General features: G+C 61.7%; 52 protein-coding genes (1 of these 52 running past the window's edge). 21 read left to right on the forward strand and 31 right to left on the reverse strand.

All coding sequences use genetic code 11. The features are described 5' to 3' along the window. Positions 1–190 precede the first annotated feature (190 nt). Entirely contained in the window at positions 191–2,284 is a 2,094-nt protein-coding gene (locus tag J0F90_RS11215; RefSeq protein ID WP_033640482.1) for a prolyl oligopeptidase family serine peptidase, read from the forward strand. Between the two features lie 75 nt (positions 2,285–2,359). Here the strand turns inward: J0F90_RS11215 and dtpA are convergent, their stop codons facing one another. The 5 genes from dtpA to rsxD all read right to left on the reverse strand — a co-directional run bounded on the left by dtpA (position 2,360) and on the right by rsxD (position 7,539). Next, positions 2,360–3,874: a dipeptide/tripeptide permease DtpA gene (gene dtpA / locus J0F90_RS11220; RefSeq protein WP_033640480.1), complete on the reverse strand. Its 1,515-nt coding sequence runs from the start codon at positions 3,872–3,874 to the stop codon at positions 2,360–2,362. A gap of 604 nt (positions 3,875–4,478) precedes the next feature. Next, positions 4,479–5,120, reverse strand: a complete 642-nt coding sequence (nth, locus tag J0F90_RS11225; RefSeq protein ID WP_004938407.1) for an endonuclease III — start codon at positions 5,118–5,120, stop codon at positions 4,479–4,481. Continuing rightward, positions 5,120–5,818 carry an electron transport complex subunit E gene (locus J0F90_RS11230; RefSeq protein WP_004938409.1) on the reverse strand — a complete coding sequence of 233 codons (699 nt, stop codon included), beginning with the start codon at positions 5,816–5,818 and terminating at the stop codon, positions 5,120–5,122. The genes nth and J0F90_RS11230 overlap by 1 nt, the downstream gene beginning before the upstream one ends. Continuing rightward, positions 5,815–6,444 carry an electron transport complex subunit RsxG gene (rsxG, locus tag J0F90_RS11235; protein ID WP_004938412.1) on the reverse strand — a complete coding sequence of 210 codons (630 nt, stop codon included), beginning with the start codon at positions 6,442–6,444 and terminating at the stop codon, positions 5,815–5,817. The genes J0F90_RS11230 and rsxG overlap by 4 nt, the downstream gene beginning before the upstream one ends. Positions 6,445–6,453: 9 nt before the next feature. Continuing rightward, positions 6,454–7,539, reverse strand: coding sequence for an electron transport complex subunit RsxD (gene rsxD / locus J0F90_RS11240; protein WP_033640478.1), 1,086 nt, complete (start codon positions 7,537–7,539; stop codon positions 6,454–6,456). A 365-nt stretch (positions 7,540–7,904) separates the two neighbouring features. Here rsxD and J0F90_RS11245 point away from each other — a divergent pair, with 365 nt between their 5' ends. Further along, positions 7,905–8,798 (forward strand): helix-turn-helix domain-containing protein, encoded by an 894-nt coding sequence (locus tag J0F90_RS11245; RefSeq protein WP_016927894.1) that lies wholly within the window; start codon positions 7,905–7,907, stop codon positions 8,796–8,798. A gap of 33 nt (positions 8,799–8,831) precedes the next feature. Here J0F90_RS11245 and rsxC read toward each other — a convergent pair whose 3' ends face one another. The 4 genes from rsxC to J0F90_RS11265 all read right to left on the reverse strand — a co-directional run bounded on the left by rsxC (position 8,832) and on the right by J0F90_RS11265 (position 12,641). Then, positions 8,832–10,919, reverse strand: coding sequence for an electron transport complex subunit RsxC (rsxC, locus tag J0F90_RS11250; RefSeq protein ID WP_033640476.1), 2,088 nt, complete (start codon positions 10,917–10,919; stop codon positions 8,832–8,834). Beyond that, positions 10,912–11,484 (reverse strand): electron transport complex subunit RsxB, encoded by a 573-nt coding sequence (rsxB, locus tag J0F90_RS11255; protein ID WP_004938428.1) that lies wholly within the window; start codon positions 11,482–11,484, stop codon positions 10,912–10,914. The genes rsxC and rsxB overlap by 8 nt, the downstream gene beginning before the upstream one ends. Next, positions 11,484–12,065 carry an electron transport complex subunit RsxA gene (gene rsxA / locus J0F90_RS11260; protein ID WP_004938443.1) on the reverse strand — a complete coding sequence of 194 codons (582 nt, stop codon included), beginning with the start codon at positions 12,063–12,065 and terminating at the stop codon, positions 11,484–11,486. The genes rsxB and rsxA overlap by 1 nt, the downstream gene beginning before the upstream one ends. Positions 12,066–12,200: 135 nt before the next feature. Next, positions 12,201–12,641, reverse strand: coding sequence for a DUF2569 domain-containing protein (locus J0F90_RS11265; protein ID WP_016927891.1), 441 nt, complete (start codon positions 12,639–12,641; stop codon positions 12,201–12,203). 222 nt (positions 12,642–12,863) lie between these two features. Between J0F90_RS11265 and J0F90_RS11270 the strand changes: the two genes are divergently transcribed. Together J0F90_RS11270 and J0F90_RS11275 are read left to right on the forward strand one after the other, a co-directional pair. Then, entirely contained in the window at positions 12,864–13,904 is a 1,041-nt protein-coding gene (locus tag J0F90_RS11270; RefSeq protein WP_033640475.1) for an oxidoreductase, read from the forward strand. A gap of 72 nt (positions 13,905–13,976) precedes the next feature. Further along, on the forward strand, positions 13,977–14,981 hold the full coding sequence (locus J0F90_RS11275) for a bile acid:sodium symporter family protein (protein ID WP_033640474.1): 1,005 nt from the start codon (positions 13,977–13,979) through the stop codon (positions 14,979–14,981). Between the two features lie 11 nt (positions 14,982–14,992). On the opposite strand, the gene J0F90_RS11280 is transcribed toward J0F90_RS11275, so the two are convergent. From J0F90_RS11280 to J0F90_RS11290, 3 genes are all read right to left on the reverse strand, one after another. Continuing rightward, positions 14,993–15,538: an AAA family ATPase gene (locus tag J0F90_RS11280; RefSeq protein WP_033640473.1), complete on the reverse strand. Its 546-nt coding sequence runs from the start codon at positions 15,536–15,538 to the stop codon at positions 14,993–14,995. 108 nt (positions 15,539–15,646) lie between these two features. Then, complete coding sequence (gene add / locus J0F90_RS11285) at positions 15,647–16,645, reverse strand: adenosine deaminase (RefSeq protein WP_016927887.1); 999 nt, start codon at positions 16,643–16,645, stop codon at positions 15,647–15,649. 136 nt (positions 16,646–16,781) lie between these two features. Further along, positions 16,782–17,537 (reverse strand): DeoR/GlpR family DNA-binding transcription regulator, encoded by a 756-nt coding sequence (locus J0F90_RS11290; protein ID WP_033640472.1) that lies wholly within the window; start codon positions 17,535–17,537, stop codon positions 16,782–16,784. A 96-nt stretch (positions 17,538–17,633) separates the two neighbouring features. Between J0F90_RS11290 and J0F90_RS11295 the strand changes: the two genes are divergently transcribed. Both J0F90_RS11295 and J0F90_RS11300 read left to right on the forward strand, forming a co-directional pair. Beyond that, positions 17,634–18,227, forward strand: a complete 594-nt coding sequence (locus J0F90_RS11295; RefSeq protein WP_033640471.1) for an NUDIX domain-containing protein — start codon at positions 17,634–17,636, stop codon at positions 18,225–18,227. Further along, positions 18,227–18,595 (forward strand): hypothetical protein, encoded by a 369-nt coding sequence (locus tag J0F90_RS11300; RefSeq protein ID WP_033640470.1) that lies wholly within the window; start codon positions 18,227–18,229, stop codon positions 18,593–18,595. Before J0F90_RS11295 ends, J0F90_RS11300 begins: the two co-directional genes overlap by 1 nt. A gap of 32 nt (positions 18,596–18,627) precedes the next feature. On the opposite strand, the gene J0F90_RS11305 is transcribed toward J0F90_RS11300, so the two are convergent. Both J0F90_RS11305 and malX read right to left on the reverse strand, forming a co-directional pair. After that, positions 18,628–19,809 (reverse strand): MalY/PatB family protein, encoded by a 1,182-nt coding sequence (locus J0F90_RS11305; RefSeq protein WP_033640469.1) that lies wholly within the window; start codon positions 19,807–19,809, stop codon positions 18,628–18,630. Then, on the reverse strand, positions 19,802–21,421 hold the full coding sequence (gene malX / locus J0F90_RS11310; RefSeq protein ID WP_033640468.1) for a maltose/glucose-specific PTS transporter subunit IIBC: 1,620 nt from the start codon (positions 21,419–21,421) through the stop codon (positions 19,802–19,804). The genes J0F90_RS11305 and malX overlap by 8 nt, the downstream gene beginning before the upstream one ends. A gap of 223 nt (positions 21,422–21,644) precedes the next feature. Here malX and J0F90_RS11315 point away from each other — a divergent pair, with 223 nt between their 5' ends. After that, the gene (locus J0F90_RS11315) at positions 21,645–22,676 is read left to right on the forward strand and encodes a Mal regulon transcriptional regulator MalI (protein WP_033640467.1); all 1,032 of its coding nucleotides are present in this window, start codon (positions 21,645–21,647) and stop codon (positions 22,674–22,676) included. Here the strand turns inward: J0F90_RS11315 and J0F90_RS11320 are convergent. After that, positions 22,673–23,554, reverse strand: a complete 882-nt coding sequence (locus J0F90_RS11320; RefSeq protein WP_016927880.1) for a LysR family transcriptional regulator — start codon at positions 23,552–23,554, stop codon at positions 22,673–22,675. The genes J0F90_RS11315 and J0F90_RS11320 overlap by 4 nt on opposite strands. Before the next feature lie 206 nt (positions 23,555–23,760). On the opposite strand from J0F90_RS11320, the gene blaSRT reads away from it, so the two are divergent. Continuing rightward, positions 23,761–24,897 carry an SRT/SST family class C beta-lactamase gene (gene blaSRT / locus J0F90_RS11325; protein ID WP_033640466.1) on the forward strand — a complete coding sequence of 379 codons (1,137 nt, stop codon included), beginning with the start codon at positions 23,761–23,763 and terminating at the stop codon, positions 24,895–24,897. A gap of 29 nt (positions 24,898–24,926) precedes the next feature. Here the strand turns inward: blaSRT and J0F90_RS11330 are convergent, their stop codons facing one another. Continuing rightward, positions 24,927–25,832, reverse strand: a complete 906-nt coding sequence (locus tag J0F90_RS11330) for a LysR family transcriptional regulator (protein ID WP_033640465.1) — start codon at positions 25,830–25,832, stop codon at positions 24,927–24,929. Between the two features lie 102 nt (positions 25,833–25,934). On the opposite strand from J0F90_RS11330, the gene J0F90_RS11335 reads away from it, so the two are divergent. Continuing rightward, the gene (locus J0F90_RS11335) at positions 25,935–27,089 is read left to right on the forward strand and encodes a serine hydrolase domain-containing protein (RefSeq protein ID WP_033641427.1); all 1,155 of its coding nucleotides are present in this window, start codon (positions 25,935–25,937) and stop codon (positions 27,087–27,089) included. 44 nt (positions 27,090–27,133) lie between these two features. On the opposite strand, the gene J0F90_RS11340 is transcribed toward J0F90_RS11335, so the two are convergent. Beyond that, positions 27,134–28,666: a YdgA family protein gene (locus tag J0F90_RS11340; RefSeq protein WP_028128187.1), complete on the reverse strand. Its 1,533-nt coding sequence runs from the start codon at positions 28,664–28,666 to the stop codon at positions 27,134–27,136. A 140-nt stretch (positions 28,667–28,806) separates the two neighbouring features. After that, complete coding sequence (gene manA / locus J0F90_RS11345; protein WP_033640464.1) at positions 28,807–29,985, reverse strand: mannose-6-phosphate isomerase; 1,179 nt, start codon at positions 29,983–29,985, stop codon at positions 28,807–28,809. A gap of 322 nt (positions 29,986–30,307) precedes the next feature. Between manA and J0F90_RS11350 the strand changes: the two genes are divergently transcribed. The 4 genes from J0F90_RS11350 (at position 30,308) to J0F90_RS11365 (ending at position 33,616) form a co-directional block, all read left to right on the forward strand. Further along, entirely contained in the window at positions 30,308–30,778 is a 471-nt protein-coding gene (locus J0F90_RS11350; RefSeq protein ID WP_227944606.1) for a hypothetical protein, read from the forward strand. A 230-nt stretch (positions 30,779–31,008) separates the two neighbouring features. Further along, complete coding sequence (fumC, locus tag J0F90_RS11355) at positions 31,009–32,406, forward strand: class II fumarate hydratase (protein WP_016927873.1); 1,398 nt, start codon at positions 31,009–31,011, stop codon at positions 32,404–32,406. A 61-nt stretch (positions 32,407–32,467) separates the two neighbouring features. Next, positions 32,468–33,157, forward strand: coding sequence for a helix-turn-helix transcriptional regulator (locus tag J0F90_RS11360; RefSeq protein ID WP_016927872.1), 690 nt, complete (start codon positions 32,468–32,470; stop codon positions 33,155–33,157). Between the two features lie 90 nt (positions 33,158–33,247). Then, positions 33,248–33,616 carry a VOC family protein gene (locus J0F90_RS11365; protein WP_033640462.1) on the forward strand — a complete coding sequence of 123 codons (369 nt, stop codon included), beginning with the start codon at positions 33,248–33,250 and terminating at the stop codon, positions 33,614–33,616. Here the strand turns inward: J0F90_RS11365 and tus are convergent. Next, positions 33,606–34,544, reverse strand: coding sequence for a DNA replication terminus site-binding protein (gene tus / locus J0F90_RS11370; RefSeq protein WP_033640460.1), 939 nt, complete (start codon positions 34,542–34,544; stop codon positions 33,606–33,608). The genes J0F90_RS11365 and tus overlap by 11 nt on opposite strands. 277 nt (positions 34,545–34,821) lie before the next feature. Between tus and J0F90_RS11375 the strand changes: the two genes are divergently transcribed. Together J0F90_RS11375 and J0F90_RS11380 are read left to right on the forward strand one after the other, a co-directional pair. Continuing rightward, the gene (locus J0F90_RS11375; RefSeq protein ID WP_033640458.1) at positions 34,822–36,618 is read left to right on the forward strand and encodes a glycoside hydrolase family 3 protein; all 1,797 of its coding nucleotides are present in this window, start codon (positions 34,822–34,824) and stop codon (positions 36,616–36,618) included. A 126-nt stretch (positions 36,619–36,744) separates the two neighbouring features. After that, on the forward strand, positions 36,745–38,031 hold the full coding sequence (locus J0F90_RS11380) for a glycoside hydrolase family 10-like protein (RefSeq protein ID WP_033640455.1): 1,287 nt from the start codon (positions 36,745–36,747) through the stop codon (positions 38,029–38,031). A 51-nt stretch (positions 38,032–38,082) separates the two neighbouring features. Here J0F90_RS11380 and J0F90_RS11385 read toward each other — a convergent pair whose 3' ends face one another. Next, positions 38,083–39,351, reverse strand: coding sequence for an MFS transporter (locus J0F90_RS11385; protein ID WP_170913122.1), 1,269 nt, complete (start codon positions 39,349–39,351; stop codon positions 38,083–38,085). A gap of 147 nt (positions 39,352–39,498) precedes the next feature. Here J0F90_RS11385 and J0F90_RS11390 point away from each other — a divergent pair, with 147 nt between their 5' ends. From J0F90_RS11390 to bioD, 3 genes are all read left to right on the forward strand, one after another. After that, a complete protein-coding gene (locus J0F90_RS11390) occupies positions 39,499–40,389 on the forward strand; it encodes a LysR family transcriptional regulator (protein WP_033640452.1) in 891 nt (296 codons plus the stop codon). 159 nt (positions 40,390–40,548) lie between these two features. Continuing rightward, positions 40,549–41,766 (forward strand): sugar metabolism global transcriptional regulator Mlc, encoded by a 1,218-nt coding sequence (mlc, locus tag J0F90_RS11395; protein ID WP_016927865.1) that lies wholly within the window; start codon positions 40,549–40,551, stop codon positions 41,764–41,766. A 144-nt stretch (positions 41,767–41,910) separates the two neighbouring features. After that, the gene (gene bioD, locus J0F90_RS11400; protein WP_033640451.1) at positions 41,911–42,576 is read left to right on the forward strand and encodes a dethiobiotin synthase; all 666 of its coding nucleotides are present in this window, start codon (positions 41,911–41,913) and stop codon (positions 42,574–42,576) included. Between the two features lie 6 nt (positions 42,577–42,582). Here bioD and J0F90_RS11405 read toward each other — a convergent pair whose 3' ends face one another. Next, positions 42,583–43,077, reverse strand: a complete 495-nt coding sequence (locus tag J0F90_RS11405; protein ID WP_033640450.1) for a DUF2938 family protein — start codon at positions 43,075–43,077, stop codon at positions 42,583–42,585. 69 nt (positions 43,078–43,146) lie between these two features. Here J0F90_RS11405 and J0F90_RS11410 point away from each other — a divergent pair, with 69 nt between their 5' ends. Then, positions 43,147–43,539 carry a helix-turn-helix domain-containing protein gene (locus J0F90_RS11410; protein WP_033640449.1) on the forward strand — a complete coding sequence of 131 codons (393 nt, stop codon included), beginning with the start codon at positions 43,147–43,149 and terminating at the stop codon, positions 43,537–43,539. On the opposite strand, the gene clcB is transcribed toward J0F90_RS11410, so the two are convergent. From clcB to J0F90_RS11435, 5 genes are all read right to left on the reverse strand, one after another. Beyond that, on the reverse strand, positions 43,536–44,837 hold the full coding sequence (gene clcB / locus J0F90_RS11415; RefSeq protein ID WP_033640447.1) for a voltage-gated ClC-type chloride channel ClcB: 1,302 nt from the start codon (positions 44,835–44,837) through the stop codon (positions 43,536–43,538). The two genes, J0F90_RS11410 and clcB, sit on opposite strands and share 4 nt — an antisense overlap. 125 nt (positions 44,838–44,962) lie before the next feature. Continuing rightward, positions 44,963–46,102, reverse strand: coding sequence for an osmoprotectant ABC transporter ATP-binding protein OsmV (osmV, locus tag J0F90_RS11420; RefSeq protein WP_016927861.1), 1,140 nt, complete (start codon positions 46,100–46,102; stop codon positions 44,963–44,965). Further along, entirely contained in the window at positions 46,099–46,749 is a 651-nt protein-coding gene (gene osmW / locus J0F90_RS11425) for an osmoprotectant ABC transporter permease OsmW (protein WP_033640445.1), read from the reverse strand. The genes osmV and osmW overlap by 4 nt, the downstream gene beginning before the upstream one ends. An 8-nt stretch (positions 46,750–46,757) precedes the next feature. Then, positions 46,758–47,615: a glycine betaine ABC transporter substrate-binding protein gene (locus J0F90_RS11430; RefSeq protein ID WP_227944616.1), complete on the reverse strand. Its 858-nt coding sequence runs from the start codon at positions 47,613–47,615 to the stop codon at positions 46,758–46,760. Between the two features lie 64 nt (positions 47,616–47,679). After that, positions 47,680–48,396, reverse strand: coding sequence for an ABC transporter permease (locus tag J0F90_RS11435; RefSeq protein WP_004938551.1), 717 nt, complete (start codon positions 48,394–48,396; stop codon positions 47,680–47,682). A 508-nt stretch (positions 48,397–48,904) separates the two neighbouring features. Between J0F90_RS11435 and J0F90_RS11440 the strand changes: the two genes are divergently transcribed. Then, complete coding sequence (locus J0F90_RS11440) at positions 48,905–50,392, forward strand: MDR family MFS transporter (RefSeq protein WP_016927859.1); 1,488 nt, start codon at positions 48,905–48,907, stop codon at positions 50,390–50,392. A 56-nt stretch (positions 50,393–50,448) separates the two neighbouring features. On the opposite strand, the gene J0F90_RS11445 is transcribed toward J0F90_RS11440, so the two are convergent. Both J0F90_RS11445 and J0F90_RS11450 read right to left on the reverse strand, forming a co-directional pair. Then, positions 50,449–50,748: a DUF1161 domain-containing protein gene (locus tag J0F90_RS11445; protein WP_004938557.1), complete on the reverse strand. Its 300-nt coding sequence runs from the start codon at positions 50,746–50,748 to the stop codon at positions 50,449–50,451. Between the two features lie 89 nt (positions 50,749–50,837). After that, a complete protein-coding gene (locus J0F90_RS11450; protein WP_004938560.1) occupies positions 50,838–51,206 on the reverse strand; it encodes a DUF1283 family protein in 369 nt (122 codons plus the stop codon). A gap of 148 nt (positions 51,207–51,354) precedes the next feature. Between J0F90_RS11450 and J0F90_RS11455 the strand changes: the two genes are divergently transcribed. After that, entirely contained in the window at positions 51,355–51,681 is a 327-nt protein-coding gene (locus J0F90_RS11455; RefSeq protein ID WP_004938563.1) for a YnfA family protein, read from the forward strand. A gap of 36 nt (positions 51,682–51,717) precedes the next feature. Here the strand turns inward: J0F90_RS11455 and ydfG are convergent, their stop codons facing one another. From ydfG to fecA, 3 genes are all read right to left on the reverse strand, one after another. Continuing rightward, positions 51,718–52,467, reverse strand: coding sequence for a bifunctional NADP-dependent 3-hydroxy acid dehydrogenase/3-hydroxypropionate dehydrogenase YdfG (gene ydfG, locus J0F90_RS11460; RefSeq protein WP_033640443.1), 750 nt, complete (start codon positions 52,465–52,467; stop codon positions 51,718–51,720). 124 nt (positions 52,468–52,591) lie between these two features. Next, entirely contained in the window at positions 52,592–53,113 is a 522-nt protein-coding gene (locus tag J0F90_RS11465) for a GNAT family N-acetyltransferase (RefSeq protein WP_004938571.1), read from the reverse strand. A 199-nt stretch (positions 53,114–53,312) separates the two neighbouring features. Continuing rightward, a protein-coding gene (gene fecA, locus J0F90_RS11470; RefSeq protein ID WP_033640442.1) for a TonB-dependent Fe(3+) dicitrate receptor FecA crosses the window boundary here: on the reverse strand, positions 53,313–55,519 show its 3' portion. Its footprint extends 145 nt past the window's final position; the window shows 2,207 of its 2,352 coding nt (coding positions 146–2,352); the start codon falls outside the window, past its right edge; the stop codon is at positions 53,313–53,315.

Raw genomic sequence — 55,519 nt, forward strand, 5'->3', positions numbered from 1 at the left:
ACGCGGCGGCCGTGGGCTTTGACTCCGCGCCGCCAAACGCCTACCTTGTTGAAAATGACTCTTATTTCACAGGTTGTCGCCCATGACGGGGCGGCGTTGCAGCCGACTCAAAAGGAGCTTGATTTTGCCGGTCACCAATCGACGTCAGTTTATTAAACTCAGTGCACAAACCGCAGGAGCCGTATTCGCGATGACTTCATTACCCAACAGTATCCGCCTGGCGATGGCGGCGGAGGGCGGCGCGGCCGCCGGCGATGAATTCCTGTGGCTGGAAGAGCTGCAGGGTAAAAAAGCGCTGCAATGGGTGCAACAGGAAAATCAGCGCACCGTGGCGCGTTTCGGCCAGGGCGAAGACTTTCAGCGCATTGAGCGCGAAGTCCTGGATATCCTCAATAAAGACACCCAGATCCCGTGGGTGAGCAAACGCGGCGAGTACTATTACAACTTCTGGCAGGATCAGGCCAACCCGCGCGGCCTGCTGCGGCGCACCACGCTGGACGAGTACCGGAAGGCCAAACCGGCCTGGGAGACGGTGCTGGATATCGATGCGTTGGGCAAGGCGGAAGGCAAGGATTGGGTCTATCAAGGCTCGCAACCGCTGGCGCCGGAATACCGTTATTGCCTGATGCAGCTGTCGCCGGACGGCGGTGACGCCACCGAAATCCGTGAATTCGATCTGGTGGCCAAACGCTTTGTCAAAGACGGTTTCAACGTGCCGGTGGCGAAAAGCCGGGTTTCCTGGGTCGATCGGGACACGCTGTTCATCGCCACCGATTTCGGCCCCGGTTCGATGACCCAGTCAGGCTACGCGCGCATCGCCAAACGCTGGCGGCGCGGCACGCCGCTGAGCGCCGCCGAAACGCTGTACGAAGCGCAGCCGGAAGATATGGCTGTCTTCGCCTATCACGATCGCACGCCGGGTTTTGAGCGTGATTTCGTCGGCCGCAGCCTGGACTTCTATCGCCGTGACTATTTCTTGCTGATGCAGGACGGCCGGCAGAAAAAAATCGACATCCCGGCCGACGCCGAGCTGGATACGCATCGGGAATGGCTGCTGATCAAACCGAGCAGCGACTGGGAGGTGGGCGGCAAGCGCTATCCGTCCGGCGCGCTGCTGGCGGCCAACTTCGATGACTATCTGGCGGGCAAGCGCGAGCTGCAGCTGCTGTTTACCCCAACGGCGGAGCAGGCGCTGAGCGGCTACAGCGGCACCCGCGATCACCTGATCCTCAGCATTATGGATAACGTGGTCAACCGGCTCGAAGTGCTGACGCCGCAGGGCGGCAGTTGGCAACGTCGCCCGCTGGGCAACCCCGACGCCATCAGCACCCTTTCCGCCGGCGGCATCGACGAAGAGAGCAACGCCTATTTCCTGACCGTCAGCGGGTTCCTGCAGCCGACCTCGCTGTACATGGGCAATCTCGACGGCGGTGAGGCGACGCTGTTGAAACAGGCGCCGCAGGACTTTGACGCCGCCGGCTATCAGGTCAGCCAGCATTTCGCACGCTCCAAGGACGGCACCCGCGTGCCGTATTTCCAGATCGCCGCCAAAGATCTCAAAGCGGACGGCAGCACGCCGACGCTGCTGTATGGCTACGGCGGGTTTGAAGTGCCGCTGTTGCCGGGCTATCTCGGCGGCAAGGCGCCGGCCTGGCTGGAACGCGGTGGAGTATACGTGGTGGCGAACATTCGCGGCGGCGGCGAATACGGCCCGGCCTGGCATCAGGCGGCGCTCAAGCAAAACCGCCATCGCGCTTACGAGGATTTCGCCGCCGTGGCCGAAGATCTTATCGCACGCAAGGTGACCTCGGCGCCGCATCTTGGCGCGCGCGGCGGCAGCAATGGCGGCCTGCTGGTGGGCAATATGCTGACGCTGTATCCGCAGCTGTTCGGTTGCATCGTCTGCGAAGTGCCGCTGCTGGACATGCAGCGCTATACCCAGCTTTCCGCCGGCGCGTCGTGGATCGCCGAATACGGTGACCCGAGCAAGCCGGAGGAATGGGCCTACATCAAGACCTTCTCGCCATACCACAACATTCAGGCGCAGACGGCCTACCCGCCGGTGCTGTTCTATACCGCGACCAGCGACGATCGGGTCAACCCGGCCCACGCCCGCAAAATGGCGGCGCGCATGCAGGCGATGGGGTATCAGCAGGCCTATTTCTATGAAAATACCGAAGGCGGGCACAGCGCCGCCGCAGACAAGCAACAGGCGGCGTTCCACAGCGCGCTGGTAAGCGAATTCATGTGGGCCAACCTGAGCGGCAAACCCAAGTCAGCGTAAGCCTTTTTCTTGCGGCATAAAAAAACACCGGGGCGTTAACCCCGGTGTTTTTATTTACGCTCAATCCGCCGGCGGTCAGCGAGCCGCGGTGGCTTCCTGCGCTTTTTGATTGACGTCTTCGGTGGTGTCCAGCGTCATGCGGTACAGCTTCGGCGCGGTCAGCATCATCAGGATAGCGATGACGGCGGTGACGATGCCGATCTGCATAAACACATGGCTGTAGATGGCCAGCGAAGCGTGCGCGTCGTTGATGTCGCTTGGCACGGCGGTCAGACCGGCAACCTTACCGGCGATCAACGCGGCGGCGGCGGTAGTCAGGAACCAGGAGCCCATGATGAAGCCCATCAGACGCTGTGGCACCAGCTGTGCCACCATCGCCAGGCCCAGGCCGGAAATCATCAGCTCGCCGATGCTCTGCAGCGCGTAGCTCAGGATCAGCCAGTTGACCGACACGATGCCCTGTTCGTTGGCGAAGCTGGCGCCCCATGGCAGCACCAGGAAGGCGCAGGAGCAGAGGATCATGCCGAAAGCGAACTTGTGCGGCATCGGCAGGCGATCGCCCATTTTGTTATACAGCGCGGCCAGAATCGGGCTGGCGAGCATGATCCAGAACGGGTTCAGCGCCTGATACTGCTCCGGCTCGAAGGCGACGCCGAAGATGCTGTGTTCCACGTTATGGATGGCGAAGAAGTTCAGCGAGGTTGGCATCTGGCTGTACAGCACGAAGAACACCACCGCTTCCAGCATCAGCAGGAAGGCGACGATCATCTTGCGGCGTGCAGCGCCGTGCAGGGCGAAGGTTTCCTTGGCGAACACCAGAACGATGCCGGCGGAAACGAGGGCCAACGCCCAGCGCGCGATCACCTGGTTGTGCAGCAGCCAGCTGGACACGGCGATCAACGCCACGATGCCGACCAGCACCATCAGCAGCTTCGGCAGATGCAGCGGCTTGAAGTCAGGTCTGGAGCCGTTTTCCTTCACCCACTTGTGGCACATCATAAAGTTGACCAGGGTGATCAGCATGCCGACCACGCTCAGGGAGAACGCCACGCTCCAGCCGTATTTCGCCGCCAGCCACGGGGTGGCCAGCATGGAGAAGAAGGAACCGATGTTCACCGACATGTAGTACATGGTGAAAGCGCCGTCGATACGCGGATCATCTTTCTCATAGCAGGTGGACAGCAGGGAGGATGGGTTAGCCTTAAACAGGCCGCTGCCCACGGCGATGGTCGCCATGCCCATGTAGACCCAGAAGATGTCGTGGCCGGAGTAGGCCACCATGGCGTAACCGGCGGCCAGCACCAGCGCGCCGAGCACGATCACGCGTTTGGCGCCCAGCACCTTGTCGCCCAGCCAGCCGCCGATGGCGACGAAGCCGTATACCAGGGCGCTGAAGGAAGAGAACAGGGTGATGGAATCGGCTTCGCTCATGCCGAGCATCTTGACCAGATAAACCGCCATGATGCCCTGCAGGCCGTAATAGCCGAAACGCTCCCACAGTTCGATCGAGAAGATCAGATAGAACGCTTTCGGTTGTTTGAACGCGTTAAGGCTAACGCTCTCCGGGTGTTGGTTGTTTGCTGTTGACACTGGTACCTCTGTTTTTTCGCAGCCCGTCTTTGGAGGACGGGAAAGTACAAAAGTTGATGCGGAACGGCATCCTTTTGCGTTGTTATAGGATGGGGACGGCGGTTAATGTTCACTATCTTTGTCAACGTGGCAAGCAGTTTGTCATATTCGGTTACATTTAACGCTCGCAGGATTATGCTGCGATGTTGCAAATGTTATGCAGTATTAACTTTCGGGTTTTAATGGTTTGCCGATTTTTTGTTTTGATTAAAAGCTATACGCATTTTAAACAGGGATATATTCTGCTGAATTGCTATTTTTTAGCGCATCAGTGTATGTGTGGTTGTTAATCCATTGGAATGTTGTGCATATGCAGCGTTTTGTAAAATTATAGAAATTTAGGAAAACGGGACTGGCATTTGTGAACGCCTTGTGATCCTGAAAGCGTGACGTTCACCGCAATTTTTGACTAATTTTTCGCTTGAAAATAACGCGACACTGAGTTTTTCACTGAAAACCGTGATAACGCCGGGGTTACTGCTGCGCGATATCACATTTCCGATAAAAAAGAGGCGCTGGCGGGGGGGAGTGGCGGCGACGGGGGCGGTTTGCCGCCCCGTCAGACTCAGGATTCTGGATAAACCTTCTCTTTATACTCGCACAGGTCTTCGATGATGCAGGAGCCACAGCGCGGTTTGCGCGCGATGCAGGTGTAGCGCCCGTGCAGGATCAGCCAGTGATGGCAATCGACCTTGAATTCGGCGGGCACCACCTTCAGCAGCTTCTCTTCCACCTGATCGACGTTCTTGCCTGGCGCGAAGTGGGTGCGGTTGCACACCCGGAAGATGTGGGTGTCCACGGCGATGGTCGCCCAGCCGAAGGCGGTATTGAGCACGACGTTGGCGGTCTTGCGGCCGACGCCCGGCAGCGCTTCCAGCGCGGCGCGATCTTCCGGCACTTCGCCGCCGTGCAGCTCCAGCAGCATACGGCAGGTTTTGATCACGTTTTCGGCCTTGCTGTTGAACAGGCCGATGGTCTTGATGTACTCCTTGACGCCATCAACCCCCAGCGCCAGCATGGCGGCGGGGGTGTTGGCGACCGGGTAAAGCCTGGCGGTCGCCTTGTTGACGCTCACATCGGTGGCCTGCGCAGACAGCAGCACTGCAATCAGCAGTTCAAACGGCGTGGTGTACACCAGCTCGGTGGTCGGGTGCGGGTTGTTGTCGCGCAGCCGGGTCAAAATTTCCAGTCGCTTCTGCTTGTTCATCAGGCCTTCTCAGCACGTCCTTGTTCCAGCAGCGGTTCCGCCGCCACGGCGCGAGCTTTGCGCGCCTTCATTTTTTCGTCGATCAGATATTTGACCGCCAGCAGCAGCCCCAGGCCGATAAAGGCGCCCGGCGGCAGCATGGCCAGCAGGAATGGGCTGTCGAAATGCACCACTTCGATGCGCAGCGATTTGGCCCAGCCGCCCAGCAGTTGGTCGGCGCCGTCGAACAGCGTGCCGTTGCCCAACAGTTCGCGCATCGAGCCCAGCGTCACCATCACGCCGGTGGCGCCGAGGCCGATGGCCATGCCGTCCAGCGCCGAGAGGCCGACCGGCTTCTTGGCGGCCACCGCTTCGGCGCGGCCGACCACGATGCAGTTGGTTACGATCAATGGAATAAAGATGCCGAGCGACTGATACAGGCCGAAGGCATAGGCGTTGATCAGCATCTGCACGATGCTCACCACCGCGGCGATGATCATCACGTAGATTGGAATACGCACTTCGCTCGGCACCCAACGGCGCACCGCGGAGATGGAGGCGTTGGTCAGCGTCAGCACCAGCGTGGTGGCCAGCCCCAGGCCGAGCGCGTTGGTGACGGTGGAGGTCACCGCCAGCAACGGACACATGCCCAGCAGCTGCACCAGGGCGGAGTTGTTTTTCCACAACCCCTGGACGATCAATTCTTTGGCTTCACTCATTCGGCGGCTCCACACGCAGGTAAGCTTTCAAGTTTAGGCGGCAGCGTTTCCATATACAACGCCGTGCGGCGCACCGCATTGACCACCGCCCGCGGGGTGATGGTCGCGCCGGTGAATTGGTCGAACATGCCGCCGTCTTTCTTCACCGCCCAGCGCTTATCGTCCGGGCCTTCGATTTTCTTGCCGCTGAAGAAAGAAATCCAGTCGGAAATGCGCAGTTCAATTTTGTCACCCAGCCCAGGCGTTTCGTGGTGTTCAATCACCCGGGTGCCGAGCACCGTGCCGTTGAAATCGGCGCCGACCAGCAGCTTGATGGCGCCGGAGTAACCGTCCGGCGCGGTGGTTTCCAGCGCGGCGGCAGTCGGCTGCCCGTTTTTGCGCGCCAGGTACAAGCGGTGCGGCGCGCCGTCGCCCAAGGCCGGATCGCTGACCAGCAGGCATTCGTTCTGCATGATGTTGTCGTAGTTTTCCGGCGGCACCACCTGATCGAGCAGCGCTTTTTGCTGCAGCGCCGCCTGATGGGCGATGGTGGTTTTCGTCAGGGCGTAGACCACGGCGGTCAGGCCGGTGGTGACCGCCGCAAACACCGCCAGCGTGGTGCCGTGCTTTCTCATGGAATTCAGCATGGCGGCTCCTTAGCGATGGCCGTACACGCGCGGCTGCGTGTAGTGGTCGATTAACGGGACGGTGATGTTGGCGAGCAGCACGGCGAAGGCCACGCCGTCAGGGTAGCCGCCATAGACGCGGATCAGCCAGACCAGCACGCCGATCAGCGCGCCGTAGATTAAGCGGCCCTTCGGCGTGGTGGAGGCGCTGACCGGATCGGTGGCGATAAAGAACGCGCCCAGCATGCTGGCGCCGGAGAACAGGTGGATCAGCGGCGAAGCCTGATGCGCCGGATCGATCCACCAGGCCAGACCGGAACAGAAGGCGATGGCGGCCAACATGCTGAACGGGATTTGCCAATGGATCAGGCGGCGCGCCAGCATAAACAGGCCGCCGGCCAGGAAGCCGAGGTTGACCCACTGCCAGCCGATGCCGGCCAGCGCGCCGCCGAACAGCGGCTGCTGCAACACCTGTTCCACGCTGTGGCCGCTGCGCAGGCCGGTTTTGAAGCCGTCGAGCGGCGTGGCCTGGCTGATGCCGTCCACGCCCATCTGCAGTTCGTGCAGCGTCGCGCCCTGTGCGGTATGGCCGCTGAAAATGGCCAGCAGCGTGTCGTGGAGCGACAGCGCGGTGGCGCGCAGCTCATCCGGCGGCAGCCAACTGGTCATCTGCACCGGGAAGGAGATCAGCAGCACTACGTAACCGACCATCGCCGGGTTGAACGGGTTCTGCCCGAGGCCGCCATACAGCTGTTTGGCGATAACGATGGCGAAGAAGGTGCCGATGACGATCATCCACCACGGCGCCAGCGGCGGCAGGCTGATGCCGAGCAGCAGCGCGGTCAGCAGGGCGGAGTTATCCGCCAGCCGGCTGCGCACCGGCAGCTTGCGCAGCTTGAGGATCGCGCCTTCCGCGGCCAGCGCGACGATCGCCGCCAGCGCCACCTGAATCAGCACGCCGTAGCCGAAAAACCAAATCTGCGCCGCGATGCCGGGAATGCACGCCAACATGACCCACAGCATAATGCGGCTGGTGCTTTGCTGGTTGTGGGTGAAAGGCGAGCTGGCGATGTGTAAGCCTTTGGCGGCTGTGGGTGATACCGGCCTGAACTTCATAGAGTAACGATACCTTCTGCGCCGCGCCTGCGGCAGTTTCGATGCGCCATACTGCGGGCGCGGCAAAAATGATAGCCGAGCATTCTACCTGATTCGATGCGAGGGTAATACGCCTTAATGATAGGGGTATTCGGCTTTCCGCGCATCTGGCGATCGGGGCGGCGCGATTTGATTTTTTTTTGGCCGGGAAATGGGCTAACGTGAGGAATTGTCAGTGGAACTTGTGCCGCCATCGACCGCGGGAAATGGGGTAAGCGTATGAATGAGATATCATTTTTCTCCAGACTTCCGCACAAAATAACAACTTTCACATAATCCGTGTAGGTTACTATCGCGAACATTATTGAGTCAGTGAATCCATAATAATGACAAATGAAGACATTTTTTTTATTGAAGAGCTAATTGAGTGGGTGGAGATACATCTGGAGAAACGGCCAAACCTGGATGAAGTTGCGCGTATTTCGGGCTATTCCAAGTGGCATCTGCAGCGTAAATTCAAGCGTATTACCGGCATTCAACTCGCCACCTATATCCGTTCGCGCATCCTGACACGCGCCGCGGTGGCGCTGCGTATCACCCGTCGCTCCATCATCGACATCTCCGATGAGCTGGGCTTCGACTCTCAGCAGACTTTTACCCGCATGTTCAAGCAGCGCTTCGGCACTACCCCCAATCGCTACCGCTCGATGGAGCACTGGGACGTGAAAAACCTGATGCCGCGCTTTAACTTCGAAGCCAGCTACGGCGCCGGTTATTACCCGGAAGTGAAGCGGCTGACGCTGCCCGACATGCAGTTGGTCGGCTTCACGCGCCGGCTGGATTTCGCCTCCGAACAGGAGCTGGAGTACTCGTCCTGCATGGCGATGAAGGACGAGATTTTCAACGACTTCTTCAAGGGGCTGCACGTTGACTGTCGGCGGATTTACAGCATCTACTCCCCTCATGCCGGGGAGGGCGACGAGCTCTCATCCACGCTGGTGATGGCGGTCGATCCTGAACACAGAAAGGATATTCTTTCCAACCATCAGATAGACACCTTCCATTTGCCGAGCCGCGAGTTTATCTCTATCAACCATAAGGGGTCGGCGAAAGAGTGTTTGCAGTTTTTCGGCTACCTGATGTCGCATGTGATGCCGGGGTTGAAGGATGAAGTGCGCGGCAGTATGGAAATGGAGATCATTCAAACCAAAGAGTGGAATCCGGAATCCAAACTGCGCCAGATTGAAGTGGATTACACCTACCTGATCTCTATCGATTAAACGGCGCCCGGCGTCAGCCAGGCGCCGCTGTCATCATTTGTCTTCCGTTTCCGCCGCCAGCGATTCCCTGGCGGCTTTTTTGGCTTTGGCGCGGGCGATAGCCGCCGCGACCGCCGCCTTGCGCGGGTCTTCTTCGGCTGCCGCCGGCGCCGGTTCCGCCGGTGCAGAGGCATCCGCCTGTTGCGCCGCTTTCTTGGCTTTTACGCGCGCCAGTGCCGCCGCGACCGCCGCCTTGCACGGATCTTCTTCGGCTGCAACCGGCGCCGGTTCCGCTGGAGCAGGGGCATCCGCCTGCTGCTCTGCCTTTTTGGCCTTCACGCGCGCCAGGGCGGCCGCAACGGCCGCTTTGCGCGGATCGTCCTCTGTTGCTGCCGGGGCGGAGCTGTCTGCGGCCGGCGCCTCTTTACGCGCTTTCACACGGGCCAGCGCCGCGGCCACGGCGGCTTTACGCGCGTCGTCGCCGGCGGTCGCCGGTGGCGCTTCCGTTTCCACCTCGGCAGCCAGCTGGGCACGACGTTCGCGCGCCTGCGCTTTACGCGCTTCGCGGGCGGCGATCATCTCGCTGTTGTCCGGCTGCTGGCCGTTGACCGGCGTAACCGCCGCTTCGGCATTCTTGCTGCGCACGCGCGCCAGCGCGGCCTGCACTGCGCCCTGATCGTCGTCGGTCAGTTTGACGGCGGCCTTTTTATGTCGCTCTTCACGCGCCAGTTTTTCACGCTCCAGACGCGCCAGCTTGGCCTCGTAACGCGCCTTGGCCTCGGCGGTGCGCGCCGCTTCCAGATCGATAGCCTTGATTTCGGCCTTTTCCTGCCGGTAGTACTGCACCAGCGGGATATTGCTGGGGCAGACGAACGCGCAGGCGCCGCATTCGATGCAGTCGAACAGGTTATGGTTGCGCGCCTTGTCGTGCTCCTGTCCACGGCTGAACCAGTACAGCTGTTGTGGCAGCAGCCCGGCAGGGCAAGCGTCTACGCACAGGCCGCAGCGGATGCAGGACTGCTCCGGTTCCTGCGGCGTCATTTCATCCACCGTCGGCGCCAGAATGCAGTTGCTGATCTTGACGATCGGCACGTTCAGCGCGGGCAGGGTGAAGCCCATCAGCGGGCCGCCCATGACCACCATCTGCTGCGCCTGCGGGCGGAAACCGGTGAAGTCAAGCAGGTGCTGCACCGGCGTGCCAATGCGCGCCCACAGGTTGCCGGGGCGCTCGATCGCCTCGCCGGTCAGGGTAACTACGCGCTCAATCAGCGGTTCGCCGTCGACGATCGCTCGCTTGATGGCGAAGGCGGTGCCGACGTTTTGCATCAATACGCCGATAGCGGAGGAGTGCTTGCCGTGCGGCACTTCCTTGCCGGTCAAAATTTTGGTCAGCTGCTTGGCGCCGCCGGACGGGTATTTGGTCGGGATGACGCGCAGCGCAATGCCGGACTGGCCGCGCAACGCCAGTTTCAGCGCCGCGATTGCCTCCGGCTTGTTGTCTTCGATGCCGATCAGCGTGACCTTGGGCTGCAGAATGTGTTGCAGGATCTGCGTGCCTTCAATGATCTGATCGGCATGTTCCTGCATCAGGCGGTCGTCGGCGGTGATGTACGGCTCGCACTCGGCGGCGTTGAGGATCAGCGTTTCCACGCCGCTCATGCCGCCTTGCAGCTTGCTGGCGGTCGGGAAACCGGCGCCGCCCAGGCCGGCGATGCCGGCCTGATGAATACGTTGAATCAGTTCCGTGGCGGGCGATTGGCGATAGTCCGCCACCGGATCGCGCTCGCACCAGCGGTCTTCCCCGTCTGCCTCGATAATCACGCACAGCTCCGTCAGCCCGGACGGGTGAGCGGTGATGTGCGGGGTAATGGCGCTGACGGTGCCCGAGGTCGGGGCATGCACCGGCACGGTGCGCCCGCGGCCGACGGTCAGCGGTTGGCCTTTCAACACCCGATCGCCGGCGCTGACGCACAGCTCGCCTTCCGGCCCCAAATGCTGCTGCAGCGGAATGATAAAGGTCTTGGGCAGGGGCGCGACACGCAGCGGCGCACCGCTGGACTGCGTTTTCATTTCCGGTGGATGGATCCCGCCGTCGAAATCCCAGATCCGGTCTTTTTTAAAGGCGGCGAACAGATTAAGCATGTTGCTCCACGTGGATCACTTGCACCGGGATCGTCTTCATGTCCCACTTCCAGTTGGCGGTGGTGGTAGCGACCGGTCTCATTTCAATACAGTCGGTAGGGCAAGGTGCGACGCACAGATCGCAGCCGGTACAGAGGTCGGTGATGACGGTGTGCATGGCGCGGGTGGCGCCGACGATGGCGTCCACCGGGCAGGCCTGAATGCACTTGGTGCAGCCGATGCAGTTGGCCTCGTCGATATAGGCCACTTTACGCTCCGGCTCGGCGGCGGCTTCGCTGCCCAGCGGCTGCGGCTCTACGTTGAGCAGCTCCGCCAGTTTCAGCATCACCTGTTCGCCGCCCGGCGCGCATTTGTTGATCATCTCGCCGTTGGCCACCGCCTCGGCATAGGGGCGACAGCCGGGGTAGCCGCACTGCCCGCACTGGCTCTGCGGCAGGATCGCGTCGACCTGCTCGGCGACCGGATCTTCTTCCACCTCAAAACGGCGCGCGGCGTAGCCCAGCACCAGTCCGAACAGCAGCCCGAGCGCGCTCAAAGCCGCGATAGCTATCCACAACGCAGTCATTAGAATTTCACCAGCCCGGTAAAGCCCATAAAGGCCAGCGACATCAGCCCGGCGGTGATCAGCGCGATCGAGGAGCCGCGGAACGGCGCCGGCACGTCGGCGACCGCCAGACGTTCGCGAATGGCGGCGAACAGCACCATCACCAGCGAGAAACCGGCGGCGGCGCTGAAGCCGTAAACGGCGGACTGCAGGAAGTTATAGCCGAGGTTGACGTTTAGCAACGCTACGCCCAGCACCGCACAGTTGGTGGTGATCAGCGGCAGGAAGATGCCCAGCAGGCGGTAGAGCGCCGGGCTGGTCTTGCGCACCACCATCTCGGTGAACTGAACGACGACGGCGATCACCAGAATGAAGGAGAGCGTGCGCAGATACACCAGATCCAGCGGAACCAGAATAAAGGTGTTGATCACCCAGGCGCTGACGGAGGCCAGCGTCATGACGAAGGTGGTGGCCATTCCCATGCCGATGGCGCTTTCCAGCTTCTTGGAAACGCCGAGGAACGGGCACAGGCCAAGAAACTTCACCAGAACGAAGTTGTTCACCAGTACGGTGCCGACAAACAGGAGCAGGTATTCGGTCATTGCGATGCCTAAAAAAATAAAAGCCGCCTATTATCGGGAATCGGCGGCCGGACGACAACATATGAATCGCAGGGGTATTGCCTTTTTTGGCGAAAATTTACACAAAAACCCCGATAAAACGTGCTGCAATCGCCATTAACGTTCGGTAAAGGTGCCTTTGACCCGTTGCGAGCGCTTGATATAAGGCACCAGCAGCGCCGCCATCAGCAGCGGCCAGCCGAGGCTGCGCACCGCCACTTCATCCGGCACCGGCGCAAAGGCGAAGGCTTTCACCGCCAGGATCACCGTGATCAGCAGCCATAACAAGAACAGTTTGGGGAAGCGCTGCGAGCGCTGGCAAAACAGAAACACCAGCCACAGGGTGAAGCCCCACATCAAAAGCGTGGTCAGCACCGAAAAGTACCATTGCAGGGTAAACGCCTGGGCGTTGGTCAACAGATAATCGCGCGACTCGGGCATGAAGATCGCCATGGCGTACAGGAGCAGCATCAGGCTGGCGCTGAGCAGGGTGACGATCAGATAGGCCAGCGGGGCCAGCAACCAACCGCCGATACGAGTGTATTCAGCTTGAGACATAAAGGCTTCCTGATTGAAACGGGGATCACAGGCGGCATAGCTTAGCGGGTAATATAGGCTTCGTCATCTCTATCAAGCGGATAGCTCGGCATCGCGACGCCGGGCCGCACGTTTGGCTACTCCGGCCTCGCTTCGAATTAACATCTCATTTACTTCTTGTTCCATCCGGCCGCATGGTGTCAAATCGAAAGGGTCTGTCGTGAGCCAGCAAGAGGAAATCCCATGGCTGAGAAAATTCGTGTCGGGCTGGTCGGTTACGGCTACGCCGGCAAAACCTTTCATGCGCCGCTGATTGCCGGTACGCCGGGGCTGGAGTTGGCCGCCGTCTCCAGCAGCGATGCCGGCAAAGTGCACGCCGACTGGCCGTCGATGACGGTGGTGGGGGATGCGCAAGCGCTGTTCGCCGATCCGGCCCTCGATCTGATCGTCATTCCTACCCCCAACGATACCCATTTCCCGCTGGCGCAGCAGGCGTTGGCCGCCGGCAAGCACGTGGTGGTGGATAAACCGTTTACCGTGACGCTGTCACAAGCGCAGGCGCTGCAACAGCAGGCGCAGCAGAGCGGTTTACTGCTGTCGGTGTTCCACAACCGCCGCTGGGACAGCGATTTCCTTACCCTTAAAGCGCTGTTAAAGGACGGTTCGCTGGGCGAGGTGGTGTATTTCGAGTCGCATTTCGATCGCTACCGGCCGCAGGTGCGCCAGCGCTGGCGTGAACAAGGCGGCGTCGGCAGCGGCATCTGGTTCGATTTGGGGCCGCATCTGCTCGATCAGGCGCTGCAACTCTTCGGCAAACCCGAACGGCTGTTTGTCGATCTGGGTGAGCTGCGGCCGGGGGCGCAGGCAGTGGACTATTTCCACGCGCTGCTAAGCTATGGCGATCGCCGTGTGGTGCTGCACGCCAGCATGCTGGCGGCGGCAGAGAGCCCGCGCTACGTGGTGCACGGCACCCGCGGCAGCTATGTCAAATACGGCCTCGATCCGCAGGAAGACCGACTGAAGGCCGGCGAGCGTCTGCCTCAGGCCGATTGGGGCTATGACATGCGCGAGGGTGTAGTGACGCTGTCACGTGACGATCTGCTGGCGGAGCAACCGCTGCTCAACATTCCCGGCAATTACCCGGCTTATTACGCGGCGGTGCGCGACGCGATCGCCGGTACAGGCGAAAACCCGGTGCCAGCCGCCGACGCCATCGCGGTGATGGCATTGATCGAACTGGGGCTGGAATCGGCCCGGCTGCAGCAGGCGCTGCCGGTGGTTTGATACTGCCCATTTCTCTGTGCCCGGCGAAGCGTCGGGCCTTTTTACGACTTTACGTGCAAGGAAATTCGTTTCATGTCCTGGTTGCAGCGTTTGCGCATTGATAAATTTTTGCTGGTTCTGATTTTGGTGGTGATCGTCGCCTCGCTGTTCCCCTGCGAAGGCATCTGGAAAACCTTCTTTGAACACCTGACCACCGCGGCCATCGCGCTGCTGTTCTTTATGCACGGCGCCAAGCTGTCGCGCGAGGCGATCATCGCCGGCATGAGTCACTGGAAGCTGCATCTGCTGGTGTTCCTCAGCACCTTTGCGCTGTTCCCGCTGCTCGGACTGGCGATGAACCTGCTGGTGCCGGGCATCATGACGCCGACGGTCTATCTCGGTTTCCTCTATCTGTGCGCGCTGCCGGCCACGGTGCAGTCGGCCATCGCTTTTACCTCGGCGGCAGGCGGCAACGTGGCGGCGGCGATCTGCAGCGCCTCGGCGTCGAGCATTCTTGGCGTGTTCCTGTCGCCGCTGCTGGTGGGGGCGTTGATGCATACTCAGGGCGGCAATACCGACGTGTTGCACGCCATCGGTTCAATCATTTTGCAATTGATGGTGCCGTTCGTGATCGGTCACCTGGCGCGGCCATTGATCGGCAAGTGGATCGACCGTCATCGCAAGCTGATCAACCTGACCGACCGTTCGTCGATCCTGCTGGTGGTGTATACCGCGTTCAGCGCGGCGGTGGTGGAAGGGATTTGGCACCGCATCGACGGTTGGTCGCTGCTGACCATCCTGGTGATGTCGCTGGTGCTGCTGACGGTGGTGCTGGTGATCAACACCTACGCGGCGCGCTGGCTGGGCTTCAACACCGCCGATGAGATCACCATCGTCTTCTGCGGTTCTAAAAAGAGCCTGGCGAACGGCATTCCTATGGCCAACGTGCTGTTCCCGGCCGCGGCGGTGGGCGCCATGGTGCTGCCGCTGATGATTTTCCACCAGGTTCAACTGATGGTGTGCGCGGTGCTGGCGCAGCGCTATGCGCGTAAAACCGCCAAACAGCGGGCCGAGGCGGAGGCGCTGGCGGCCAAATAGGCCGCAGGCCGCTAACGGTGGCTCAGCGCGTCGAGCAGAAAGTCGGCGCGCTCGTCCGGTGAGGCGCGCGGCAGTTCTTGCAGCTGATAGCCATAGCGGCGATAGACGGCCACCATCGCCCGGTAGGTCAGCTCGGCTTCGGCGAAAGATTGTTTTCTCTCACTGTCCTGCGCGTAGATCGCTTGCCACGGCGGGGCGATGAACACCCTTTCGGCATAGCGAAAGGCGCCGATCGCCGCCGTCAAATGCGCGGGGATCGGCAGTCCGCACAGCGTGAGATACCCGGCGATATCCGGCAGCCCGCGATCGAAGAACCAGCATGTTTCCCCCGTCGCTTCGCGCCATGAGCGCAGTTCCCAATCGAGCATCCGCTCGGCGAAGGCCTGGCGATCGCCCCACGGCAGCGCATGGCCGCCGATACTCACCTGATCCTGAATAATCGCCCGGCCGGCCTCCTGCGAGTGCGGAAAGCCTCGGCGATGAAGAACGTCGATGAGCGTGCTTTTGCCCGAACCCGGGCCGCCGGTCAGCACGATGCGGCGTAGTTTGTCAGACATGCGGAATTCCTCTCTTGCAACAGAGTGATGGAGTGAAAACAGCGATAAAGACGCGCAGGCGAAGAAAACGGGGGATGAGAAGAAGGCGCCGTTTGGCGCCTTGGGAGATTAGCCTTGAACTTTGGCGCGCAGTGCCTGTTTTTCCTGCTCGCTGAGGAAGGCCAGCTTCAGGCCGTTTTCCTGCGCGGTGCGGATTTCTTCCGGCGTCAGCCCGGCTTGCGGCGCGGCGACGCGGTATTCATGCTCGATCTCGATGCCCTGAACCGCCGGATCGTCGGTGTTGATCGACGCCAGCACGCCGTGGCGCAGGAAGGTGGCCAGCGGATGCTGCGCCAGCGACGGCACGGTGCTGGTCTGGATGTTGGAGGTCAGGCAGGATTCGATGCCGATGCCGTGTTCCGCCAGGAAGTCCATCAGAGCCGGATCTTCGACCGCTTTCACCCCGTGGCCGATACGTTCGGCGCCCAGCTCGCGGATCGCCTGCCAGATGCTTTCCGGGCCGGCGGCTTCGCCCGCGTGCACGGTGATGCGCAGGCCGGCGTCGCGCGCGCGGTTGAAGTGGCTGAGGAACAGGCTGCCGGGGAAGCCCAGCTCATCGCCCGCCAAATCCAGCGCGGTAATGCCGTCGCGGTGCGCCAGCAATCCTTCCAGTTCCTGCAGACAGGCGGCCTCGCCGAAGGTGCGGCTCATGATGCCGATCAGGCGAATGTCGATGTCGCGATCGCGGCAGCCCGAACGGATCCCATCGATCACCGCTTCCACCACGCCGGCGACCGGTAGTTGATGCTTCATCGCCATGTAGTAAGGGGAGAAACGCAGCTCGGCATAGTGCAGGCCGGCGTTGGCAGCGTCCTCGACGTTTTCGTAAGCCACCCGGCGGCAGGCGTCCAGATCGCCCAGCACCGCCACGCCCCAGTCCAGTTTCTGCAGGAAGCTGACCAGATCCGGTTCGGCATGGGTGATCTGCACGTGCGGGCGCAGGCTCTCCAAATCATTGGCCGGCAGGGCGAGATTGAACTGGCGACCGAGGTCGAGAATGGTCTGCGCGCGGATGTTGCCGTCGAGATGGCGGTGAATGTCGGTAAGCGGTAGGCGGGGATCGATCATGCTGGGCACTCGCTAATTTATCGTAGGTAAAGTGCAGAACAGTATAAAAACAAATGAATGAAACTTGCCATTTCGTTGCATAAAAAAGTGATGTGAATCACAAATAATGCGCGATATATCGCATTATCGTCGCGAATCAGGCTTTCAACACGCTGACGCCCGCCTGCTGCAACGGCGCGATCAGTGCGTCATCGGTAGCCCGCTCAACGATGACGGTGTGCGCCAGCGTAATATCGCCGATCGCATACTGCGAGGCGGCGTTAAGCTTGGCGGCGGAGGCCAGCACCACGGTTTCCGCCGCGCGGGCCGCCAGCGCGCGTTTGATGTAGGCCTCCTCCAGATCGCCGGTGCTCAGACCTGCAGTGGGGTGCACGCCGGTCACGCCCATGAAATAAATATCGGCGCGGATATGCGACATCGCTTCTACGGCGGCGGCGCCGACGCTGACGATCGAATGCTTGTACAGCCGGCCGCCGATCAGGATCACCTCGACGGTGGGGTGATCGACCAACCCCACGGCGACGCTGGGGCTGTGGGTGACGATGGTGGCGTTGAGGTTGGCCGGCAGTTGCCTGACCAGCTCTGCGGAGGTGGTGCCGCCGTCGATGATCACCACCTGGCCGGGGGCGATCAGCGCCGCCGCCGCTTTGGCGATCGCGCGTTTGGCGCCGGATTCCAAGTGATTGCGTTCGGCGAAGCTGGCGATGGCGGAAGAAACCGGCAGGGCACCGCCATGCACCCGTTGCAGCAACCCCTCGGCGTCCAGTTCACGCAGATCGCGCCGGACCGTATCTTCCGACAGCCCGAACATCTCGCTGAGCTGTTTGGCCAAGACCTGACCATCCTGGGCCAGTTTTTCCAAAATGATCTTCTTGCGTTGGCTGGTCAACATGGCCATTTCCTCTCAAACTTCCTATGCACGAAATATCTTGATCATACACGAAACTGCACGATAGTATCAATTTCCTTCCTCTGGCGGAGTAAACCGATGATAGCCACCAAAGACAGGGTTCGCATTGTCGAAACCCGGGTGTTGTCCGATGACTGGTACCTGCTGAAAAAAAACACCTTTGATTTTCTGCGGCGCGACGGCGTCTGGCAACGGCAAAGCCGTGAGACTTACGATCGCGGTGACGGCGCGGTGATTTTGCTGTTCAACCGGCAGGCGAAAACGGTGATCCTGACGCGCCAGTTCCGCTTTCCGGTGTTCGTCAACGGTCATGACGGCATGCTGATTGAGGCCGCCGCCGGGCTGTTGGACGACGCGTCGCCGGAGGCGCGCATCCGCGCCGAAGTTGAAGAGGAAACCGGCTATTTCGTGCATAACGTGGAGAAAGTGTTTGAGGCGTACATGAGCCCTGGCTCGGTCACCGAAAAGCTGCACTTTTTCGTCGGTGAATATCAGGCGAACGATCGCCTCAACGAGGGCGGCGGGCTGGCGGCGGAGGGCGAGGATCTGGAGGTGCTCGAGCTGCCGCTGGCGCAGGCCCTGCAGGCGGTTCGTCAGGGTACGATCGTTGACGCCAAAACCATCATGCTGCTGCAGTTTGTCGCCTTGAACCGGACGTTGGAGGAAGAATGATGAAAGCACAACAAATCTTGATCGCCGGCCCCTATCGCAGCGGCACCGATGGCGATCCGCAGCGTATCGCCGCCAATCTGGCGCGCCTGGAACAGGCGGCGCTGGCGGTTTACCAGCGGGGGCACGTGCCGGTGATCGGCGAGTGGCTGGCGCTGCCTTTGGCGGCCGCGGCCGGTTCCACTCAGGTTGGCGATGCGGTCAGCGAGGCGTTTCTTTATCCGGTGGCTCACCGACTGATTGCGCAGTGTCAGGCGGTGTATCGCATCGAAGGGGCGTCTGCGGGGGCCGATAACGACGTGCGGTTGGCTAACGAATGGGGATTGACGGTCTATCGTCATCTGGAGGAAATCCCGTCTGTTCAGGCGTAACGGAGGGGCGGGCAGAGGCTCGCCCCCTCGCGCTATTGCTCGTCCAGCACCAACCTCAACCCGGCGATCAGCTTGTCCATGCCGGCTTCCAGCTTGCTGCGCGGGCAGCCGACGTTGAGGCGCACGAACCCGCGGCCTTCTTCGCCGTAGGTAAAGCCCGGCATGATCGCCACCTTTTCGCGCTCGATCAGCGCCTGCTGCAGCGCCCGATCGTCCACGGCCAGCGGCCGCAGATCGATCCAGGCCAGGTAGGTGGCCTGCGGCGGGCGCCAGCCCAGCGCGGGAAACGCCTGCTCCAGCCGCTCGGCGACGTAGGTCAGATTATCCTGCAGATAGTCGCGCAGGGCATCCAGCCAGGGTGCGCCGTGGCGATAGGCGGCCACGTGCGCCGCCACCGCCAGCACCGCCGGTGAGGAGAGGCCGTCGCGGGCTTTGAGCTGCTGGAAATAGGCTTCGCGGCTGGCGTCGTCGCTGATAAAGCCGTAGGCGCCGGTCAGTGCCGGAATGTTAAAGCTCTTGGAGCCGGAGGTCAGCAAGGCCCAGGCGCCGGTCGCCACCTGGCTCCACGGCGTATGGCGGTGTTCACCCCATGCCATATCCATGTGGATTTCGTCGCTGATGACGCGCACGTCGTGGCGCTCGCACAGTTCGGCCATCTGCTGCAGCTCGTCGCGGCGCCACACCTTGCCGGTGGGGTTGTGCGGGCTGCACAGCAGCAGGATCTTGGTTTGCGGCCGCGCCAGCAACGCCTCAAGGTGCGCCATGTCGCAGCGCCAGTCGTCGCCGGCCTTGTGCAGCGGGCAGGCCAGCAGCTGGCGTTGGTTGGCGAGGATCACCTTGTAGAAGGCGTCGTAAGCCGGGGTATGGGTCACCACATAGTCGCCCGGTACGGACCATTGGCGGATCAGCTGCGCCGCCATGTAGATAACGGAAGGGCCGTACACCGCCGTTGCGGTGTCGATGGCGACGTTGAAACGTTGCTGATACCAGTGGCGCAGCGCGCCGAGAAAATCTTCGTGCTGCCAGCGGCTGTAGCCCAGCACGCCGTGCTGCAGGCGCTGTTGCAGCGCCTCGAGAATGCACGGCGCGGTGGCGAAATCCATATCGGAGATGGTGAACGGCAGCAGGTCGTCGCTGCCGAAACGATCGGCGATATAGTCCCACTGGGTGCACCAGGTGCCGTGGCGGTCGATCGGGGTGGAGAAATCAAACATGGGTGGCTCCCTGCAGCGCCGCGGCAGGTTGCGCCGTGGCTATCAGTGAGTCTAATTCATCTTTCACCGATTGCACCTGCGGGCCGATCACCACCTGCAGATTGTGGTCGTTGAGATGCACCACGCCGATGGCGCGATTGGCTTTCAGCGCCGCGTCGTCCACCCGGCTCATGTCGTTGACCGACAGGCGCAGGCGGGTGATGCAGTTGTCCAGCGTAATGATGTTGCCCGGGCCGCCGAGCGCCGCCAAAATCGCCGGCACATTGTAGCCGGATTTGCCCACCGCGCCGCTCGGCGCGCTTTGGCTGACGGCGCTGTCGCTCTCACGGCCCGGCGTTTTGATGTTAAAGCGCTGGATGGCGAAGCGGAAAATGGCGTAATAGCCGACGAACCAGACGGCGGCCACCACCGGCACCAGATACCACTTGGTGGCGGTGCCGTGCAGAATGCCGAACACCACGAAGTCGATGATATTGCCGTCGGTGTTGCCGATGGTCACGCCCAGCAGCGCCATCACGGTAAAGCCCAACCCGGTGAGCAGCGCGTGGATCAGATACAGGAACGGCGCGACGAACAGGAACAGGAACTCGATCGGCTCGGTGGTGCCGCCAACCACGCAGGCCACCACGCCGGAAATCAACAGCCCTTTGATTTTATGGCGGTTCTCCGGTTTGGCGCAGTGGTACATCGCCAGCGCCGCGCCCGGCAGGCCGCCGAGAAACGCCGGCATTTTACCCTGCGACAGGAAGCGGGTGGCGCTCTCGGCGAAGCCGGTGGTGGTCGGACAGGAGAGCTGCGCCTGGAAGATGGTCAGGGCGCCGCTGACGCTGTGGCCGCACACCTCCATCGTGCCGCCTGCCTCGGTAAAGCGGATCAGCGCCACCAGAATGTGCTGCAGGCCGAACGGCAGCAGCAAGCGTTCGCCGGTGCCGAACAGCATCGGGCCAAAGGCGCCGGCGCTGTTGATCACCCAACCCAGCCCGGTGATGCCGGCGGCGAACCACGGCCAGATCAGCGGGATCACCAGGCCGCACAGCCCCAGCACCACGGTGGTCACGATCGGCACGAAGCGCGTGCCGCCGAAGAACGCCAGCGCGTCCGGCAGGCGGATGGTGTGGAAGCGTTCATGCAGGCGATAGACGATGATGCCGACGATTACCGCGCCGAGGATGCCGGTATCGATCGACTGAATGCCGAGGATGTTCTGGATATTGTTGGCTTTCAGCACCAACGGATCGCTGGTGGGCAGCACGCCGGCGGCGGTCAGGTAGAAGTTGGTGCCCAGATTCAGCACGGCGAAGCCGACGAAACCGGAGAAGGCGGCGACGCCTTTGTTTTCGCGCGCCATGCCCAGCGGAATGGCGATGGCGAACATCACCGGCAGGAAGCTGAAGGCGAAGGAGCCTACCTTGCTCATCCAGGTAAAGATCAGCTGGAAGATCGGGTGGCCGATAAACGGCATCAGGGTGATCACGTCGCGGCTGCTCAGCGAGCTGCCGATCCCCAGCATGATGCCGCAGAAAGAGAGCAAGGCGACGGGCAACATGAACGTTTTGCCCAGGCTCTGGAAGAACTCCCAGAGGGTGATTTTGGGTTTGTTGGCTGCTGACATAACCGACTTCTCCTGGCGAAAAGACGAGCAAAAAAGGGACTTCTGATTAGGTAAAAAGAAGATAAAACGTTTTACCTAGCAAAAATGCGCCGCCAATCACAAATCTGCCGCCCGGTTTTTGGCGACAATGCGGCAGGCAGTAAAACGTTTTACTGAGCTAACGGATTCGGTATACCCTTGATCATTACGGCGCGGGTTGCCCAGGAACGGGTTCGCAGAGACTATGAGCATCAAAAAAATCACCATCACCGATGTGGCGCAGCAGGCGGGCGTGTCGGTCACCACGGTTTCCCTGGTGTTGAGCGGCAAGGGGCGCATTTCGCCGACCACCGCCGAGAAGGTCAATCAGGCGATAGAGCAGCTGGGTTATGTGCGCAATCGCCAGGCGGCGACGCTGCGCGGCGGGGAGTCCGGAGTGATTGGCCTTATTCTGCGCGACATCTGCGAACCCTTCTATGCCGAAATGACCGCCGGGCTGAGCGAAGCGCTGGAGGCGCACGACAAGCTGCTGTTTTTAACCCAGAGCGGGCGCGACGGCCAGGGCTTGCAGCGGGCGTTTGACGCGCTGCTGGCGCAGGGCGTCGACGGCATCGTGCTGGCGGGCGGCATCCGCGCGGCGGCTGGGCTGAAGGAAAAGGCGGCCGAGCAGGGCGTGCCGCTGGTCTGCGTGGCGCGCTCCAGCGGTCTCGATGGGGTGGACGTGGTGCGCCCGGACAATATGCAGGCCGCCAAGCTGGCCACCGAATTTTTGATCAAACGCGGTCACAGCCAAATCGCCTACCTCGGCGGCCAGAGCGACTCATTGACGCGCGCTGAGCGGTTGGGCGGTTTTTGCGCCACGCTGGTGCAGTACGGCCTGCCGTTTCGCAGCGAATGGATCGTCGAGTGCGATTGCCGGCAGCGTGAGGCGGCGGAAGCGGCAGAGCAACTGCTGCGCCACTACCCGAATATTACCGCCATCGTCTGCCACAAGGCGTCGGTGGCGCTCGGCGCCTATTTTGGCCTGACGCGCAGCGGCCGCAGCATCGGCTCGGACGGGGTCGACGCCTACTATGGCCGGCAGGTGGCGCTGATCGGTTTCGGCGACGTGCCGGAGGCCGAACTGACCGAGCCGCCGCTGACCTTCGTCTCCAGCTCGGCGCGGGAAGTGGGGCGCAGCGCCGCCGCGCGCCTGCTGCAGCGCATCGGTGACGCCGATCTGCCGGCGCAGAACGTCATTTTGCCGCCGACGCTGATCCGGCGCGGCTCCGCCTAGTCCCGCCGCTGTTCCTCTTCCGCCTCCCGGCGGATCCAGCCGATAAAGGTTTTCATCGCCGGCGTCAGATCCCGCGATTTCAAATGGGTCAGCCAGTAGGCACCGAGCGCGGCCTCGGCGGCGAATGGCCGCTGCAGCGCACCGGCGGCCAGTTCGCGGCGGAACATGCTGACCGGCGCCAGCGCCACGCCGTCGCACTGGATCGCGCCTTCCACCATCAGCCGGGATGAGTCGAACACCGGTCCGTTGATCCGCCACGGCGTCACCTGCGCAGCCGTGAACCAGCGCTCCCATTCATCCTTGCGGTAAGTGCGCATCAGCTGCTCGTGCTGCAGATCCTGCGGCGTGCGCAAGCGCGCGGCGACCGCCGGCGGGCAGAGCACCGTCAGCGGCGCGTCGAACAGCTTGATATTGCAGGTGGCGGGCCAGAGACCTTCGCCGAAACGGATGGCGAAATCCATGCCGTCGGCCGACAGATTGACCAGGTTGTTGTGGGTCAGCACCCGCAGATCGATGAACGGATGCGCCGCGCGGAACGCCGCCAGCCGCGGCATCAGCCAGCCGACGGCGAAGGTGCCGACCACCGCCACCGTCAGCACCTCGTGGAAATGCCCGCCTTCGAACTGCTGCAGCACCGCCTCGATGCGGTCGAAAGCGTCGCTCAACACCGGCAGCAGCGCCTGGCCCTCTTCGGTCAGATCCAACCCGCGCGGCAGGCGGCGGAACAGCTGAATGCCCAGCTGTTCTTCCAGCATGCGCACCTGCTGGCTGACGGCGGCCTGGGTGACGCGCAGCTCCAGGCCGGCGCGGGTGAAGTTCAGGTGGCGGGCGGAGGATTCGAACGCCCGCAGGGCGTTGAGGGGAAGTCGGTTGCGCATTGTCGATAGCCATAAGTTTTTCTTTATGCTGGCTGAAATTATTATCGCTTGTCAACCCGACGGCAAAATCCGATATTTGGCGCGGCTGCTGAGAGCGTCGCGGCAGCCGTAAAGGAATGACATCATCAACCAGGGAAAGCGCCGTGCATGACGCCAATAAAAACTTTTGGCCGCGGCCGATGCCCTGCAACCGAAGAGCCTCTATCATGACGAAAATGAACCGCCTGGCGGCCGCACTGATCGCCGCACTGATCTTGCCGACCGCGCACGCCGCGCAGCAGCAGGATATCGACGCCGTTATTCAGCCGCTGATGAAAAAATATGGCGTGCCGGGCATGGCGATCGCCGTGTCGGTCGACGGCAAACAGCAGATTTACCCGTATGGCGTCGCCTCGAAGCAGACCGGCAAACCGATCACCGAGCAGACGCTGTTCGAAGTGGGCTCGCTGAGCAAAACCTTCACCGCGACGCTGGCGGTCTATGCGCAGCAGCAGGGCAAGCTGTCGTTCAACGATCCGGCCAGCCGCTACCTGCCCGAGCTGCGCGGCAGCGCCTTCGACGGCGTCAGCCTGCTGAATCTGGCGACGCATACCTCCGGCCTGCCGCTGTTCGTGCCGGACGACGTGACCGACAACGCCCAACTGATGGCCTACTACCGGGCCTGGCAGCCGAAACATCCGGCGGGCAGCTACCGCGTCTATTCCAACCTCGGCATCGGCATGCTGGGCATGATCGCCGCCAAGAGCCTCGACCAGCCGTTTACCCAGGCGATGGAGCAGGGGATGCTGCCGGCGTTGGGCATGCGCCACACCTACGTTCAGGTGCCGGCGGCGCAGATGGCCAACTATGCGCAGGGCTACAACAAGGACGATAAGCCGGTGCGGGTCAATCCCGGCCCGCTGGACGCCGAGTCTTACGGCATCAAGTCCAACGCTCGCGATCTGATTCGCTATCTGGACGCCAACCTGCAGCAGGTGAAGGTCGCGCAGCCGTGGCGCGAGGCGCTGACCGCGACGCACGTCGGTTATTACAAGGCGGGCGCGTTCACGCAGGATCTGATGTGGGAGAACTACCCGTACCCGGTGAAATTGTCTCGTTTGATCGAGGGCAACAACGCCGGGATGATCATGAACGGCACGCCGGCTACCGCCATCACGCCGCCGCAGCCGGAATTGCGCGCCGGCTGGTATAACAAAACCGGCTCTACCGGCGGTTTCTCCACCTACGCGGTGTTTATCCCGGCGAAGAATATCGCCGTGGTGATGCTGGCCAACAAATGGTTCCCGAACGACGATCGGGTCGAGGCGGCTTACCGCATCGTGCAAGCGTTGGATAAGCGCTGATCGTGGGGGGCGCCGTCGGGGCGCCCCTGTTACCGGTGCTGTCGATCTCGCCGCTCGCGCATGAAGTCGATAAAGGCGCGCAGCTTGAGCGGCAGATGCCTGCCGGCGGGAAAGTAGATGAAAAATCCCGATGCCTCGCTGGCATACTCCGGCAGCACTTCCACCAGATCGCCCTGCGCCAGCTCCTGCAACACCGTGCCCTGAAAACGCTGTGCGATACCCAGCCCCGCCAACGCCGCATCCTTGATCAGCCGATCTTCGTTAAAGATCAAACTGCCGCTGACGTCCAGCGCCCGCTCATCGCCGTGCCGGCTGAAATACCAGGGTTCCAATTTGCCGCTGCCGGGAAAACGGTAGCGCAGGCAATGGTGCGCAAGCAGATCGTCCGGCGTGGCCGGCGCGCCGCAACGCGCCAGATAGTCGGGCGAGGCGACCAGCACCCGGCGCTGGCCGTTGTCGATTGGCACGGCGATCATGTCCTTTTGCAACATGGCGTGCATGCGAATGCCGGCATCGAAACTGCCCAGCACCAGATCGGAAAAGCGATCTTCGGTAAACAGCTCAAGCTGCACTTCGGGATAGCGTCGCTGAAATTCCGCCAGGTGCGGCATCACCAGCAGCGAAGCGGCCAACTGCGGCAGCGTAATGCGCAGCAGGCCCGCCGGCTGCGCGCCCAGGGCGCGCACGTCGTCCGCCGCCACGTCGATCTGGCTCATGGCCGGCGACACCTTCTGATAGAACAACCGGCCCTCGTCGCTGAGGCGCACCGAGCGGCTGGTGCGGTGGAATAACCTCACTCCGAGCTGATTCTCCAGCGCCTGAATGTTTTGCGACACCGCCGGCGGCGTGACGCCCAGTTGGCTGGCCGCGCGGGTAAAGTTGCCCAGCCGTGCCACGGCTTCGAAATAGGGCAGCAGTTGCAGGAGTGAACTCATCTATTAATAACCTGTGCTTAATGATTCATTAAATTATGCCTTATTTTAATTTATGACGAACGTTTTAGACTGGTTTTACTTTCCCTCAGCGAGATGAAAATCATGTCGGCAACACAACAGGCGTTAACAGAACGGATCGCGGCGATCGATCAACAGGCGATGGCCGAAGGGCGCATCGTGGGCAGCGTGGTGCTGGTGGCGCGGCGGGGCGAGATTTGTTACGCCGGGGCGGCCGGCTATGCCGACCGCGAAGCGCGCCGGCCGATGCGGCGGGAAACGCAGTTTCGGCTGTCGTCGGTCTCCAAACCCTATACCACGCTGGCGGCGCTGCGCCTGATTGAGCGGGGCAAACTGAGCCTGGACGATGCGGTCAGCGATTGGCTGCCGTGGTTTACCCCGGCGCTGGCGGATGGCCGCCGCCCGACGATCAAGATCCGCCATTTGCTGAGCCATACCGCCGGTCTGGACTATCGGCTGAACCAACCGCCGGCGGGCGTTTACCATCAGTTGGGGATCCAGGACGGCGTGGAGCTGTCGACGCTGACGCTGGAGCAAAACCTGCGGCTGTTGGCGCAGGCGCCGTTGCTGTCGGAACCGGGAGAGCGCTTCAATTATTCACTGGCGATCGACGTGCTTGGCGCGGTGCTGGAGCGGGTGACGGGCATGTCGCTGCCGCAGCTGTTTGTCGAATGGGTGACGCAGCCGCTGGGGCTTGGCAACACCGCATTCCATGCGACGGACGCCGTGAACTTGGCGACGCCGTATTACAATACGCCGCAGGGGCCGCGGCGCATGCCGGAAGGCGTGCGGATCGCCTTGCCGGAAGGCATGGCGGGGGGAGAAGTGACGTTCTCGCCGGCGCGCGCGCTTAACGCGGAGGCTTATCCTTCCGGCGGCGCGGGCATGGTCGGCGATGCCGACGACGTGCTGAAGCTGGTGGAAGCGTTGCGCAGCGGCGGGCAGGGCATCTTGCAACCGGACACGGTGGCGTTGCTGCGCAGTCCGCATGTGGGGGCGCAGGCGCAAACGCAAGGGCCGGGCTGGGGATTTGGTTTCGGCGGGGCGCTGCTGGTGGACGCAGAAGCGGCGCAAACGCCGCAGCATGCCGGTACCCTGACCTGGGGCGGCGTTTATGGCCACAGCTGGTTCTTTGATCCACAGGCGCAGCTGAGCGTGGTGATACTGACCAACACCGCATTTGAGGGCATGTGCGGCCGCTACCCGCAGCAGATCCGCGATGCGGTTTATACGGCGTAAATAAAAAGGGCCCCGCAGGGGGCCCTTGTTAGGTTTTCAGGCGATTACTGCGCCGGTGCCGGAGCGGGTTCCGCTTCCTGCGCCGGTTCAGCGTCTTCCGCCGGGGCGCCCAGCATGGCGAACTGGCCGATGAACTCCTGCAGCGACATTTTGTTGCCGTTCAGGTCAACCTGATTGTCAGCGTAATGGAACTGGCTCGCGATCACGCCGTCTTTCTGGGTGGTCAGTTTGAACATCTGGCCCATGGCCGCCAGGCCCTGCACTTGCTGCTGCGCCAGTTTCTGCGCGTCTTCCGCATTATAGCCCTGCAACAAGGCGGTCTTCGCGGTCACTTCGGTGGCCATCGCTTCCGGAATGGTCAGGCTGAGATCCAGCTTTTTAACCGCCTGAGCGATCAGCTGATCCGGCGATTGTGCCGGAGAGGCGGCCTTGCTCGGATCGGTCATCGCCAGATCCAGCGTGAAGATGCTCTCACCCTTGCTGTTTTTCCAGCTCAGCGGGGCGATGCTGAGGCTTGGATTGCCTTTCAGCAGCATCGGCAGGTTCTTTTGCAGCATCTCGGAGGTCTGCTGTTCGTAGACGTCCGGATCCAGGTTCTCACCCTGCTGCAGCAGCGCCATGGTTTGGCGGTTGTAGCTGTCGGAGAAGTCTTTCAGCGCCTTGCCGTCGACGTTGTCGATTTTCAGCGTCAGTTTACCGGCGCCGAAGTCGTTGCCCTGCACCTTGAGCGCGTCCATGGTGTAGTCGATCTGGCCGCCGATGTTGCTGCTGCCTTGCTCGCCGAACTTGCTCACCAGATTGAAACCGTCCAACGCCACGGTGTCTTTACCGTCGATCGTCAGTTTGAACTGTTTCAGCGTCATCGTCTGATCGCCGAGCTTCACGCCGAACTTGCTTTCGTTGCTGTTGCCTTTCAGGTTGAAGCCCTGGAAGGTGATCTGCTCGTTTTGGCCGAATTCATTCGGGCTGGCGAACACGATAGTGTCGCTATTGGCGTCCAGCGCGAATTTTTTCAGATCGCGGGATACGTCGGCGTCAATGGTGGCGCCGCTGAATTTCAGCGAAGATTTATCCTTCTGGTAGTCCAGTGGGATAAAGTCGATGGTGGACGCGGTATCGCCGCTGTACGAGATGCGCGAATCGGCGGTAAACAGCGATTTGCCTTTGGTGGTTTCAAACAGGCCTTTCACCGCCGGGGTGTTTTCCAGCTCGGTATGCACCGACGCCATGCTCGGCAGCAGGTTGAATTTTTTCAGCTGCGCGAACGGGAACGGACCGTGATCGATGGTTTCCAGGAACGCCACTTCTTCACCGGCTTTCAGCGCCGCGTTTTCGCTGGTATCCGTGCCGTCGGAACGCAGCACATAACGCACTTTGCTGCTGAACAGGCCGCGCTGGTAATTTTCATAGCTCAGCTTGACGCCGGCTTTCGGCAGGTAGGCTTTCAATTGGCCATTGGCGTTGTCGACGACTTCGCCCATGTGCTGCTCGATCTGTTTCCCGGTGTACCAGGATGCCCCGGTCCATGCTGCGCCAAGAACGACAATGACGCTGACAGCGACTAACGATTTTTTCATAGCTCTGTTTCATCCTTTTTTCTTATCACCCTCCGTTGCGTGGGAGGGGCAAATAGGGGCCGCCAAAAAACGCCCGCAGGCGTTTAATTGTGGGGGCAGCTCTCGCTTTCAGCAAGCAATTTGCTGAAATTTATCAACGGTTAGGCCAGTTGGTTATAAACCCGGGCGATGCGGCCGCTGCCGCTGACGTTGACCGGGGATTCGAACGCCCCGATAAAGCAGGATTCGCCCGGTTTGAGCGTCAGGCGTTGCCCGGATTTCTCCAGCGTCGCTTCGCCGACGACGCAGAACACGATGGCGGCGCTTCGCTGTGCCAGCGCCTGCGGCGCGGCGGTCAAATCGTGCAGTGAGAAGGCGAAATCTTCCACCGGGATCGGGAAGAACAGCTCGTTGCCGCGTTGCTCCGGTTGGGTCAGCAGGCCGGAAGCCGGTTGCGGGCGGAACTGCAGGTTGGCCAGCAGCTCGGGCACGTCGATGAATTTCGGCGTCAGGCCCGCGCGCAGCACGTTATCCGAGTTGGCCATCACCTCCAGCGCCACGCCTTTCAGGTAGGCGTGCGGCGTTTCGGCATACAGGAACATCGCCTCGCCCGGCGCGAGCTGCACCACGTTCAACAGCAGCGGTGAGAACAGACCGCTGTCGTCCGGATAGAAGCTGGCGATGAAGCGCACGGTATCCCAGGATTCCCCCTGCTGGTTGTTGAGCGCGGCTTTCAGCACGCCGAGCGCCAGCGATTTTTGTTCGCCGCTCATCGTCAACAGGCTGGCGAACAGGGTCGCGAGATGGGCGGTGTCCGGCTGCTGCAGGAAGGCGGCGATGTCGTGGTGCGCGCCGGCGATCGGCTGCAGCAGGGAAACGATATCGGCCAATTCACGAAAACCGTTCATCGCCAGGAACGGCGTCAGGGCGAACACCAGCTCGGGCTTGTGATTGGGATCTTTGTAGTTGCGTTCGGCGGCGCTCAGCGGGATGCCTGCGGCGTTCTCTTTCGCGAAGCCGACCTCGGCCGCCGCTTTGCTCGGGTGGACCTGGATCGACAGCGGCTGATCGGCGCACAGCACTTTAAACAGGAACGGCAACTCGCCAAAACGGCTGGCGACGTTGGCGCCCAGCTGTTTTGGCTGGTCTTCGTCGATCAGATCGCGCAGCGAACGCAGTTCACCGTCGGCGCCCGGCACGCGGGAAGGGCTCTTGGGATGGGCGCCCATCCACAGTTCGGCCATCGGCTGATTATCCGGGTTGGCGATGCCGTAAAGACGGGTCAGCGCATCGTGGCTGCCCCAGGCGTAATTCTGTACCGCGTTGGTCATTTTTTGCATGTCGATAAACGTCCTTAACGTCATTGTCGTACTGGATGACAATAACCTACTGATTTTATACGGTTAACTAAATCTGTGCCGACACCTATCCTACGCCCGCGTCGGCAGGAAAAATCATGGGCGCGATCAAAAAAACGCCGGATAACGTCGCGCCCGGCAACGGGGCCAAAGTATAGCGTGATAACGATCGGCGTCTCAATTGGCGCGCAGGCCTCAAGGCGGCGCGGAAAACCCGCCGATCGATTATTCTTTGGCCCAGCGGAATTATTGCCGATAGCTTGGTTATTCTGCGTCATTATTTATTTTTTCAGCATGTCAAACTATGTCGGATGAATTTATTTTTTACCGTCTGAGCCATTCCCTTAATTATTATTTTCGCGCTGCGCCGGGCTATCACACGCTGAGCTTAAACCTGCGCGTCAGACCCGTTTACCGTAACGGCCAACATGTCGATTTAACGAAACAAGAGGTCTGTTGCATGAAAAAACTGTTGTTGCTATTGGGGCTTTGCACCGGCGCAACCCAGGCGGCGGTGATTGTCGCCTATCCCTACGCGGCGCCACGCACCGTGGTGATCGCGCCGGCACCGATCGTCGTTACACCCGCGCCGGTCGCGGCTGTGACGCATCCGCTGGCACTCACCGCCGGTGCGGCGGCGACCGGGGCGTATCGGCATAATGAACGGCAGGACGCCTACGACGAGATCAATCATCTGCAGCAGCAACGGTTCGATGAGCTCAATCATTTACAGGCGCAACGCATCAATAATTTTAATTCGCGTCATCCGCATTAATGGTTATCCACATTTTTATTCTCCAGGCTCATTCCCGGCCGTTTATTTCACCGCGGGTTAACCGGCGGAAAATAACCGCGTCGTTAATGGGTATAAGAGATGAAACGTGCTGTGAGATAACTCTCTTAATGCGAATAGTTATTATGTCACTATACTGGGAGTGCATGCCGACGGGGGGTAGCGCGTCGGCCTAACCCTACAATTTTAGGAATTATGCTAAGGAGATCATGATGGCAGGCGTTCGTATCGAAAAAGACTCTATGGGCCCCATCGAAGTACCGGCCGACAAGCTGTGGGGCGCGCAAACCCAGCGTTCGTTGGCGCATTTCCGTATTTCCTCCGAAAAGATGCCGACCGCGCTGATCCACGCGCTGGCGTTGACCAAGCGCGCCGCCGCGCAGGTGAACGTGGATCTGGGGCTGCTGCCGGCCGAACGGGGCGCCGCTATCATCAAGGCCGCCGACGAAGTGCTGGCGGATCGCCATGCCGACCAGTTCCCGTTGTCAATCTGGCAAACCGGCTCCGGCACCCAGACCAACATGAACATGAACGAAGTGTTGGCCAACCGCGCCAGCGAGCTGCTGGGCGGCGTGCGCGGTGAAGAGCGCAAGGTACACCCGAACGACGACGTCAATAAAAGCCAGAGCTCCAACGACGTGTTTCCCACCGCGATGCACGTGGCGGCGGTGATTGCGCTGCGCGAGCACCTGATCCCCGAGCTGAAAGTGCTGCACAAGACGCTGAGCGACAAGGCCGAAGCCTACCGCGACATCGTCAAAATCGGCCGCACCCATCTGCAGGACGCCACGCCGCTGACCCTGGGGCAGGAGATATCCGGTTGGGCGGCGATGCTGGCGCACAATCTGAAACACATCGAGGACAGTATCCCGCACATTGCCGAGCTGGCGCTGGGCGGCACGGCGGTCGGCACCGGCCTGAACACCCATCCGGAGTACGCGGTGCGCGTCGCTAAAGCGCTGGCGGAATTGACCCATCAGCCGTTCGTCACCGCGCCGAACAAGTTCGAAGCGCTGGCGACCTGCGACGCGCTGGTGCAAGGGCATGGCGCGCTGAAAGGGCTGGCGGCTTCGCTGATGAAGATCGCCAACGACGTACGTTGGCTGGCATCCGGCCCGCGCTGCGGCATCGGTGAGATTTCGATCCCGGAGAACGAGCCGGGCAGTTCCATCATGCCGGGCAAGGTCAACCCGACCCAGTGCGAAGCGATGACCATGCTGTGCGCGCAGGTGCTGGGCAACGACGTGGCGGTGAACATCGGCGGCGCTTCCGGCAACTTCGAGCTGAACGTGTTCCGCCCGATGGTGATCCACAACTACCTGCAGTCGATTCGCCTGCTGGCCGACGGCATGCAGGGCTTTAACGAGCACTGCGCGGTGGGTATCGAACCGAACCGCGATCGCATCACCCAATTGCTGAATGAATCGCTGATGCTGGTGACGGCGCTCAACACCCACATCGGTTATGACAAAGCGGCGGAAATTGCCAAGAAAGCGCACAAGGAAGGGCTGACGCTGAAAGCCGCGGCGCTGAAGCTCGGCTACCTGACCGAAGCGCAGTTCGACGAGTGGGTGCGGCCGGAAGCGATGGTCGGCAGCATGCAGAAATAATTGATCTGTGAGGCAACCGGGGGCTTACTGAGGTAAGCCCCTTTTTTATGGAGAAATTAAGATGTCGCGCGCACAACGTTTACTCGATCTGATGCAGCTGCTGCGCAGCCACCGTTATCCGGTGGCGGGCCATGCGCTGGCGCAGACGCTGGGCATCAGCATGCGCACCCTGTACCGCGACATCGCCACGCTGCAGCAGCAGGGGGCGGAGATCGCCGGTGAGGCGGGCGTCGGCTATGTGCTGCGCCCCGGATTTATGCTGCCGCCGCTGATGTTCTCGCCGGCGGAGACAGAAGCGCTGGTGCTGGGGATGCGCTGGGTCAGCCGCCGCGGCGACAGCCAATTGGCGAGCGCGGCGGGCCAGGCGCTGGCCAAGATCGCCGCGGTGCTGCCGCCGGCGCTGCGGGAGGAGCTGGAGGCCAATACGCTGCTTATCGCGCCGGTTCAGGCGCCGCCGGTGGCGGATGAGATGCGGGTGCTGATCCGTGACACCATCCGCCGCGAGCGTAAACTGCATATCGACTACCTCGATCTGGCGGGACAGCGCAGCGAACGCCTGCTGTGGCCCTTTGCGCTGGGCTTTTTCGATCAGTTTCAGATGTTGGTCGCCTGGTGCGAGCTGCGTCAGGCCTTTCGCCATTTTCGCCTCGATCGCATCCAGGCCGCCACGCCGTTGGAACAGCGCTATCCGCGTGGCCGGCGGCGGCTGCTGAAAGAGTGGCGCCTCAGCGAGGGCATTGCGGAGCAATAGCGGCACGCTGCTGCCATAAACTGTCAGTCGCGCGCCTTAGTCTGTGCCTATCGGGAACCGACCGGTTCCCATCATCCAGAGGACAGACCGATGACCCTTCCCAGCATGACCCTGCTTTACGTCGACAACCCGCTCAACAGCGCCGCCTTTTATCAACGTTTACTGGGACAGGCGCCGGTGGAACTTTCTCCCGGCTTCGCCCTGTTCGTACTCAGCAACGGCTTCAAGCTGGGGATGTGGGCCAAACAGGGGGTAAAACCCGCCGCCACGTTGACCGGCGGCGGCGGTGAGCTGGGCTTCTTGTGCCAGGATCCGCAAGAGGTCGAGGCGCGCTATAACCAGTGGCGCGAACTCGGGCTGCCTATCGAGCAAACGCCGACCGAGATGGAATTCGGTTACACCTTCGTGGCGCGGGATCCGGACGGCCATCGCCTGCGGGTGTATGCCCTCAGCGAGTAGCGTCGTCGGCATACAGGTGCAAGCGCGGCACCAGCAGCCGCAGCGGCCTGGCGTCGGGTTTGTAACGGTGTTTCACCGCGTCGGCGTCGTAGTTGAGCAGTTCGCCAATCTTCGGCACCGCAGCGCCGTTTTCAACCTGACACAGGGCGATCAGCGGCAGCGGGCAGGGGTGTTGCACCTGTTTTTGCTGCTGCTGATACCACACCCGGGCGATCGGCTGCACTTTTACCGGCCGCTTGATTTTCAGCGTCGCATGCTGCGGCAGGCGGCTGACATCGTCTATTTCGCGGCTGACCAGGGCGGCCCACTGTTCACGGCTGTGCGGCGGCACCGCGCGGCCGGCTTTCAGGCTTTTCTCCAGCTGCGCCAGAATGTCGTCCCGCTTGACGTTTTTGATGATGTGCTTGTTGGCCCAGCCGAAACGCACGGAGTCGGGATTGGTCAGGGCGGTGAGGGTGCGGTAGGCGCTGAGGGTAATCAGTCCGTGCAGATGGGTGTGCACGAACTCGAAACGCTGCTCCGGCGCCAGACCGGAATCGACGGTGATAATCTGCTCCAGTTCGCTCTTCAGGCGGTTGATCAGCGCTAACTGCGTCTGCAACGTCTGATATTCCGGTTGCTCCACCGCCAGACAGATGACGCCGGGCAGGCGCACGGCGGCCTTGCTGCTGACATTCTCCCGGTTATGGTGGATGAACAACCGTTGATAGTGTTCCAGCGCCAGATCGCGCGCCGCTTGCCCCACATGCTGCTCGACCGCGATATGCGAAATCGCCTGATGTTCCTGGCCTTTTTCAACCTCCGGCAGGCTGAACACCCGCGCCGCCAGCAACCGCAGCGGGGCGATCTGCTGCTGCAACGCGCCGAGCGCCTGCTCCAGCTCGTTAAAGCAGGCGTTCATTCGGCCAATCACATCGTATCTGCTCATCGCTCACTCCCATATTAGTTACAACATACTATAGAAGAGTGGCCGACTGGGGGCAACATCGGCAATGGGGCAATACTCGGCTAAACTGCCCGCCCAGCTTGCCAGGGGAAATAGGGCGGGCAGCAGGGGGAATTCTCTCGCTCGTTTATTTTTTGTTTAGTCCATTTCTTGTTTGCCGTTGTCCAATCGCTGGAACAAACAGAATGGCAGGACGCTATGAGCCCCTCGGGTTATCTTTTCTTCTGTCATTAACGGGTGCTTTAAACGGAGGTTTACGGTGGATATTAAACAGAAAGTCAAAAACATGACGCTGGAAGAGAAGATCGGGCAAAAAATCATGCTGGATTTTCGCTACTGGGATCAGAACGGTAGCAGCAATCAGGATATGACCGTTCCCGATGCAGCCATTGGCAAGCTGATCACCGATAACCACATAGGTGGGGTGATCCTGTTTGCCAATAATCTGAAAGACAAGCAGCAGATCAAAACGCTGACGGCCTGGTATGCCGCGATGAAAACGCACGCCGGCGTTCGTTTGTTTATTGGCACGGATAACGAAGGCGGTAACGTTTTCCGGCTGCCGCGCGGCGACTACGCCTCATTCCCCGGCAATATGGCGCTGGCGGCGGCGATTGAGGGCGGCGCGGATAAACAGCTCGCCGTTGAACAGGGCAAACTGATGGCCCAGGATATGCGCGCGTTGCATATCAATACCAACTTTGCCCCGGTCGTGGACGTCAACACCAACCCGTTCAACCCGGTGATTAACGTTCGCGCCTTCAGCGATGATAAGAACACCGTTGCCCGCCTGGCCGAGAAAATGGTGGCGGGAATGAAGCAGCAAGGGCTGATCACCGCGTACAAACACTTCCCCGGCCATGGCAGCACCTCCACCGACTCGCATACCGGTTTGCCGCGCGTCGATCGTACGCGGGAAGAGGCCTTTGCCATCGATATCGCGCCTTACAAACAGGCCATTGACCGCTGCGTGGCGCCGGACATGGTGATGACTGCGCATATTCAGTACCCCGCACTGGATAACAGCCAGATCGACACCCGCAACGGTGATAAAATCACGGTGCCGGCCACCATGTCGCGCGAAATCCAGACCCAGATCCTGCGCAATGAGCTGGGTTATGCCGGCGTAACGATTTCAGACGCGCTGGATATGGGCGCGATTGCCGAGCATTTCAGCCAGCAAGCGGCGGCTGAAAACGTCTTTAGCGCCGGGGTGGATATTGCTCTGATGCCTGTCAGCATCGCCTCGCCGGCGCAGGCGAGCCTGCTGCCCGAGCTTATCCGCTACATTGCGGAGCGGGTGAAAACCGGGCATCTCAGCGAGGCTGATATCGATGCCTCGGTCGAGCGCATTTTGCGCCTGAAATTACGCCATGGCCTGATGGGCCATAGCGATAAACCTTGTTCCAACGACGTTGCGTCGTCAGCGCACAAGCTGGAAAAGCGCATCGCCGATCGTTCCATTACCGTGGTTATCAACCGTCAATGTCTGCTGCCGCTAAAGGACAAGGCGCTGCGCTACTTTATTCTGACGCCGTGGGGCGAGCAGGCCAACGGCATTGCGAACGTGATGGCGCAGGAGGGCTATCAGAACGTCGTGGCCGCGAAGGAAACGGAACTGAGCGACGCCCAGGTCAGGGAACATATTGCCGGCTGCGACGTGTTCTTGCTCGGAACCCTCTCAACCCGCTTTACGCCTGCCGAGCAGGATGGGGTCGTGACCTCCGCAACCGGGGCGGCTAATGATACCAGTCCTTATCCAGGCTGGCTGAAATACGCCGCCGAGCAGGGAAAAAAGCGCGTTCATCTCTCACTGCGCGCACCTTACGATATCGTGAACTATGCCGCAGAGGTGGAGGCAGCTGTCGCTACCTATTCCTATTACGGCTATGACGGCGGCGTATGGCGCGGTCACTCGATGGTATCGCTGGCGCAGGTGCTGACGGGTAAAATCACACCGCACGGAAAACTGCCGGTCAACACCTGGCACGACTACGATGAGCAAACCAATACCGGCAAGGTGGCGTTCCCTCGCGGGACGGGGCTGAGCTGGTAATGGGACAAGTACCGGCGTCGTCAGAAAGGGCGACGCCGGCAGCTTGCTAGCGTTGAGAAAGCGGGCGGTTTCTTGCTCCGCACGCCGCGACATGGGATAACCGTCACTCACGGAAGGAGAATACTGATGCCGACAGGCGCAACAAAATTAGGCGGATGGCTGTTGATGGCCGCCATGCTGGGCGTGGGCGGATGCGCCAAGCCCCCCGAACCGGAGAAGCCCTCGCGGCCGACACCGCCGGTTACACCGATGCGGGGCATCTGGCTGTCCACGGTCATTGGATTGGACTGGCCGCCGGCGGCCTCGCTGAAAGCGGAATCCCCGCAAGAGCGGGTGCGCCTGCAGAAGCAGGGGCTGACGGACGCGTTGGACGACATGGTGAAAACCGGGATTAACACGGTGTATTTTCAGGTTAAACCGGACGGAACGGCCCTGTGGCGTTCTGACATCTTGCCCTGGTCGGAGGTATTGACCGGCACCGTGGGCCAGGATCCCGGTTATGATCCGCTGGCCTTTATGCTGACAGAAGCGCACCGGCGCGGCATCAAGGTCCACGCCTGGCTGAACCCTTATCGGGTTTCCATGAATACCCGACAGCAAACGATAGATGCACTTAATCATACGCTGCAGTCGCCGCCGGCCAGCGTCTATGCGCTGCATCCCGACTGGATACGCACCGCCAGCGATCGCTTCGTGCTCGATCCTGGTCTGCCCGACGTGCGCAACTGGATCACCGGCGTGGTGGCTGAAGTCGTCAAAAACTATGATGTCGACGGCATTCAGTTTGACGATTATTTCTATTACGAAACGCCGCAATCGCCGCTGGATGATGAAAGGACGTATCGCGAATACGGCCAAGGGTTTGCAGACAAAGCCGCCTGGCGAAGAGACAATACGCTGCAATTGATAAAACAGGTTTCCGCCACCGTCAAAGCGTTGAAGCCCGCGGTCGCGTTTGGCGTCAGCCCGGCGGGCGTATGGCGAAACCAAGCGGACGATCCTGCCGGCTCGGCGACGCGGGCCGGCGCGCCGTCGTACGATACGGCCTATGCCGATACGCGCCAGTGGGTCAAGCTGGGGCTGCTCGACTACATCGCACCGCAGCTGTATTGGCCTTTTGATCGTGAAATTGTCCGCTACGACGTGCTGGCCAACTGGTGGGCCGAGGTGGTGAAAGGCACGCCGGTTCGGCTTTATGCCGGGGTGGCGCTGTATAAAGTGGGCACGCCATCGGCCAGCGAGCCGGCCTGGACCGTCGACGGCGGCGTTCCCGAGCTGAAAAGGCAGTTGGATCTCAACGAGAGCCTGCCGGGGATGGGGGGAACCATCCTGTTCCGGCAACGTTATCTGACCGAGCCGCAAACGGATAAGGCCGTGAAGTACCTGCGCACCCGCTGGAAAACCGGTCAATAATCACAGGCTCCGGCATGACGAGCCGCGGCAAGTCGCCGCGGCTTTTTCTTTTCAGAGACGGGCCGCTTCCGGCAGGCGTTTCAGGTAATGCACCACCAGCAGCGCCAGCAACAGCATCAGGCTGATGAACGCCGCCACGCCATTCCAGCCGAAGCTGTGCCAGAACACGCCGCCGAGGGTGCCGGCCACGCTGGAGCCGACGTAATAGCAGAACAGATACAGCGACGACGCCTGGCCTTTGGCGCGGCGCGCGCGGCGGCCAATCCAGCTGCTGGCCACCGAGTGGGCGGCGAAGAAACCGGCGGTGAACAGCATCATGCCGATAAAGATCGCCGGCACCTGCGGCAGCGCGGTAATCAGGATCCCGATCAGCATAATCACGATCGACGCCAGCAGCACCGGGCCGCGTCCGAAGCGTGAGGTGAGCGCGCCGGCCTTGGGCGAGCTGTAGGAACCGGTGAGGTACACCACCGACAGCAGGCCGACCACCGCCTGGCTCAGGTGATAAGGATCCGCCAGCAGGCGATAACCGATGTAGTTGAACAGGGTGACGAAGCTGCCCATCAGCAGGAAACCCTCCGCGAACAGCAGCGGCAGCCCCTTATCGTGCCAATGCAGTTTGAAGTTGATCAGCAGGGTGCGCGGGCGCAGCGAGCTGGCGCGAAAATGCCGCGAGGCAGGCAGGATACGCCAGAACATGCAGGCGGCGGCGAGGGCGAACAGGCCGATGACGCCAAGCGATACGCGCCAGGAAAAGAAATCGGTCAACACCCCGGTCACCAGGCGGCCGCTCATGCCGCCGATCGAGTTGCCGCTGATATACAGCCCCATCGAGAAGGCGACGAAGCTCGGATGGATCTCTTCGCTGAGATAGGTCATGCCGACCGCCGCCACGCCGCTCAGCGACAGGCCGATCAGCGCGCGCATCAGCAAAATGCCGTGCCAGCTGGTCATAAAGGCGCAAATCAGCGTGCAGACTGCCGCCAGCAACAGCGCCACCACCATCACCGACTTGCGGCCGATGGCGTCGGACAGCGGCCCGGTGAACATCAGGCCGATCGCCAGCAGGCCGGTAGAGACCGAGAGCGACAGGCTGCTTTCGGCCGGCGAGACGCCGAAATCTTGCGACAGCACCGGCAGGATCGGCTGCACGCAGTAAAGCAACGCGAAGGTCGCCAGCCCGGCGGAAAACAGCGCCAGCGTTACGCGCATAAACTGCGGCGTGCCGCGTTCGATATAGGGGAGTTTGTTGTTGAGGGTGGAGCGTTTTACTTTTGGCGCAGCGGCCGCGTCATCGTTGGCGGCCAGCGTCGATGGCATCGCGGCCGCAGAACGCACAGGGGTTGTCACAGCGTTTCCTTACCGAACTTCGGGGAGATAAACAGATACTTTGCAGATAACAAAATGATAGGGAGCGGCGATTTTTTTGTCTAATATATTAATAATTCAAATTAAGATGTTTTAAATATGAATATCGAACTGAGACACCTGCGTTATTTTATCGCCGTGGCGGAAGAGCTGCATTTTGGCCGCGCCGCCGAGCGGTTGCGCATCTCCCAGCCGCCGCTCAGCCAGCAAATTCAGGCGCTGGAAGAGATGGTCGGCGCGCGCTTGCTGGCGCGCAACAACCGCAACGTCAGCTTGACGCAAGCCGGGGAGATGTTCCTCAAAGAAGCCTATCAGGTGCTCGATCAGGTCGGGCGCGCGGCGGAAAAGGCGGCGCGCCTGGATCGCGGCGAACTGGGGGAAATGACCATCGGCTTTACTTCTTCCGCACCCTTTATCGGCGTGGTGGCGCGCAGCCTGCGCGCCTTTCGCCAGCAGTCCCCGCAGGTGCACATCAAGATGCGCGAAATCAACACCAAACAGCAGATCGAACCGCTGCTGAATGGTGAGCTGGATCTGGGGGTGATGCGCAATACGCGGCTGCCGGAGGCGCTGCGCTATCAGCTGCTGCTGCGTGAGCCGCTGGTGGCGGTGGTGCCGGAAGGGCATCCGCTGGCGGAAACGCCCGGCGGCGCGCTGCGGTTTCAACACTTGGCGCGGGAGCCGTTCGTGTTCTTCTCGCGCGAAGTGGGCACCGCGCTGTACGACGAAATTCTGCTGCTGCTCGGCAAAGCCGGCATTACCCCGTATATCACCCAGGAAGTGGGGGAAGCGATGACCATCATCGGGCTGGTCTCCGCCGGATTGGGCGTCTCGATTCTGCCGGCGTCTTTCGCCCGGGTGAGGGTGGACGGCGTGCGCTATTTGCCGCTGGCGGAGCCGGACGCCACCACCGAAGTGTGGCTGGTGCATCACCGCCGCCGGCCGCTGACCGCTGCCGCGCAGGCGCTGATGGCGTTGATGCTGAAATGACGTTGAACTTGGGCAAATAAAAATCAATTCACGCTGAAATTGCGAGGAATTTGTGCAGCAAATCACATAACTAATCAAATAGTTGACGCTGTATGACAAAAGCCCCACCATAACCCCTAGTCTTTATTTAGAAGCGCGAAAAATTGTAGGAGCAGGTTTGTGATTGCGGTTGGGCAGCCTGGGCATATCGATCAAATCAAGCAGACCAATGCGGGGGCGGTTTATCGGCTAATCGATCAGCTGGGCCCGATTTCGCGTATCGAACTGTCAAAACGCGCGCAGCTGGCGCCCGCCAGCATCACCAAGATCGTGCGCGAACTGCTGGAAGCCCATCTGGTCAAGGAAACCGAGTACCAGGAAATCGGCAGCCGGGGCCGCCCGGCGGTGGGGCTGGTGCTGGACACCGAGGCCTGGCATTACCTGTCCGCCCGTATCAGCCGCGGCAGCATCACGCTGGCGCTGCGCGATCTCAGCAGTAAACTGGTGGTGGAGGAGCAGCTGCCGCTGGCGGCCGAACACCCCGAACCGCTGCTGAAACGCATCCTGACCGAAGTCGACCAATTCTTTATCCGCCACCAAAGCAAGCTGGAGCGGCTGACGGCGATCGCCATTACGCTGCCGGGCATGATCGACGTGCAGTCCGGCGTGGTGCACCGCATGCCGTTTTACGACGTGCTGGAGATGCCGCTCGGCCCGGCGCTGGAAACCCGCACCGGTCTGCCGGTTTACCTGCAGCACGACATCAGCGCCTGGACCATGGCCGAGGCGCTATATGGCGCCTCGCGCGGCAGCCAGAACGTGATTCAGGTGGTGATCGACCACAACGTCGGCGCCGGCGTGATCACCGGCGGCCACGTGCTGCACGCCGGCAGCCACAGCGTGGTGGAGATCGGCCACACCCAGGTCGATCCCTACGGCAAACGCTGCTACTGCGGCAACCACGGCTGTCTCGAAACCGTGGCCAGCATCGAGAACATGCTGGAGATCGCCCAGCAGCGGCTGAGCGGCTCGATGAGCTCCAGCCTGCACGGCGCGCCGCTGACCGTCGAATCGCTGTGCGACGCCGCGCTGGCGGGCGATCAGCTGGCGCGGGACATCATTCTCGGCGTCGGTCACAGCGTGGGGCGCATTCTGGCTATCATGGTCAACCTGTTCAATCCGGAGAAGATCCTGGTGGGCTCGCCGCTCAACCGCGCGGCGGAGATATTGCACCCGGCCATCGTCTCCTGCATTCGCCAGCAGGCGCTGCCGGCCTACAGCGAGCAGGTCAAGGTCGAATCCACGCAGTTCTTCAATCAGGGCACCATGCCCGGCGCGGCGCTGGTGAAAGAGGCGCTGTACAATGGTTCATTGCTGGTGCAACTGCTGCAAGGCTAACATCAGAACTTCTTATTAATCCTGCAAAAGATTGAGCTACCTCAAGCCCCTACGCGGCAGCATCCCCTAGAATTTTTCCGAAAGACTTCTTCGCCGCCGGTGCGGCGATACATTGTTAACGGGGCATTCTGGGGCATTTTATTCATGTTGAAGCGTTTATTTGTGACAGGCACGGATACCGACGTCGGTAAAACCGTGGTTTCCCGCGGGTTGATGCAGGCGCTGGCCGCCGAAGGCCGTTCGGTGGCCGGTTACAAGCCGATCGCCGCGCGCTGCCAGGAAACCAGCGAGGGCATCCGCAATAAAGACGCTTTGGTATTGCAGGCATCTTCAACCCTGCCGCTGTCCTACGAGGAGATCAATCCCATCACCTGCCTGGATGAGGTGTTTCACGCGCATGCGACCGAGGACATCAACTATGGCGTGATGAGCAGCGGTCTGCGGGATCTGTCAGCCAAAGCCGATACGGTGGTGGTGGAAGGCAGCGGCGGTTGGCGGGTGCTGATGAACGATCTGCGGCCTTACGCCGAGTGGGTGGTGCAGGAACAGCTGCCGGTGGTGCTGGTGGTGGGCATCAAGCTGGGCTGCGTCAGCCACGCGTTGCTGACCGCACAGTCGATTATCAATGACGGCCTGCCGTTGTTGGGCTGGGTCGCCAACCGCATCAATCCGGGGTTGGCGCACTATGCCGAAACCATCGCGGCGCTGCAGCAGCGCATTTCCGCGCCGCTGCTGGGTGAAATTCCGTACCTGCCGCGCGCGGAGCAGCGCGAACTGGCGCACTACCTCGACATTTCCACGCTGCTGTAAGCTCGCTCAGGCGCAAAGCGCCGCCAACAACCGGGCGGCGATCAGCAGGCCCAGCCCATACACCGTGTGGGTGAGCAGGCTGAGCAACCGCGCTCTTCTCGGGTTGGCGGTTTTGGCCGCCGCCACGCCAAAGCCCAGCGCAGGCTGCATCACCAGAAACGGCGCCGCCAGACTCAGCCAGCCGCTCAACATCGCGACGATCGGCGTCGGCGCTGCGTACCACTCGATGCCCGCCAAGCCGAGCGGGATAAAGGCGAACGCGATGCCGATGGCATAGTGCAATATCCAGCCGATTTTTCTCTCGCCCTGGCGCGGCGGCGCCGTGACGATGGTGGCGTGAAACCAGCGGCCGTCGAACATGCCGAGAAACCAGCGGCCCACCAGCGCGTAATCGAGGGAAGGGATGCCGAAGCGTCGCTTCAGCAGCAACGCCCACAAATCCATGCAGAGGGTGGCGCCGGCGCCGATGAACAGAATGCGCGCTAACATATCGAGGGTCATGCGGGTGTCCTTAACTCAGTAACGTGATAATGTGCGCACAGTGTGCAACTTAAAGTCGACTTCAAGTCAATGGCAAAAGAACTGGATATTGGCGAGGTGGCGCTTTTGAGCGGTATTGCGCCCTCGGCGCTGCGGCATTACGAGAAAAAAGGGCTGATCGCGTCGATAGGCCGCAATGGTTTACGTCGCCAATACGCCGCTGGGGTGCTGGATCAACTGAAGCTGATCGCCCTCGGGCGGCTGGCGGGATTTACGCTGGACGAGATCGCCTCGCTGTTTGACGAGCGGGGACGCATTGCCCTCGATCGCCGGCTGCTGGCGGCGCGGATTGAAGAACTGGATCACACCCTGCGGCGTCTGGGGCAGGTGCGCGCCGGTTTGCAGCACATGGTCGATTGCCCTGAACCGGAACACCTGCAGTGCCCGCAGTTCAGGAAGCTGCTGCAGCAGGGAGAGTTTTAAGCCTCGCGTTTGGGTGGTGGCGCGGTGTGGTATACCGATACCGGCCGCAGGCCGCGCGACACGGTGGTGGCGATCACGCAGGCCAGCAGAATGCCGGGCAGCAGCGCGTATTCGCCGGTCATTTCAAACACCATCAGCGCCGCCATGATCGGCGCATGGGTGGTGGCGGCCAGCAGGGTGGCCATGCCGGTCAGCGCCAGCAGCAGCGGCACCGCCGCATCCATGCCCGGCCACAGGCCGAACAGCTGACCGATGATAGAACCGAGCGCGGCGCCGACGAACAGCGTCGGGGTGAAGACCCCGCCGGGCGCGCCCGACCCGCTGCTGGCGAGGATCGCCAACAGCTTGCATACCAGGATCGCCCCCAGCAGCAACACCCCCGGCGGCGCGATCAGCAGCGCCTGCACCACGCTGTAACCGTTGCCCCACACCTGCGGGAACAGCAGCGAAAGCAGCCCGACGATCAGGCCGCCCAGCGCCAGCTGCAACGGCGGCTTCAACCGCAGCGATCGGAACGCGCGGCCGGTGGCGGTCATCAACCACAAAAACAGCGGCCCGCCGGCGCCGGCCACCACGCCGACCAGCGCCATCAGCAGGTATTGCGTCGGCAGAGGGGCGGAGAGCGGCGTCACCAGGTAGAGCGGCGCCTGGCCGCCGTTGAGCAGGTTGGTCATCAGCAGGGCGCTCACTGCGGCGATCACGACCGGGCCGAGCGAGGCCAGCATCAGGGTGCCGAACAGGATCTCGGCGATAAACAGGCTGCCCGCCAACGGCGCATGATAGGCGCTGGCCATCCCGGCGGCGGCGGCGCAGGCCACCCACAGTTTCCATTCTTTCTCGTGCGTAAAGCGCTGGGCGAAGAGCGATCCCACCAGCGCCGCCAGCAGGATCATCGCACCTTCACGGCCGATGGCGCTGCCGCTCGACACCACCAGCAGCGACGCCAGACACTTCACCAGACTGGCGCCGGTATCCAGCTTGCCGTTGCCGGTCTCAATCGCTTCCATATAGTCGGTGGGCGCCGCCGGACGCTGGTGACGGTAGCGCTGGTGAATATACAGCAGCAGGCCCGCCGCCAGACCGCCCAGCGCGGGCGTCAGCGCGCGTCGCCAGCCGGGCAGCGCGGCGGCGGCGGCCACCAGGCTGCCGTCGGCATTGCCGAGCAGCAGCCACTCGAGGCCAATCATCGAACGGTGGAACAGCCACACCGCCAGGGCGGCGGCGACGCCGATAAACACGGCGATAAACAGGCTGCGCAGCAGGGCGCGATAGTGGTGCAGGTGGACCAATCTTTTCATGCGTGGGCGGCGTCGTGAGAAAAATCAAAGGGTCATCAGCGCATTGTGCTTGGCGCTCCGGCCGATGACCAGTGAATCTTTAGCAAACTGCGGCATAGGCGGGGCGGCGAGCGCCCCGGCGGGGGTTATTGCGGCGTCAACACCCGGCGCGTGCGGCCGGAACTGAGGTAGTCGGCGATATAATCCTGCGAGATTTCGCCGCTGTAGCGGCCGTCTTCATCGACGATCGGCATCCAGGAGGTGTTGTGTTCGTACAGCTTGGACAGCACTACGCGCAGGTTCTCCTCCGCGCGGGCGGTGACGCGAAAGCGGTGCAGGCTGTCGGCGCACACCCCGGGCGCGCCGCGCGCCTCACGGCGTTTGACGTAGCCCAGCGGTTTGCCGTCGGCGTCCACCACCGTCACCGAGCGGGCGTCGATATCGTCCATCAGCCCGAACGCCTCCACTAGCGGCGTCTCCCGCCGCACCGTCACCGTTTCCTGTTGATCGGCCACGTCGCCGGCCTGCACCAGCAGCAGGCGCTTCAGCGTGCGATCCTGGCCGACAAAGGAGGCGACGAAGTCGTTCGCCGGGCGCGCCAGCAGCTCATCGGCGCTGGCGTTCTGCACGATCTTGCCCTGGCGGAACACCGCGATGCGATCGCCGAGCTTCAGCGCTTCGTCGATGTCGTGGCTGACCAGCATCACGGTCTTCTTCAGCTGACGCTGCATGTCGAGAAACTCGTTTTGGATGGTTTCGCGGTTGATCGGATCCACCGCGCCGAAGGGTTCATCCATCAGCAGCACCGGCGGATCGGCCGCCAGCGCGCGGATCACGCCGATGCGCTGCTGCTGCCCGCCGGACATCTCTTTCGGGTAGCGGTGCAAAAAGCGCTTGGGATCCAGCGCCACCATGCTCATCAGCTCCTCGGCGCGATCGTGGCAGCGTTTTTTGTCCCAGCCCAGCATGCGCGGCACTACGGTGATGTTCTCCTCGATGGTCATGTTGGGGAACAGACCGATCTGCTGGATGACGTAGCCGATTTTGCGGCGCAGGCTGACAGTATCCAGCGCGCTGGTGTCTTCGCCGTTGATCAGAATGGTGCCGCCGGTGGGTTCGATCAGGCGGTTGATCATCTTCAGCGTGGTGGTTTTGCCGCAGCCGGAAGGGCCGAGCAGCACGCAGATTTCGCCTTCCGGCACGTCCAGATTGATGTTGTCGACGGCGTTGAACGGTGTGCCGTTCTTCTGCATGAACTGTTTGGTCAGATTTTCCAATTTAATCATGAGCGGATCCCCTTGGGCGTGAGCGCAATTTGCAAGCGGTGCAATAACCAATCGAGGACGATCGCCAGCAGGCTGATCATCACGGCTCCGGTAATCAACTGGCGAATGTCGCTGCTGCTGATGCCGTTGAGCAGCAGCAGGCCGAGGCCGCCGGCGCCGATCACCGCGGCGATCGCCATCACGCCGATATTCATCACCACGGCGGTGCGAATGCCGCCGAAAATGACCGGCAGCGCCACCGGGATCTCCACCCAGCGCAGGCGTTGCCAGAACGTCATGCCGATGCCGCGGCCGGCTTCGCGCAGCCCGCCGGGCAGGTTGTCGAGCGCGGTGTGGGTATTGCGCACGATCGGCAGCAGCGAGTAGAGGAACACCGCGGTGATCGCCGGTACGTAGCCAATGCCGTGGCCGATTAAGGAAAACAGCGGGATCATCAGCCCGAACAGAGCGATGGAGGGCACGGTCAGCACCAGCGTGGCCAGGCTCAGCACCGGCGTCGCCAGCCATTTGTGGCGGACGATCAGCACGCCGAGCGGCACGCCGATCAGGATCGCCAGGCCGACGGCGATGCCGATCAGCAGCAGGTGTTCCAGCGTCAATCCGGCGATATAGGCCCAGTTTTGCCAGGCGTAAAGTAAGGTATTCATCATGCCTCCTAAATCAGGCCGCGCTGCTTGAGGAACGCGTCGGCGACCTGTTGCGGCGTCTGGTAGTCGATATCCACCTTGGCGTTAAGCTCGGTGATCACCTGATTGTTGAACTGTTTCGACAGCGTGTTCAGCGCCGCTTCCAGCCCCGGCGTGTTTTGCAACACGTCGGCGCGCACCACCGGCGTGACCGCATAGCTCGGGAAATAGCCTTTGTCGTCTTCCAGCACCTGCAGATCGAAGCCTTTCACCCGGCCGTCGGTGGTGTACACCAGCCCGGCGTCGACGAAGCCGTCGCGGATGGCGTTGTAGACCAGGCCGGGGTCCATCTGGCGGATTTGCGGGCGATCCAGCGGCATGTCGTACAGCGCCTGCATCGGTTTCAGACCGTCCGAACGGCCGGCGAACTCCAGATCCAGCCCCAGCAGCCAGTTGTGTTTCGGATCGGTTTTACGCACCTGTTCCACTTTGGCCACCAGCTGCGACATCGTGCGGATCTGCTCTTTTTCCGCGCGCCGGCGCTGCATGGCGAAGGCATAGGTGTTGTTCATGTCCGCCGGCTGCAGCCACACCAGGCCGAGTTTGGCGTCGAGCTTTTTCACCGTGTCGTAGGTTTCCTGCGGCGACATGCGCTTATTGATGTGGTTAAAGATGATCAGCGAGGTGCCGGTGTATTCCCAGGTCATGTCGATCTGTTTGTTGATCATCGCGTTGCGGGTGATCACCGTAGCCAGATTGGTTTTGGGTTCGACCTGAAAACCTTTGGCCCGCAGGTATTGCACGGTGATCGCCGACAGAATGCGCTGTTCGGTAAAGTTCTTGCTCGCCAGCGTCAGCGGGGCGGCCCAGGCGGCCGCACCGGTCATCAGCAAGGAGAACAGCAGCGCGTGGCGGAGGGGTTGTAACCATCGAGTCATCGCGTTTCTCCCATCAGGATGCGGTGTGCGGGCTGAGCCGGCGACCGAGACCGGCCAGCGCCAGATCGAGCAGCAGGGCGATCAGCGCGGTGGCGGCGGCGCCGAGGATCAGCGTCGGAAAGTCGTTCAGGTAGATGCCGGGGAAAATTAGCTCGCCGTAGCTGCTGGCGCCGATCAAAAACGCCAGCGGCGCGGTGCCGACGTTAATCGCCATCGCGATGCGCACCCCGGCGAAGATCACCGGCAGGGCGTTGGGCAGTTCGACCTGGCGCAGCCGCTGTCCGGCGGTCATGCCAATACCGTTGGCGGCCTCGACCAGCGCCGGCGGCACCGAACGCAGGCCGGCATAGGTATTGCGCACGATAGGCAGCAGCGAGGCGAGGAACAACGCCACCACCGCCGGCCGGTCGCCGATGCCGATGATCACCATCGCCAGCGCCAGCACCGCCAGCGGCGGCAGGGTGTTGCCGACGTTAAAGATCTGCATCACGTGCTCCGCCCAGCGGCGGGCGAAAGGGCGGCTCAGCAGGATGCCGCTGGGAATGCCGACCAGCAGCGACAGCAGCATGGAACACACCACCAGGAACATGTGTTGCTGGCCGAGGTAGATCAAATCTTCCCGGCGCGACTTGAGGGTTTCCCAACCGATGCCGTAAACCAGCAGCGCGATGACGGCGATAAACAACAGGCTCCCGAGGAGCAGGCGCCGGTATGGCGCTGACTTGTGCATGATGTTGCGTCCTCCGTTGCGCGGAGCGGCCGATAGGCGGCGCATTCCGCTCTGATTGTTGCCCACGGCCCGGCGGGCGTGGCGGTACAAAACGGGCGTTTCGCATGAGGTTAGCGACATTGAGCGAAGGGTGCGTTCGGCACAGCGTGCTGAACGTAGGCTCAATACGTGAGTTAATCAGCATAAGATACTGATATTTAAACCCGAGAAAGCACGAGGCCCAAAGGCGCCGGCTAGGGAAGGTATAGCACCCTGTCGTTGACCGTGCCAAGTTTTATGAGCAAAATCAGCTGATTGAGTTTGCCCGTATTGGCGCCGCAGCCCGCGTCAGCGCTGGGATGCGCGTAAAGTGAAAAAAAATCGCGGCAAAACGTTACGCCGTAACAGTTAGTCCAAATGGTGCGATTCGCTATCGGCAACGGCGGGATGTGAGGGCGGATAGACTTGGCGCAGGCGCTTGCTGATATACTCAGGGAAAATAAAAACGCTAGGAAGCCTGCATAACGCCATGACAAATAACGTTTCACCCGCACCCATTGCCCATCGCCCGCTGATCCTGATCGCCTGCATGCTGGCGATGTTCATGTCGGCGATCGAAGCCACCATCGTCGCCACCGCCATGCCGACCATCATCGGCGATCTCGGCGGCTTCTCGCTGCTGGGCTGGGTGTTCGCGGTCTATTTGCTGGCGCAGGCGATCACCATTCCCATCTACGGCCGGCTGGCGGATCTCTACGGCCGCAAGCGGGTGTTCTTCTTCGGCGCGACGCTGTTCCTGCTGGGATCGGTGCTGTGCGGCTTCGCCCCCGACATGTATTGGCTGATCGGCTTCCGCTTATTGCAGGGATTGGGCGCCGGCGCCATCATGCCGATCGCGTCCACCATCATCGGTGATATCTACAGCGCCACCGAACGGCCGAAGGTGATGGGCTACCTGTCGAGCGTGTGGGGCGTATCGGCGATCATCGGCCCGCTGCTGGGCGCGTTTATCGTGCAACACCTGCCGTGGGCGCTGGTGTTCTGGGTCAACCTGCCGATCGGCCTGTTGGCGATGTTCTTCCTCTGGCGCTATCTGCCGGCGCATCAGCAACTGCGGCGGCACGCGCTGGATCTGGCGGGCACCGCCTGGCTGACGCTGTTCGTTTCGGCGCTGCTGCTGGCGTTGTTGCAGATGGAAAGCCTCGGATGGTGGGTGGCGCCGTTGTTGGCGCTGGCGGCGGCGTCGCTGGCGCTGTTGATACGTCAGGAGCGGCGCGCGGTCGAACCGCTGTTCCCGTTGGCGCTGTGGCAAAGCCGGGTGATCGTCGCCGGCAACATCGGCGGGCTGGTGATTGGCGCGGCGATGATGGGCATCAGCGCCTTTCTGCCGACCTTCATTCAGGGCGTGATGGGGGGCTCACCGCTGGAGGCGGGCACCACGCTGGCGCTGATGTCGATTGGTTGGCCGTTGGCCAGCACGCTGAGCGGCCGTTTGATGCTGATGACTTCGTATCGCGCCACGGCGCTGCTGGGCGCACTGCTGTTGGTGGCAGGCGGCCTGATCCTGCTGATGTTGCAGCCGAACGGCGGTCTGCTGTGGGGCCGGGTGGCGGCGTTTATGGTCGGCGCCGGCATGGGATTGTGCAACACGACGTTTTTAGTGTCGGTGCAGAACGCGGCGCATTACAGCATTCGCGGCATTGCCACCGCCTGTACGGTGTTTACCCGCATGGTGGGTTCGGCCATCGGCACCGCGATTTTGGGCGCCACGCTGAACCTCAACCTGCAGTGGCGTTTGCCGGAAATTGACGATCCGGTGCAGCGTCTGATGGAGCCGGCGGTGCGCCAGAGCATGGGGAGTGAGGCGCTGGCGCAGCTTATCCAGCAGGTGGCGGCTTCGCTGCATTGGGTGTTCCTGGTGTCGGCGTTGGTGTCGTTGCTGGCGCTGGCGGCGGCGATGCTGATCCCGGCGCGTTGTCGGCCGCAAGGCGAAGAGGAAGAGGCGGAGCAGGCGTAAAGGAAAATGAAAAGGAAAGGGCGCGGCTGTTGCGCGCCCTGGGTAGCCGATGCGGCTTACTGCGCGTTGGAGGTGTCCTGGCTGGTGCCGGTCTGCGCCGCGTCACCACTATCGTCGCCATTGTTCAGGCGGGTATAAACGATCTTCTGGGTGTCGTTTTCGCAGTGGCCGACCACCTGGCCGCCCGCTTGATCGGCCTGATCGTTAGGCACGATCTCCAGTTTGAAGCCGGACTCCGGAACGCCGTTATTGACGATTTTTTGCGAAATGTCCGCTTTCACGCTTTCACAGGAGGCCAGGGCCGCCAATGGGGCGCCGGCCAGCAATACAGCGGTTAATATCAGCGTTTTCTTCATCACGTCATCCTTTTAGACAATGAACTTCCTGTAACAGGATAGCAGCAACGGCGGCCGGGTTTCACGCATGCCCGCCCGCCGCAGGCGGATTAAGGATTAATCCGACGCCCGGTCTGGCGATCCAGGCATTTACGGGTGTCCGGTTCCCAGTAGGCGTTGACGTTGTTGCTGTCGTTGCAGCGGTCTTCGTCATCCGCCGCGCGATCGGCCTTGTCGAACTCTTTCTCGACGCGGGTGTTGACCTTGTGGCGCAGGGATTTGGTATCATTCCACTGCTCTTTGCTTTGGCGCGCTTCTTCGGTGCTCATCGCGCCGCTGCCTTTGCCATCGACGGTGACGCAGGTGCTGCCCTGCGTGCAGGTGGCGGCCAGCGCCGGCGCCTGCCAGGCGCCCATGACGGCCAGCATGGCGACCGGCAGCATCCCGCGCAGCAGTCGTTGGGTCGAAAATGTTTTCATCGTTTCATCCTTATGAGTGAGTGCGCCTGATGATGGCGGCACTGGCGTTACCTCGCCCGCAGGCGTGGTGATAAATATACCACCGCGCTCCTGGAATTCACCAGCCAAGCGCCGATTCGTTTACTTTATCGAGAGAAAACTGCGACCGATGTTAAAAACTACGCTGTTGTTTTTCGCCACCGCCCTGGCTGAAATTATCGGCTGTTTCCTGCCTTACCTGTGGCTCAAGAAGCAGGGCAGCGCCTGGCTGCTGCTGCCGGCGGCATTGAGCCTGATGCTGTTTGTCTGGCTATTGACGCTGCATCCGGCGGCCAGCGGGCGGGTCTATGCGGCCTACGGCGGTGTGTATGTGGCGACCGCGCTGCTGTGGCTGCGGGTGGTGGACGGGGTCAAGCTGTCTGCGCTGGATTGGGTCGGCGCCGGCGTGGCGCTGGCGGGCATGCTGATTATCGTTTCCGGCTGGCGCGCGGCCTGAGGAAACGCGGCGGGAGTCGCCTCCCGCCGTCGCGGCTCAGGCGCCGCGGTGGATGTTCAGCCCGGCAAAGGACTGGCTGACCGGCATCATTTCCAGCGTGTTGATGTTGACGCGCGCCGGCAACGTCGCGACCCAGAACACCGACTCGGCGATATCTTCCGGCGTCAGCGCATCGGCGCCTTCGTAGGTTTTGTTGACCTTGCCGTCATCGCCCTTGAATCGCACGTTGGAGAATTCGGTGCCGCCCACCAGGCCCGGCTCGATATCGGTCACGCGAATGCGCGTGCCGTGCAGATCGGCGCGCAGGCCCAGGCTGAACTGTTTGACGAACGCCTTGGTGGCGCCGTACACGTTGCCGCCGGCGTAAGGCCAGTTGGCGGCGGTGGAGCCGATGTTGATCACATGGCCGACGTTGCGCTCGACCATGGCCGGCAACAGCGCGCGGGTCATGTTCACCAGCCCCTTGGCGTTGGTGTCGATCATGGTTTCCCAGTCATCGGCGTTGGCCTTGTGCGCCGGCTCCAGCCCCAACGCCAGCCCGGCGTTGTTCACCAGCACGTCAATTTGACGCAGCTCGGCCGGCAGTGCCTCGATCGCCTGTTGAATGGCGGCACGGTTGCGCACGTCGAGCCGCACGATGTGCAGCGCTTCGCCCAGTTCTTCTTGTAGCTCTTCGAGACGCTCAAGGCGGCGCCCGGCGGCGATCACCTGGTGGCCTTCACGGATAAAACGGCGCGCAATAGCCTCACCGAAACCGGAGGTGGCGCCGGTAACAAAAATAATCATGTTGCTGTTCCTCAACTGTTTTTACCCTACATGCCTCTATCATTAGCACAAACCCGCAGGCAGTGGCAGCGGTTATCACGGCGGAAAGCAAAAAAGGTCACACCGGGCCGGCGGCCGATGCTGTTTAGCGCTGAGGCGGCAGGTGGTAGACCACGGCGTCATACTTGATGCGCTCGCAACGGCCGGCCAGCACGCCGCCCAGCGACTCGACGAGGCGGCGGCTGGCGGTATTCTGCTCGGCCACCGGGTAGAGAAAGTGCGGCGGCTGAAAGCGCTCGCTGGCCCAGCGCGCGATGCCCTGCACGATTTCGCGGCCGTAGCCCTGACCATGCAGGCTCTCTTTTACCCAGATGCCCAGCTCCGGGGTGTGGCTGCGCAAATTATGCGCGCCGCCGACGCCGACGAACTGCCGGTCTTCGCGCCGACGGGCGACGAAGATCACTTCTTCGCCTTCGCGCATCAGCGGCAGCCAGCCTTGCCAGACGTTGGCGAAATCTTCCGGTGACGCTTCCGGCTCAAAGGTCATAAAGCGCGTCAGAGTGGGGGTGATCGCCTGGTAAACATCGTCGGCGTCTGCTGCGGTAAAGGGGGCAATCAACAAACGGTCGGTGTCCACGCGGCACTGAGAAAGGTCATTGTGATTCATCTTATTCCCTCGCTTTTCAGGCCAGAACGGCAAAAAATCCGCGCCCATAAATCGGGGCGGATCGTCGATACTACGCGTATTGGCGTCAGAAGCGACTTATTTTTCGCCGTTGCGGCGGCGCGGAGGAGTGGTTTTATGTGACATCGTCACGTTGAGGGGAAAGGCGGCGGGCATGGTTAACCGCACCCGCCGCTGAAGATCAGAACTTCACCGAACCTTGCAGATAGATCGTGCGCGGCTGGCCGATGTACAGACCTTTGTTGTTGTCGTCATAGGCGCGGGTGAAATACTCGTGGTTGAACAGGTTTTTCACCCCGACGCCCAGATTCAGACCGGCCATTTCCGGGCCGAAATCATAGGCGGCGCGCACGCCCCACAGCATATAGCCGGGAATGCGGCCGGTGCTGCCGTCGGCGCTTTCCGCCACGGTGTTGGCGTTGTCGGCGAACTGGCTGGACTGGAACTCGCCGTTAAGATTAAACGCCCAGTTGCCCGGCGTGTAGTCCAACCCCAGGGTGCCTTTATGCTTCGGCGAGAACGGCACCTGGTTGCCCTTGTAGCCGCCGTCTTCGCGGATGGTGGCGTTGACGTAGGCGTAGCTGGCGTAGGCGGTCAGGTCGTCCAGTTTCGGCGTCAGCTGCGACAGATCGTAACGCAGGCTGCCTTCCAGCCCGGTGTGGCGGGTTTTGCCGCGCGCGGTCACGCTGTCGGTCACCTGGTTGGAGTCGTACTGGTTGTTGAAGTTGATCAGGAACAGCCCGATCTCGCCGGTCAGCGCATCGCCGGCGTAGCGGGTGCCCAGCTCCCAGGTGCGCGCCTTCTCCGGTTCAATCTTGCCGCTGTCGACCGCTTTGCCCATCTGGCTGTATTGCACGGTGCCGAAGGAGCCTTCGGTGTTGGCGTACAGATTCCAGTATTCGTTCAGGTGATACATCACGTTCAACGCCGGCAGCGGCGCGTTATAGCTGACGTCGAGGCGGTTGTTCTTGATGTAGTTGTTCTGATACGACTTGATGTACTCGTAGCGCATGCCCGGCGTGAGGGTCCAGTCGCCGATGTCGATGCGATCGTCGATATAGAAGGCGTGCGCCTCGGTGCCGGACTGGGTGTCGCGATCGTACGGGCTGGCGGTGGACGGCAGCCTGCCGGTGCTGGCTTTGCTGGTGTAGCGCAGTTCGTGGGTGGATTCGCTGACGTAGCGGTAGCCGACGCCGACCTCATGCGCCGAATCGCCCCAGCGGAAGCTCTGGCTGTAGCGCGGTTCCACGCCGCGCACCCAGTATTCGCGCGGCGACAGCGTCAGGTTTTTACCCTGATCCAGATAGCCGCTGCGCAGGGTATAGGTGTAGAAGCTCTGCACGTCGAACTTGTGCTGCCGATCCGGCTGATACTGGTAGCCGAAGTTCGCCAACTGGCGGCGGCCCCAGAACTTGTCGTACGGGCGCGTCGACTGGAACGGGTTGGCGTTGTAGTCCGCCCGGCTCAGGCCGCCCGGCATCTCCGCTTCGCCTTCGTAGTATTGCAGCAGGCTGTTGAAGGTGTGCACCTCGTTCGGCGCGTAACGGCTTTTCAACATCACGTCGTCGATTTTGGTCGCACTGTGCTCGCGCCAGTCGCTGCCGCGGGTGCCGGAGTAGAGCAGCGCCGCGCCGAGGCCGTTGTCGGCGGTGCCGCCGATCATCAGGTTGCCGGTGCCTTTCGGGTGATCTTGGCGCGAGGTCGGGCTGAGCTGCCCCTGCATGCCGGCCTCCATGCCGAAGGTTTTCGGGATGGCGCGGGTGACGAAGTTAACCACGCCGCCGACGCTCTGTGGCCCGTAGCGCACCGCGCCGCCGCCGCGCACCACGTCGATCGCATCCATATTGCCGAGCGAGATTGGCGCCAGCGACAGCTGCGGCTGGCCGTAAGGGGCGAAGGGTACCGGGATGCCGTCCATCAACACGGTGGAGCGGCTGGCGAGGCGCGGGTTGAGGCCGCGAATGCCGAAGTTCAGCGCCATGTCATGGCTGCCGGTGCCGTTGTTCTCCGGCGCCACCACGCCCGGCACGCGGTTCAACGCTTCGCGCACGGTGGTGGTGCCGGTTTTGACGAACTCTTCGCGGCGCACGACGTCGCGCGCGCCGGGGTGTTCGAACACGTCGATCTGGCGGCCTTCCGCCAGCCAGTCGCCGACCACGGTGATGTCCTCTTCCTTCTGCGGCTGCGGCAGTTTGGCCAGCGTGTAGCCGTTATTGCCGAGCGCTTTAGCCTGCAGGCCGCTGCCGGCCAGCAGGGCGTTCAGGCCGTCATCGACGCCGTAGCTGCCGCTCAGGCCCGGCGAACGTTTGCCTGCGGTCAACGCGCCGTCCACCGAGAGCGCGATGCCTGCGCGAGCGGCGAAAGCGTTCAGCGCGCCGTCCAGCTCAC

The sequence above is a fragment of the Serratia marcescens subsp. marcescens ATCC 13880 genome, from assembly GCF_017299535.1.
GTDB lineage: Bacteria > Pseudomonadota > Gammaproteobacteria > Enterobacterales > Enterobacteriaceae > Serratia > Serratia marcescens.

What these genes read in the sequence shown, in the direction of transcription:
- J0F90_RS11445 (WP_004938557.1), bottom strand. Translation starts at nt 50,748, where the DNA reads ATGAAGAAAACGCTGATATTAACCGCTGTATTGCTGGCCGGCGCCCCA.
- malX (WP_033640468.1), bottom strand. Translation starts at nt 21,421, where the DNA reads ATGTCAGCAGCCAACAAACCCAAAATCACCCTCTGGGAGTTCTTCCAG.
- J0F90_RS11270 (WP_033640475.1), top strand. Translation starts at nt 12,864, where the DNA reads ATGGCTGAGAAAATTCGTGTCGGGCTGGTCGGTTACGGCTACGCCGGC.
- J0F90_RS11315 (WP_033640467.1), top strand. Translation starts at nt 21,645, where the DNA reads ATGAGCATCAAAAAAATCACCATCACCGATGTGGCGCAGCAGGCGGGC.
- fumC (WP_016927873.1), top strand. Translation starts at nt 31,009, where the DNA reads ATGGCAGGCGTTCGTATCGAAAAAGACTCTATGGGCCCCATCGAAGTA.
- tus (WP_033640460.1), bottom strand. Translation starts at nt 34,544, where the DNA reads ATGAGCAGATACGATGTGATTGGCCGAATGAACGCCTGCTTTAACGAG.
- osmV (WP_016927861.1), bottom strand. Translation starts at nt 46,102, where the DNA reads ATGATTAAATTGGAAAATCTGACCAAACAGTTCATGCAGAAGAACGGC.
- rsxA (WP_004938443.1), bottom strand. Translation starts at nt 12,065, where the DNA reads ATGACCGAATACCTGCTCCTGTTTGTCGGCACCGTACTGGTGAACAAC.
- J0F90_RS11450 (WP_004938560.1), bottom strand. Translation starts at nt 51,206, where the DNA reads ATGAAAACATTTTCGACCCAACGACTGCTGCGCGGGATGCTGCCGGTC.
- bioD (WP_033640451.1), top strand. Translation starts at nt 41,911, where the DNA reads ATGTTGAAGCGTTTATTTGTGACAGGCACGGATACCGACGTCGGTAAA.
- J0F90_RS11360 (WP_016927872.1), top strand. Translation starts at nt 32,468, where the DNA reads ATGTCGCGCGCACAACGTTTACTCGATCTGATGCAGCTGCTGCGCAGC.
- manA (WP_033640464.1), bottom strand. Translation starts at nt 29,985, where the DNA reads ATGCAAAAAATGACCAACGCGGTACAGAATTACGCCTGGGGCAGCCAC.
- ydfG (WP_033640443.1), bottom strand. Translation starts at nt 52,467, where the DNA reads ATGATTATTTTTGTTACCGGCGCCACCTCCGGTTTCGGTGAGGCTATT.
- J0F90_RS11275 (WP_033640474.1), top strand. Translation starts at nt 13,977, where the DNA reads ATGTCCTGGTTGCAGCGTTTGCGCATTGATAAATTTTTGCTGGTTCTG.
- rsxD (WP_033640478.1), bottom strand. Translation starts at nt 7,539, where the DNA reads ATGAAGTTCAGGCCGGTATCACCCACAGCCGCCAAAGGCTTACACATC.
- J0F90_RS11300 (WP_033640470.1), top strand. Translation starts at nt 18,227, where the DNA reads ATGAAAGCACAACAAATCTTGATCGCCGGCCCCTATCGCAGCGGCACC.
- J0F90_RS11330 (WP_033640465.1), bottom strand. Translation starts at nt 25,832, where the DNA reads ATGAGTTCACTCCTGCAACTGCTGCCCTATTTCGAAGCCGTGGCACGG.
- blaSRT (WP_033640466.1), top strand. Translation starts at nt 23,761, where the DNA reads ATGACGAAAATGAACCGCCTGGCGGCCGCACTGATCGCCGCACTGATC.
- J0F90_RS11390 (WP_033640452.1), top strand. Translation starts at nt 39,499, where the DNA reads ATGAATATCGAACTGAGACACCTGCGTTATTTTATCGCCGTGGCGGAA.
- J0F90_RS11440 (WP_016927859.1), top strand. Translation starts at nt 48,905, where the DNA reads ATGACAAATAACGTTTCACCCGCACCCATTGCCCATCGCCCGCTGATC.
- J0F90_RS11380 (WP_033640455.1), top strand. Translation starts at nt 36,745, where the DNA reads ATGCCGACAGGCGCAACAAAATTAGGCGGATGGCTGTTGATGGCCGCC.
- J0F90_RS11410 (WP_033640449.1), top strand. Translation starts at nt 43,147, where the DNA reads ATGGCAAAAGAACTGGATATTGGCGAGGTGGCGCTTTTGAGCGGTATT.
- osmW (WP_033640445.1), bottom strand. Translation starts at nt 46,749, where the DNA reads ATGAATACCTTACTTTACGCCTGGCAAAACTGGGCCTATATCGCCGGA.
- J0F90_RS11435 (WP_004938551.1), bottom strand. Translation starts at nt 48,396, where the DNA reads ATGCACAAGTCAGCGCCATACCGGCGCCTGCTCCTCGGGAGCCTGTTG.
- J0F90_RS11335 (WP_033641427.1), top strand. Translation starts at nt 25,935, where the DNA reads ATGTCGGCAACACAACAGGCGTTAACAGAACGGATCGCGGCGATCGAT.
- J0F90_RS11455 (WP_004938563.1), top strand. Translation starts at nt 51,355, where the DNA reads ATGTTAAAAACTACGCTGTTGTTTTTCGCCACCGCCCTGGCTGAAATT.
- J0F90_RS11320 (WP_016927880.1), bottom strand. Translation starts at nt 23,554, where the DNA reads ATGCGCAACCGACTTCCCCTCAACGCCCTGCGGGCGTTCGAATCCTCC.
- J0F90_RS11215 (WP_033640482.1), top strand. Translation starts at nt 191, where the DNA reads ATGACTTCATTACCCAACAGTATCCGCCTGGCGATGGCGGCGGAGGGC.
- rsxG (WP_004938412.1), bottom strand. Translation starts at nt 6,444, where the DNA reads ATGCTGAATTCCATGAGAAAGCACGGCACCACGCTGGCGGTGTTTGCG.
- rsxC (WP_033640476.1), bottom strand. Translation starts at nt 10,919, where the DNA reads ATGCTTAATCTGTTCGCCGCCTTTAAAAAAGACCGGATCTGGGATTTC.
- J0F90_RS11340 (WP_028128187.1), bottom strand. Translation starts at nt 28,666, where the DNA reads ATGAAAAAATCGTTAGTCGCTGTCAGCGTCATTGTCGTTCTTGGCGCA.
- J0F90_RS11385 (WP_170913122.1), bottom strand. Translation starts at nt 39,351, where the DNA reads ATGCCATCGACGCTGGCCGCCAACGATGACGCGGCCGCTGCGCCAAAA.
- clcB (WP_033640447.1), bottom strand. Translation starts at nt 44,837, where the DNA reads ATGAAAAGATTGGTCCACCTGCACCACTATCGCGCCCTGCTGCGCAGC.
- nth (WP_004938407.1), bottom strand. Translation starts at nt 5,120, where the DNA reads ATGAACAAGCAGAAGCGACTGGAAATTTTGACCCGGCTGCGCGACAAC.
- J0F90_RS11295 (WP_033640471.1), top strand. Translation starts at nt 17,634, where the DNA reads ATGATAGCCACCAAAGACAGGGTTCGCATTGTCGAAACCCGGGTGTTG.
- J0F90_RS11305 (WP_033640469.1), bottom strand. Translation starts at nt 19,809, where the DNA reads ATGTTTGATTTCTCCACCCCGATCGACCGCCACGGCACCTGGTGCACC.
- rsxB (WP_004938428.1), bottom strand. Translation starts at nt 11,484, where the DNA reads ATGACTGCGTTGTGGATAGCTATCGCGGCTTTGAGCGCGCTCGGGCTG.
- J0F90_RS11365 (WP_033640462.1), top strand. Translation starts at nt 33,248, where the DNA reads ATGACCCTTCCCAGCATGACCCTGCTTTACGTCGACAACCCGCTCAAC.
- add (WP_016927887.1), bottom strand. Translation starts at nt 16,645, where the DNA reads ATGATCGATCCCCGCCTACCGCTTACCGACATTCACCGCCATCTCGAC.
- J0F90_RS11405 (WP_033640450.1), bottom strand. Translation starts at nt 43,077, where the DNA reads ATGACCCTCGATATGTTAGCGCGCATTCTGTTCATCGGCGCCGGCGCC.
- J0F90_RS11265 (WP_016927891.1), bottom strand. Translation starts at nt 12,641, where the DNA reads ATGTCTCAAGCTGAATACACTCGTATCGGCGGTTGGTTGCTGGCCCCG.
- J0F90_RS11465 (WP_004938571.1), bottom strand. Translation starts at nt 53,113, where the DNA reads ATGAATCACAATGACCTTTCTCAGTGCCGCGTGGACACCGACCGTTTG.
- J0F90_RS11230 (WP_004938409.1), bottom strand. Translation starts at nt 5,818, where the DNA reads ATGAGTGAAGCCAAAGAATTGATCGTCCAGGGGTTGTGGAAAAACAAC.
- J0F90_RS11350 (WP_227944606.1), top strand. Translation starts at nt 30,308, where the DNA reads ATGTCGGATGAATTTATTTTTTACCGTCTGAGCCATTCCCTTAATTAT.
- J0F90_RS11280 (WP_033640473.1), bottom strand. Translation starts at nt 15,538, where the DNA reads ATGTCTGACAAACTACGCCGCATCGTGCTGACCGGCGGCCCGGGTTCG.
- J0F90_RS11290 (WP_033640472.1), bottom strand. Translation starts at nt 17,537, where the DNA reads ATGTTGACCAGCCAACGCAAGAAGATCATTTTGGAAAAACTGGCCCAG.
- J0F90_RS11245 (WP_016927894.1), top strand. Translation starts at nt 7,905, where the DNA reads ATGACAAATGAAGACATTTTTTTTATTGAAGAGCTAATTGAGTGGGTG.
- J0F90_RS11430 (WP_227944616.1), bottom strand. Translation starts at nt 47,615, where the DNA reads ATGACCGGTGCGGCCGCCTGGGCCGCCCCGCTGACGCTGGCGAGCAAG.